At 36.7% G+C, this 47,173-nt stretch carries 45 protein-coding genes, 4 tRNA genes and 1 other annotated feature; all 49 genes read right to left on the reverse strand.

Annotated features, from left to right (window positions below):
* Positions 1 to 360: 360 nt before the first annotated feature.
* The 49 genes from EDD72_RS09905 to metG all read right to left on the reverse strand — a co-directional run bounded on the left by EDD72_RS09905 (position 361) and on the right by metG (position 46,666).
* On the reverse strand, positions 361 to 1,104 hold the full coding sequence (locus tag EDD72_RS09905; protein ID WP_132769870.1) for a TerC family protein: 744 nt from the start codon (positions 1,102 to 1,104) through the stop codon (positions 361 to 363).
* Positions 1,105 to 1,365: 261 nt separating this feature from the next.
* On the reverse strand, positions 1,366 to 2,868 hold the full coding sequence (gene lysS / locus EDD72_RS09910) for a lysine--tRNA ligase (RefSeq protein WP_132769872.1): 1,503 nt from the start codon (positions 2,866 to 2,868) through the stop codon (positions 1,366 to 1,368).
* 15 nt (positions 2,869 to 2,883) lie between these two features.
* Positions 2,884 to 3,360, reverse strand: a complete 477-nt coding sequence (greA, locus tag EDD72_RS09915; RefSeq protein WP_132769874.1) for a transcription elongation factor GreA — start codon at positions 3,358 to 3,360, stop codon at positions 2,884 to 2,886.
* A 400-nt stretch (positions 3,361 to 3,760) separates the two neighbouring features.
* Positions 3,761 to 4,729 (reverse strand): tRNA dihydrouridine synthase DusB, encoded by a 969-nt coding sequence (gene dusB / locus EDD72_RS09920; RefSeq protein WP_132769876.1) that lies wholly within the window; start codon positions 4,727 to 4,729, stop codon positions 3,761 to 3,763.
* Between the two features lie 117 nt (positions 4,730 to 4,846).
* A complete protein-coding gene (gene folK / locus EDD72_RS09925) occupies positions 4,847 to 5,335 on the reverse strand; it encodes a 2-amino-4-hydroxy-6-hydroxymethyldihydropteridine diphosphokinase (protein ID WP_132769878.1) in 489 nt (162 codons plus the stop codon).
* The gene (gene folB / locus EDD72_RS09930) at positions 5,332 to 5,694 is read right to left on the reverse strand and encodes a dihydroneopterin aldolase (RefSeq protein ID WP_132769881.1); all 363 of its coding nucleotides are present in this window, start codon (positions 5,692 to 5,694) and stop codon (positions 5,332 to 5,334) included. The genes folK and folB overlap by 4 nt, the downstream gene beginning before the upstream one ends.
* A complete protein-coding gene (gene folP / locus EDD72_RS09935; protein WP_243643822.1) occupies positions 5,694 to 6,533 on the reverse strand; it encodes a dihydropteroate synthase in 840 nt (279 codons plus the stop codon). The genes folB and folP overlap by 1 nt, the downstream gene beginning before the upstream one ends.
* Before the next feature lie 513 nt (positions 6,534 to 7,046).
* The gene (locus EDD72_RS09940; RefSeq protein WP_165895049.1) at positions 7,047 to 7,934 is read right to left on the reverse strand and encodes a peptidyl-prolyl cis-trans isomerase; all 888 of its coding nucleotides are present in this window, start codon (positions 7,932 to 7,934) and stop codon (positions 7,047 to 7,049) included.
* 17 nt (positions 7,935 to 7,951) lie between these two features.
* Positions 7,952 to 8,821, reverse strand: coding sequence for an Hsp33 family molecular chaperone HslO (gene hslO, locus EDD72_RS09945; protein WP_132769887.1), 870 nt, complete (start codon positions 8,819 to 8,821; stop codon positions 7,952 to 7,954).
* An 88-nt stretch (positions 8,822 to 8,909) separates the two neighbouring features.
* The gene (locus EDD72_RS09950) at positions 8,910 to 9,674 is read right to left on the reverse strand and encodes a type III pantothenate kinase (RefSeq protein ID WP_132769960.1); all 765 of its coding nucleotides are present in this window, start codon (positions 9,672 to 9,674) and stop codon (positions 8,910 to 8,912) included.
* A gap of 385 nt (positions 9,675 to 10,059) precedes the next feature.
* A complete protein-coding gene (locus tag EDD72_RS09955) occupies positions 10,060 to 11,748 on the reverse strand; it encodes a formate--tetrahydrofolate ligase (RefSeq protein WP_132769889.1) in 1,689 nt (562 codons plus the stop codon).
* Positions 11,749 to 11,900: 152 nt separating this feature from the next.
* On the reverse strand, positions 11,901 to 13,838 hold the full coding sequence (ftsH, locus tag EDD72_RS09960) for an ATP-dependent zinc metalloprotease FtsH (protein WP_132769891.1): 1,938 nt from the start codon (positions 13,836 to 13,838) through the stop codon (positions 11,901 to 11,903).
* A gap of 69 nt (positions 13,839 to 13,907) precedes the next feature.
* Positions 13,908 to 14,447: a hypoxanthine phosphoribosyltransferase gene (gene hpt / locus EDD72_RS09965; RefSeq protein ID WP_132769893.1), complete on the reverse strand. Its 540-nt coding sequence runs from the start codon at positions 14,445 to 14,447 to the stop codon at positions 13,908 to 13,910.
* 49 nt (positions 14,448 to 14,496) lie between these two features.
* A complete protein-coding gene (tilS, locus tag EDD72_RS09970; RefSeq protein ID WP_165895050.1) occupies positions 14,497 to 15,867 on the reverse strand; it encodes a tRNA lysidine(34) synthetase TilS in 1,371 nt (456 codons plus the stop codon).
* Positions 15,830 to 16,306: a threonine/serine exporter family protein gene (locus EDD72_RS09975; protein ID WP_132769897.1), complete on the reverse strand. Its 477-nt coding sequence runs from the start codon at positions 16,304 to 16,306 to the stop codon at positions 15,830 to 15,832. Before EDD72_RS09975 ends, tilS begins: the two co-directional genes overlap by 38 nt.
* A gap of 22 nt (positions 16,307 to 16,328) precedes the next feature.
* Positions 16,329 to 17,060, reverse strand: coding sequence for a threonine/serine exporter family protein (locus tag EDD72_RS09980; RefSeq protein ID WP_207893693.1), 732 nt, complete (start codon positions 17,058 to 17,060; stop codon positions 16,329 to 16,331).
* 39 nt (positions 17,061 to 17,099) lie between these two features.
* Entirely contained in the window at positions 17,100 to 18,023 is a 924-nt protein-coding gene (locus tag EDD72_RS09985) for a protein kinase domain-containing protein (RefSeq protein ID WP_132769901.1), read from the reverse strand.
* Positions 18,007 to 18,738, reverse strand: a complete 732-nt coding sequence (locus tag EDD72_RS09990; protein WP_132769904.1) for a VWA domain-containing protein — start codon at positions 18,736 to 18,738, stop codon at positions 18,007 to 18,009. Before EDD72_RS09990 ends, EDD72_RS09985 begins: the two co-directional genes overlap by 17 nt.
* Before the next feature lie 67 nt (positions 18,739 to 18,805).
* A complete protein-coding gene (spoIIE, locus tag EDD72_RS09995) occupies positions 18,806 to 21,298 on the reverse strand; it encodes a stage II sporulation protein E (RefSeq protein ID WP_132769906.1) in 2,493 nt (830 codons plus the stop codon).
* Positions 21,299 to 21,806: 508 nt separating this feature from the next.
* A tRNA-Val gene (locus tag EDD72_RS10000) sits at positions 21,807 to 21,882 on the reverse strand.
* A gap of 250 nt (positions 21,883 to 22,132) precedes the next feature.
* A tRNA-Glu gene (locus tag EDD72_RS10005) sits at positions 22,133 to 22,207 on the reverse strand.
* 9 nt (positions 22,208 to 22,216) lie between these two features.
* Positions 22,217 to 22,293, reverse strand: a tRNA-Met gene (locus EDD72_RS10010).
* Positions 22,294 to 22,333: 40 nt separating this feature from the next.
* Positions 22,334 to 22,409, reverse strand: a tRNA-Met gene (locus EDD72_RS10015).
* A 190-nt stretch (positions 22,410 to 22,599) separates the two neighbouring features.
* Entirely contained in the window at positions 22,600 to 23,025 is a 426-nt protein-coding gene (locus EDD72_RS10020; protein ID WP_132769908.1) for a S1 domain-containing RNA-binding protein, read from the reverse strand.
* Positions 23,026 to 23,119: 94 nt separating this feature from the next.
* Positions 23,120 to 23,419, reverse strand: coding sequence for an FtsB family cell division protein (locus EDD72_RS10025; RefSeq protein ID WP_165895051.1), 300 nt, complete (start codon positions 23,417 to 23,419; stop codon positions 23,120 to 23,122).
* A gap of 25 nt (positions 23,420 to 23,444) precedes the next feature.
* Positions 23,445 to 24,020 carry a spore cortex biosynthesis protein YabQ gene (gene yabQ, locus EDD72_RS10030; protein WP_132769912.1) on the reverse strand — a complete coding sequence of 192 codons (576 nt, stop codon included), beginning with the start codon at positions 24,018 to 24,020 and terminating at the stop codon, positions 23,445 to 23,447.
* On the reverse strand, positions 24,017 to 24,304 hold the full coding sequence (gene yabP / locus EDD72_RS10035) for a sporulation protein YabP (RefSeq protein WP_132769914.1): 288 nt from the start codon (positions 24,302 to 24,304) through the stop codon (positions 24,017 to 24,019). The genes yabQ and yabP overlap by 4 nt, the downstream gene beginning before the upstream one ends.
* Before the next feature lie 90 nt (positions 24,305 to 24,394).
* Complete coding sequence (locus tag EDD72_RS10040; RefSeq protein WP_132769916.1) at positions 24,395 to 24,661, reverse strand: RNA-binding S4 domain-containing protein; 267 nt, start codon at positions 24,659 to 24,661, stop codon at positions 24,395 to 24,397.
* Positions 24,662 to 24,665: 4 nt separating this feature from the next.
* Positions 24,666 to 26,138, reverse strand: coding sequence for a bifunctional methyltransferase/pyrophosphohydrolase YabN (gene yabN, locus EDD72_RS10045; protein ID WP_132769918.1), 1,473 nt, complete (start codon positions 26,136 to 26,138; stop codon positions 24,666 to 24,668).
* 10 nt (positions 26,139 to 26,148) lie between these two features.
* Positions 26,149 to 27,789, reverse strand: a complete 1,641-nt coding sequence (locus EDD72_RS10050) for a putative polysaccharide biosynthesis protein (protein ID WP_132769920.1) — start codon at positions 27,787 to 27,789, stop codon at positions 26,149 to 26,151.
* Between the two features lie 179 nt (positions 27,790 to 27,968).
* Entirely contained in the window at positions 27,969 to 28,511 is a 543-nt protein-coding gene (gene spoVT, locus EDD72_RS10055) for a stage V sporulation protein T (RefSeq protein ID WP_132769922.1), read from the reverse strand.
* A gap of 159 nt (positions 28,512 to 28,670) precedes the next feature.
* Positions 28,671 to 29,621, reverse strand: coding sequence for a peptidylprolyl isomerase (locus EDD72_RS10060; protein ID WP_132769924.1), 951 nt, complete (start codon positions 29,619 to 29,621; stop codon positions 28,671 to 28,673).
* Positions 29,614 to 33,159 carry a transcription-repair coupling factor gene (gene mfd / locus EDD72_RS10065; RefSeq protein WP_132769926.1) on the reverse strand — a complete coding sequence of 1,182 codons (3,546 nt, stop codon included), beginning with the start codon at positions 33,157 to 33,159 and terminating at the stop codon, positions 29,614 to 29,616. Before mfd ends, EDD72_RS10060 begins: the two co-directional genes overlap by 8 nt.
* Positions 33,160 to 33,261: 102 nt before the next feature.
* Positions 33,262 to 33,489 (reverse strand): anti-sigma-F factor Fin family protein, encoded by a 228-nt coding sequence (locus EDD72_RS10070; protein ID WP_132769929.1) that lies wholly within the window; start codon positions 33,487 to 33,489, stop codon positions 33,262 to 33,264.
* A gap of 83 nt (positions 33,490 to 33,572) precedes the next feature.
* Positions 33,573 to 34,139 carry an aminoacyl-tRNA hydrolase gene (gene pth / locus EDD72_RS10075; protein WP_132769931.1) on the reverse strand — a complete coding sequence of 189 codons (567 nt, stop codon included), beginning with the start codon at positions 34,137 to 34,139 and terminating at the stop codon, positions 33,573 to 33,575.
* Positions 34,140 to 34,479: 340 nt separating this feature from the next.
* Positions 34,480 to 35,118, reverse strand: a complete 639-nt coding sequence (locus EDD72_RS10080; RefSeq protein ID WP_165895052.1) for a 50S ribosomal protein L25 — start codon at positions 35,116 to 35,118, stop codon at positions 34,480 to 34,482.
* 68 nt (positions 35,119 to 35,186) lie between these two features.
* Complete coding sequence (locus EDD72_RS10085) at positions 35,187 to 36,137, reverse strand: ribose-phosphate diphosphokinase (protein WP_132769935.1); 951 nt, start codon at positions 36,135 to 36,137, stop codon at positions 35,187 to 35,189.
* A 15-nt stretch (positions 36,138 to 36,152) separates the two neighbouring features.
* Complete coding sequence (gene glmU, locus EDD72_RS10090) at positions 36,153 to 37,541, reverse strand: bifunctional UDP-N-acetylglucosamine diphosphorylase/glucosamine-1-phosphate N-acetyltransferase GlmU (protein WP_132769937.1); 1,389 nt, start codon at positions 37,539 to 37,541, stop codon at positions 36,153 to 36,155.
* Positions 37,542 to 37,707: 166 nt separating this feature from the next.
* A complete protein-coding gene (gene spoVG, locus EDD72_RS10095; RefSeq protein ID WP_132769939.1) occupies positions 37,708 to 37,986 on the reverse strand; it encodes a septation regulator SpoVG in 279 nt (92 codons plus the stop codon).
* A gap of 201 nt (positions 37,987 to 38,187) precedes the next feature.
* Positions 38,188 to 38,571 (reverse strand): RidA family protein, encoded by a 384-nt coding sequence (locus tag EDD72_RS10100; protein ID WP_132769941.1) that lies wholly within the window; start codon positions 38,569 to 38,571, stop codon positions 38,188 to 38,190.
* 2 nt (positions 38,572 to 38,573) lie between these two features.
* Positions 38,574 to 39,401, reverse strand: coding sequence for a pur operon repressor (gene purR / locus EDD72_RS10105; RefSeq protein WP_132769943.1), 828 nt, complete (start codon positions 39,399 to 39,401; stop codon positions 38,574 to 38,576).
* 69 nt (positions 39,402 to 39,470) lie between these two features.
* Positions 39,471 to 40,325 carry a 4-(cytidine 5'-diphospho)-2-C-methyl-D-erythritol kinase gene (gene ispE, locus EDD72_RS10110; protein ID WP_132769963.1) on the reverse strand — a complete coding sequence of 285 codons (855 nt, stop codon included), beginning with the start codon at positions 40,323 to 40,325 and terminating at the stop codon, positions 39,471 to 39,473.
* A gap of 110 nt (positions 40,326 to 40,435) precedes the next feature.
* Entirely contained in the window at positions 40,436 to 40,621 is a 186-nt protein-coding gene (locus EDD72_RS10115) for a small, acid-soluble spore protein, alpha/beta type (protein ID WP_132769945.1), read from the reverse strand.
* Between the two features lie 79 nt (positions 40,622 to 40,700).
* Positions 40,701 to 40,973 (reverse strand): biofilm formation stimulator Veg, encoded by a 273-nt coding sequence (gene veg / locus EDD72_RS10120; RefSeq protein ID WP_132769947.1) that lies wholly within the window; start codon positions 40,971 to 40,973, stop codon positions 40,701 to 40,703.
* Between the two features lie 110 nt (positions 40,974 to 41,083).
* Positions 41,084 to 41,959 carry a 16S rRNA (adenine(1518)-N(6)/adenine(1519)-N(6))-dimethyltransferase RsmA gene (rsmA, locus tag EDD72_RS10125; RefSeq protein WP_132769949.1) on the reverse strand — a complete coding sequence of 292 codons (876 nt, stop codon included), beginning with the start codon at positions 41,957 to 41,959 and terminating at the stop codon, positions 41,084 to 41,086.
* The gene (rnmV, locus tag EDD72_RS10130) at positions 41,960 to 42,514 is read right to left on the reverse strand and encodes a ribonuclease M5 (RefSeq protein WP_132769951.1); all 555 of its coding nucleotides are present in this window, start codon (positions 42,512 to 42,514) and stop codon (positions 41,960 to 41,962) included.
* Positions 42,515 to 42,745: 231 nt separating this feature from the next.
* Complete coding sequence (locus EDD72_RS10135; RefSeq protein ID WP_132769953.1) at positions 42,746 to 43,795, reverse strand: 3D domain-containing protein; 1,050 nt, start codon at positions 43,793 to 43,795, stop codon at positions 42,746 to 42,748.
* Between the two features lie 86 nt (positions 43,796 to 43,881).
* Entirely contained in the window at positions 43,882 to 44,646 is a 765-nt protein-coding gene (locus EDD72_RS10140; RefSeq protein ID WP_132769955.1) for a TatD family hydrolase, read from the reverse strand.
* 13 nt (positions 44,647 to 44,659) lie between these two features.
* Positions 44,660 to 46,666, reverse strand: a complete 2,007-nt coding sequence (gene metG, locus EDD72_RS10145; RefSeq protein WP_165895053.1) for a methionine--tRNA ligase — start codon at positions 46,664 to 46,666, stop codon at positions 44,660 to 44,662.
* A 43-nt stretch (positions 46,667 to 46,709) separates the two neighbouring features.
* Positions 46,710 to 46,955 (reverse strand) — a binding site (T-box leader).
* Between the last annotated feature and the right edge of the window lie 218 nt (positions 46,956 to 47,173).

A 47,173-nucleotide genomic window follows, 5' to 3' on the forward strand; every position in this document is an offset into this window, starting at 1 on the left:
GGCACGCCGCCAGCGTTCGTCCTGAGCCAGGATCAAACTCTCCATTAAAGATTGTTTGATATAGCTCTTTGTTTTTCCTTCTGAATTGAAGGGTTCACGCTAAGCTGACACTGTTCAGTTTTCAAAGAACAATTGTAGCAGAAAAACAAATCAACGAATATGATTTTATCAAAATTTAATTTTGGTGTCAACCACTTTTACGTTAGATCAATATTTAAAACTAATCAAGAATTATTCTAAAATAAGATAAAATATCGATGATGTTTTCTATATTATCATTTTTAATTGGCCTCTTCAATATAAAAATTTTCCATTGCCAAACTTTAATCTGAAAGGTATGCAAAAGAAAAGCATGCTTGTTTACTCTTTATGGTTTGACCTGAACCATCCAACTCCTAAGATGAAAACAAGTATGATCCAAAAAATAGATTTCCACAGCAAGCTTTCTGCAAATTCATGACTTAATACATGAATACGTGGATGAGCTAGTGTGTGTATTGCTAATTTCACTCCTACCCATGCAACTACAAGATATGCTGCAGTTTCTAATCCCGGTCTTTTGTGTAATAAATCGACAAACCAATTTGCTGCAAAACGAATGAGAACTAAGCCAATAATTCCACCTGCTAGAACAACAATAAAATGTGCTCCATGCATTCCGCCGATATTCGGTAAATTGGTTTGTGGTAAAGAAACAGCTAAAGCTACGGCAGCTAATATTGAATCAACGGCAAACGCAATATCTGCTAATTCAACTTTAAGAACTGTGGCCCATAATCCTGATTTCTTTTGATTGTTTTGCTTGGTTGTCTCCTCATTTTCTTTCCTTTTGAAGATATGATTAAGCCCTAAAAAGATAAGATAGGCTGCTCCTAATGCCTGAACCTGCCATACATCTATTAGGTAAGAGATGATAAACAAAGAAGTAAAACGAAAAACAAAAGCGCCGGCAAGACCATAAAACAATGCTCTTTTTCGAAGGTCTGGTTCTAGATGTTTCACCATGACTGCCATTACTAAAGCATTATCCGCTGCTAACAGTCCCTCTAATCCAACTAATACAAGTAATGTCCACCCATATTCCGCTAAGATACCATAATCCAAAATTATTCCTCCTATTCAATTACCTTCAGTGTTTAATCATAGGTTAGTTTTTGTATTCGATTTATTCCGTATGTATATAAAAATGACCTTCACCTCCTAAAGGTAAAGGTCTTGCTAACAATTGGAATTGCCAATAAAGCCGAGGGAAAAACCCTGTAATGACGACTTTATTGTTAAAGCTACTCCCCTTTAATTCCTTCCCTATATAATTGTAAGTTTATTATAAAATGATATACATCAAGTGTCAATGACGCAAATATTTTAGTCCTCTTGACCACGATCTCGCATCAGTGGGAAAAGTAATACGTCACGGATCGATGGTTGATCGGTTAATAACATAACCAACCGATCGATTCCAATTCCTAACCCGCCAGTTGGGGGCATGCCAATTTCTAGAGCATGTATAAAATCCTCGTCCATTTGATGAGCTTCATCATTGCCAAGTTCGCGCTCTCTAAGCTGAGCTTCAAAACGTTCTCTTTGATCAATCGGATCATTTAACTCGGTAAATGCATTCGCATGTTCGCGACTAACGATAAAGAGTTCAAAACGATCCGTAAAACGAGGATCTTCTTCATTCTTTTTAGCTAAAGGTGAAATCTCAACAGGATGTCCATATACAAAAGTAGGCTGAACTAATTTTTCTTCTACTAGTTGTTCAAAGAACTCGTTTACGATATGGCCATACGTCATATGTGGTTCAATTTGAACATGATATTGTTTTGCAAGTTCCCTTGCTTCATCATCAGACATTTTGGGACTTAAATCAACCCCTACGTATTTTTTGATAGCATCAACCATTGAGATCCGTTCCCAAGGTGGTTCCAAGTTAATTTCTTGGCCTTGGTATGTAATTTTTGTTGTCCCAAGTACCTCTCGTGCCACATGCGCGATCGCATTTTCTGTTAAGTTCATAATGGTTTTAAAATCACCGTACGCTTCATATAGTTCTAACATCGTGAATTCAGGATTATGTCTAGTAGATACTCCTTCATTCCGAAAGACTCGTCCAATTTCATATACTTTTTCCATACCACCAACAATTAAGCGTTTCAGATGAAGCTCAATAGCAATCCGCATATATAACTCCATATCTAAAGCATTGTGATGGGTAATAAATGGACGAGCAGCAGCACCACCAGCAATCGCGTGCATGGTTGGTGTTTCTACTTCAATATAACCTAATTGATCTAAGTAACGACGTAGTGATTGGATAATTTTACTTCTTAAAATAAAAGTTTCTTTCACTTCAGGGTTGACGATTAGATCTACATATCTTTGACGATATCGTAATTCTACATCTTTTAACCCGTGAAATTTATCCGGTAGGGGATACAAGGATTTCGTTAAAATGTGAAGCTTATGAACTTTGATACTTGTTTCCCCTTTATTGGTTTTAAATACATTTCCCTCAACACCAATAATGTCGCCAAGATCTAATAATTCAAAAGCAGCAAACTCTGCCTCTGATACCTGATCTTTTCGAATATAGATTTGGATACGACCGGTTAAATCCTGAATATGAGCAAAGCCTGCCTTTCCTTGAAGCCGCTTCGACATGATTCTCCCAGCAAGAATCACATGAAGGTTCTTTAGCTCAATTTCTTCCTTAGATAATGAATCTACTTCGTCTAGAATTACTTTTGCAGTGTGCGTTCTTTCGAATCGATAGCCAAACGGATTAAATCCAAGTTCTTTTAATTCGGCTAATTTTTGTCGACGCACAAGAAGTAGCTCATTTAATTCGACCACCTCTTGGCTCATTTTAACCACTCCTACTTATTTTTTAATATCTAAAATTTCATATTGAATGACACCTGCGGGTACATTGATATCGACAATTGCTCCTATTTGCTTACCTAATAAGGCTTTGCCAACAGGAGATTCATTCGAAATCATATTTTGTGTTGGATCTGATTCAGCAGAGCCAACGATTGTATATTCAACAATTTCGTCAAATTCAATATCTCTTAACTTTACTGTAGAACCAATGCTAACGACATCTGTGTTTACATCATCCTCGTTAATGATCCGCGCATTGCGAAGCATTTTTTCTAAAGTGATAATACGTCCCTCAATGAAAGCCTGTTCATTTTTTGCATCCTCATATTCTGAGTTTTCACTAATATCTCCATAACCAATTGCAATTTTAATTCTTTCGGCTACTTCTCTACGTTTTACAGTTTTTAGATATTCTAATTCCTCCTCCAGTTTTTTCAAACCGGAAGGTGTTAATATTACTTCTTTATCAGTCATAGATAAATTCCCCTTTGTGAAAGATTTCCATATGATTATATGTTTATTCTTCAAAAATTATGCGATTACGAATAAACCACACAATCGTTTAACAAATAGAACAAAAAGCTTCTTTTGTTATTGGTACAAGAAGCTTTTGAACCTAAGTTCATATAATATGTTCCCTTTTTACCGCATAGAAAAATTTAACTTCATAAAAGTATGAATCATCATAAAGTTAAACTTGACGCTCAGCATAAAGCTTCCTTAAAAAGGTGTCGATAAAAGCTTTTCATATAATCTGAAGGGTATTATATTGCAATCCACCACTAATGTCAACCAAATATTAGAAGTTTAAAAAGAAAGTGTTGATTTTTATCAAGATGGATAATGGCTGTGTGAACGTTAAATGGTGAATATTTCACGACAAACTTGCTACGTAATTGGCTAAAATTTGCCTCATTTCCTCACGAGTTTCCACTTCATTCAGCTGTTCTCGAACCCTCGCTGCTTTAGGAAGTCCTTTTAAATACCATGCAGCATGTTTTCTCATTTCCCTAACACCTATCTTTTCTCCTTTTAATGCAATTAAACGATCCATATGAAGAAATGCAATCTCTATCTTTTCTTGAGGCGTTGGTTCAGGAACAAGTTCACCATACTTTAAATATCGAACTGTTCGATAAAGAATCCACGGATTTCCCAAGGCTGCCCTTCCAATCATCACACCATCAACACCCGTGGTATCAATCATGTTCTTTGCATCCACAGGCGTTTGGATATCACCGTTTCCAATTACTGGAATACGAACTGATTCTTTTACACGACGGATAATATCCCAATCGGCCTTACCACTGTACATTTGTTCTCTAGTTCGTCCATGAACTGCGATCGCGCTTGCTCCAGCACTTTCTATCGCTTTTGCATTCTCAATGGCATAAATATGCTCACTATCCCATCCTATTCTCATTTTCACGGTAACTGGTTTTTTCACCGCTTTTACAACAGCACTAACAATCTGTTCAATCTTTGGTGGATGTAATAGTAGTTTAGCACCTGCTTCGTTTTTTGTAATCTTCGGTACAGGGCAACCCATATTAATATCAATGATATCAGCTTTTGTGTACTCATCAACGATCTTTGCCGCTTCGACCAAACTATCTATTTCTGCACCAAAAAGTTGTAAGCTCAATGGGCGTTCATCATCTCTAACCTCGATCATCTTTAATGTTCGCTCATTTTTTTGTAAGATTCCTTTATCGCTCACCATCTCAGCTGTAACTAAGCCTGTACCAAATTGACGAGCTAGCGAACGAAAAGCATAGTTACTCACTCCCGCCATTGGAGCTAATACCACATTATTGTCCAACTCTACGTTTCCAATCTTCATGCTGTCCTTCCTCCTGTTGCATTTCTATGCTTTATTTTTGCTTGATTCATTCTTATCTGTTTGGCCAGTTCTTCTTGTGTAAGTCCTTTCAATTTAGAAAGTCACTGATTCTTTTATTTATATTTTCCATATTTTTACTTCCTCGCATGATAAAGACAACTGATCGATTAAACTTTCGATCGAGTTTGGTTCACTAGGAATTGAACCTTTATAGATATCGTATAATGGCTTTAATACAAATAGCCTTTCTCTCATATAAGGATGGGGAATAGTTAATTCGGGAGAAACAATGATCTCGTTTCCATATAAAAGAATATCAATATCGATCGTTCTAGGTCCCCAATGGATTTCCCTTTTTCTACCTAACTCCTTTTCTATGGTCTGTGTAATCTGTAATAGTTCATGGGCATTCAGTTCTGTTTCCACCTCTACAACCATATTTAAGAAATATGGCTGGTCTCTGTAACCAAAAGGTTCGGTTTCATATATCGGCGAATTGTTGATCACGCGAATATGTGGGTGTGAATCCAAGCGATCGATAGCTTGTTGTAAATAGTCTTCCCGATCGCCCATATTAGAACCTAATCCAAGAAACACTCTAGTCATTCGATCTTCCCTCTTTTAATCTCCACTGCAACACTTTGTAGATGTCCAGGAATTGGCGGCTGAAGTTTTCGAACGCGCACGATAACCCCTTGCACGGGGAAAGTAGAAAGGATTTCATTAGCAATACTTTCTGCCAATGATTCTAGTAACTTTTTGGGAGTCCCCATGACAAAGTTTTTTGTTACCTGATAAACTTTTGCATAATTCACAGTATCTTCCAAACAATCACTGGTACCAGCCTTTTTAAGGTTGAGAAAAAGCTCTAAATCGACCTCAAACTTTTGCCCTAAACGATTTTCCTCTTCAAATACACCATGATATGCATAAAACTGCATTCCTTGAAAAATAATTTTATCCATTATTCTTTCACCCTATCTATACCAACTGAATGCAAATAAACCATTGCATCCATCATTTTGGCTACACGACTCATCTCTTTCACATCATGGACGCGAACGATCTGACACCCTTTAGCAATCCCTAATGCGATTGTGGCTGCAGTACCTTCTACTCGATCATCAACAGGTAGATTTAAGGTATTCCCAACGATTGATTTTCTAGATGTACCCAATAAAACAGGATAACCTAAACTCACGATTTCCTCTAATCGATTCATAACGATTAGATTCTGTTCATATGTTTTTGCAAAACCGATTCCTGGGTCAAGGATAATATTCTCTTCGTTAACACCTGCTTCAAGCGCAAGATCAATACTTTGATATAAATCGCGAATAATATCATCCATTAATGATTGATAATTCAGATCGAAGCGATTATGCATTAATATAACCGGAACATTAAGTTTCGCTGCAACTTGTGCCATATTAGGGTCTTTTTTAAATCCCCAAACATCATTAATGATATGAGCACCTGCTTCAATTGCTTGTTTAGCTACCTCCGCCTTGTATGTATCAACTGAAATCGGTACATCGATTTCTTTTACTAGCCTTTGAATAATTGGAATAACACGTGATAATTCTTCTTCCAAGGAAACCTCTTGATGTCCAGGTCTCGTTGATTCGCCTCCAACATCAATAATATCTGCGCCATTCTCAACCATTTCTTTCGCGTGTATTACTGCTTGTTCAAGATCATTGAATTTACCGCCATCCGAGAATGAATCAGGTGTCACATTAAGGATTCCTATAATCAACGTTTTATTCCCAATTTTTATCTGTTTTCCATTTGCGTACAATATTTTTTCCTTATATACTTTTTCTTCAGATTTTAGAACTTTTTCAATTTCTTTTCCTAGTTCTTTTAAGCCAAATGGTTGTAATTTTAATTTCTTTAGCACATCCCAATATTGTTTTTTTGTACCCATCAATAAAACATCAGATGTTTCTTTTTTTAGTGTTGAAACATCTTTATGGACAACCGCTTCAGCCCCTTTTGCCAACATTTCTTGTTTAAGTATATGGACTGCCCTTAATGGAAGTTGTTGAACTTTGATAAATTTAAACTCTCCTTTTGGGAGCATAAGCCGTATTCCCTTTACATCCGCCCCAATAGTTTCCATTTCAGAATACAAAAATTCAAGTTTTGCTGGCTTAATCATATGGGTGTTATATTTCATAGCAGATACCCCCTAAGCATGAATTACTGAAACATACGTTCCATAATAAAATATAACTAAGTTCTTTGAAAACTACACTTCCCAATCCATCTGAAAAGGGATAATGGATGTGTGAACATTAATATGGTAAGTCATTCACTTCAGGGTTTCATCATAAATAGTAACTCGCATTTCTTTTTTTAATTGTTCTAAAACCTCTGGTAAGGAATTGATCTGATTTAGGGCCAATTCCCTCCGTATCTCGTTCTTTACCTCTTCATAAGGGAAATTTCTAGCCTCTCTTCGATCGACGATTTGAATAATCGCATAACCTCCCTCTACAGGTATAGGTTTACTGATTTCGCCAATTTTCAAATTCTTCACTTCGTTTCGTATAGCTGGGGATAAAGCAGCATCATCTAATCTGATAAACCCTAAATCTCCACCCTTACAGGCTGTTAAGAGATCCAACGATTTTTCTTGAGCTAATGTATTAAAATTGGACCCATTTTTCAACTCTTTGATTACTTGTAGGGCTGACTGTTTATCTTCCACTACAATCTGTTGAAGGTGCACCTTCGTAGATTCTCTAAATTGTTCTGGGTGTTCTTGATAATATGCTTTCAAATCTTCCTCTGAAATCACAACATCTTTTGTCGCTAATTCTTCCCAAAGTAAATAAAACTTCACATTTTCTAAAAGTTCATCCTTATTTAAACCTATTTGTTCTTTTAAATCAGTGGTCATATCTCCTTCTGAATCGTATCCATCTTGTAATTTCATATACTCACGTTCAATATCTTTTTGATCGACTTGAATACCATATTTTTTTGCTGCCTTAAAAATCACTTGTCGATTAATATAATCATTGAGAACTTCCTTACCATAAAGTCGTTTCATTTCCTCAAAAAATTGAGTTTCTGTGATCTTCTCACCATCAACGGTTGCTACAATCTCTTCTTTTTTCTCTCTATAAAATAACAAAAATGAACCGAGGGCAATCACTGCGAGTAGACTCAAAAGAGCCCATTGTTTTTTCCCCATTTTTTTCCTCTCCTTCATTAGGAAAAGTGAAGCAGTAGACGTTCTAAATCCTCTTTATCGTAATGATATTTTTTATTGCAGAATTGACAGGTAATCTCTGCTTTCCCTTCTTTTTCAATCATATTTTCGATCTCTTCTTTTCCTAATCCAATTAACATCTGATCGATCCGCTCATGAGAACAATTACATTGGAACTTGATATCGAGTTGTTCTAAAATTTTAATCTCTCCTAGTAAGCTTTCAAGAATTTGTTCAGGAGATAATCCCTGATCGATCAGATTGGTTACGGAATTCAATTCAGCCAACCTTTGTTCGACAAATTGGATATCGTCATCGCTCATTCCAGGTAAGATTTGAATGATAAATCCTCCTGCAGCTCGGATTTGATAATCGGGGTTGACAAGAACTCCTACCCCGACAGCAGATGGAATCTGCTCCGAATGCGCAAAATAATAAGTAAAATCTTCTCCTAATTCGCCAGAGATGAGAGGAACACTACCCACATAATAATCTTTTAGCCCTAAATCCTTAATGACATATAAATGACCTTTTCCGACTGCAGACGCTACATCTAATTTTCCTTTTTCATTTAACGGTAAGTCTACCTGACCATTGGTAATATATCCTCTTACGATCCCTTTTGCATTGGCATCGATGATAATTTGCCCAATCGGACCATCACCTTTGATCTGAATCGTTAATCTTTCCTCTCCTTTTAACATTGCCCCCATCATTGCTCCAACAGTCGCAGCTCTGCCTAAAGCCGCACTGGCTACTGGAGTCGTTTGATGACTTTTTTGTAACTCATTTACTAAATGGGTTGAACGAATAGCATAAGCTCGAATTTTTCCTTCAAAAGCTAGCGCTTTAATCAAGTAATCTTTCATTATGTCTCTCTCCTTGTAGAATATCGGCCTCACCCTTATCCTGGATAATTGTTCGAAAAAGGATTCCTTTTTGGAATCCTTTTCACTGTTATTGATTTCTTAAATAAATAATTCGTAATCCTTCTAAGGTGAGAAACGGATTAACAACATCGATACTGCGAGATTCACTTGATATTAATTCTGCTAACCCACCTGTTGCAATCACCTTTGGAACACTTCTACTTTGCTGCTTCATCCGTTCCACAATCGCATCAACTTGCCCTGCAAAACCAAAAACGATACCTGATTGCATCGCGGTAATGGTATTCTTTCCGATCACATTTGCAGGCTTTACTAATTCAATTCTCGGTAGTTTTGCCGCTTTTTGATAAAGTGCTTCAGTAGAAATCCCAATTCCAGGTGCAATTGCTCCACCTTGGTAAATGCCCTGTTCATCAATAAAATCAAAAGTAGTCGCAGTACCAAAATCGACAATAATCAATGGCGTCCCATAAATCTCTATCGCGGCAACAGCATTTACAATCCGATCAGCTCCTACCTCTCTTGGGTTCTCCATTTTAATATTAATGCCTGTTTTTACTCCAGGACCAACAATAATGGGTTGGATGCCAAAATATTTTTTTACCATCTTTTCTAATGGATAAATCATCGGAGGAACAACAGAAGAGATAATCGCACCCGTGATATTAGAAAATTGAATTTGCTGATGGACAAAGAGATTCTTAAGAATCATTCCAAATTCATCTTCTGTTTTGTTTTTATCAGAAGCGATTCGCCAATACACAAGTAATTCCTGATCTTGATAAACACCGATCACGGTATTGGTATTCCCGACATCAATCACTAGAATCATTTTCTTCACCTAATCTTTCTATTGCATTTCATGTTTTATCTTATCAATATTAAAAATGATTATCAACAATCGAGTAGGAGGGGGTGACTAAGTCCTCTCACACCACCGTACGTACCGACCGGTATACGGCGGTTCTCGATAGGACAAGACAAAGCCTTCTCCGAATCCATTCGTCTAGTACTTTGCTCTTTATCCAAATCATCCAAAAGGATGCAAGAAGAGGACTTAATGGCGTTCCAGTCTACTAAACCAGCCCTTGGCGGCTTAGGACTTTGTCTTGTTGTGCAGACTCATCCGAATGGCCTAGCCTCCAATTGGGTTCGTGTACCTAGGCGCACACAAAGAAGCAGGAGAAAGGGATCTCCTGCTAAATGGTTTCCATCTGTTAAAATAAACCTCGAATCGTACCATTCTCATCAATATCCATGTTTAATGCTGCTGGTTTTTTCGGGAGTCCAGGCATTGTCATTACTTCTCCAGTAAGCGCAACAATAAATCCTGCTCCAATAGAAGGTCTTAATTCTCGGATGGTAATCTTAAATCCTGTTGGCCTACCTAATCGGGTAGGATCATCGGATAATGAATACTGAGTTTTTGCCATACAGATAGGGAGTCTGTCCCATCCATTCTCTATAAATTGAGTAATTTGTTTTTTCACAGTACTTGTAAATTCCACACCATCTGCTCCATAGACCATTTTAGCAATCGTCCCGATCTTTTCTTCGATCGATTGATCCAGCGAATAAAGTTCTTGATGAACCCTTCTTTCTTTCTCAACAATCGCAATCAATTTTTGAGCTAATTCTATGCCCCCTTCGCCGCCTTTTTCCCAAACTTCTGTCATTGCGAAAGGTACTCCTTCTGCTTCTAACATTTCCTTTAATGCTTGTAATTCATTTTCGGTGTCAGTAGGAAAACGATTAATGGCAACAATAAAAGGAAGATGAAATTGACGAATCGTATCCATATGTTTTTGTAGATTTGCATAACCATTTCTTAATGCTTCAACATTTTCTAGTGCTAAATCTGTTTTCGCTACACCTCCATGCATTTTTAATGCTCGTACGGTAGCGACGATCACTACTGCGTTCGGTTTATAGTTCCCATACCTCGATGCAATATGGAAAAACTTTTCAGCCCCTAGATCGGCACCAAATCCAGCCTCAGTAATGGTATAGTCAGCTAGTTTTAGGGCCATTTTTGTAGCTAAAATGCTATTCGTACCATGCGCAATATTTGCAAATGGACCACCATGAACAAAAGCAGGCGTATTTTCGATGGTTTGAACAAGATTAGGTTTAATTGCATCTTTTAATAACAATGCCATTGCTCCTTGAGCACCTAAGTCTTTTGCTGTCACTGGTTTTTTATCATATGTATAAGCAACAACGATTTTCCCAAGTTTCTGTTTCAAATCTTCAATTCCATCTGCTAAACATAAAATCGCCATTACCTCTGATGCAACCGTAATATCGAAACCATCTTGCCGCGGTACACCTTGCATAGGACCACCTAAACCAATTACGATATTTCGTAATGCGCGATCATTCAGATCAACAACCCTTTTCCAAATCACCCTTCGCGGATCAATATTCAGCTCGTTCCCTTGCATAATATGATTATCGATCAGTGCAGAGAGCGCATTATGTGCTGTCGTAATCGCATGAATATCTCCTGTAAAGTGGAGATTAATATCTTCCATCGGCACCACTTGCGAATAACCACCACCTGCTGCTCCCCCTTTTATACCCATACTTGGGCCCAAAGAAGGTTCCCGCAAAGCAATGATCGCTTTTTTCCCAATTCGTTGAAATGCTTGACCTAAACCTACTGTAACCGTGGATTTTCCTTCACCTGCAGGTGTTGGATTAATTGCTGTAACAAGGATCAACTTACCATCTTCTTTATCTTTTAAGCGATTTAATAACTGAAGCGATACCTTTGCCTTATATTTCCCATAAAGTTCTAGCTCATCCTCAAAGATACCTAGTTGTTCCGCAATTTCTTGAATGGGTTTCATCTGTGCCTTTTGTGCAATTTCAATATCGCTTAGCATCGTTTTTTTGGTCATCATATCGCCCCTTTTTCTCTTATTCCTTTTTTATATCTAGTTAAGAACAAAAATTTCGATTCTATTTTTAGTATAACATTTCATGAAGCATTTCGATGAATGAATGTTCACAAAAAAAAAAAAGAAGTAGTTATTACTACTCCCTTATTTTATACCTATTCGTCTTTCTTTTCATCTTGGTTAGCTTGGTCATTAGGCTGTACTTCTTGATCTTGGCGATTCTCTTTTCCTTGAATCTGGATTTTAATCTCTCGATTTATCTTTTCGTCCGCTAATTTACCATTCTCAATTAACTGTCTAATTTCGTCAGCATCCAAGGTTTCTTTTACCATTAATGTTTGAGCAACCAATTCTAATTCATCACGATGTGCCTGTAAAACTTCTTTACAACGCTTATAGCTCTCATCAATAATTCTTTTAATTTCCATATCAATTTCGTATGCAATTTTATCACTATAGTTTGGCTCTCGATTAAAGTCTCTACCTAAAAATACCTGTCCTTGACCATGGCCAAACTGCATCGGGCCTAATTTTTCACTCATTCCAAATTCCGTAACCATCCGTCTCGCAATACCTGTTGCTCGTTCAAAGTCATTATGAGCACCCGTACTTACTTCACCTAGTACGATTTCTTCTGCCACACGACCACCTAACAAACCAACAATCTTATCTAATAATTCAGGCTTTGTCATAAAATAACGATCTTCTTTAGGTAACATTACCGTATATCCACCTGCACTACCTCTAGGTACAACGGTGACTTTATGAACCTGATCAGCATGCTCTAAATGATATCCAACAATGGTATGCCCAGCTTCATGATAGGCTACAATCCGTTTTTCTTTATCACTAATCATTCGGCTCTTTTTCTCTGGTCCCGCAATTACCCGATCAATCGCTTCATCCACTTCTTGCATCGTGATATTCTTTCGACCTTTTCTTGCAGCTAAGAGAGCAGCTTCATTTAGTACATTCTCTAAATCCGCACCAGTAAATCCTGGTGTTCTTCTAGCTAACACATCTAATTTCAAATCATCAGCAAGTGGTTTATTTCGTGCATGTACTTTCAGTATCTCTTCCCGTCCTTTTACATCAGGACGATCTACCGTAATTTGACGATCGAAACGACCTGGTCTAAGGAGTGCTGGGTCTAAAATATCTGGTCGGTTTGTGGCTGCGATAATAATAATACCTTCATTCGCACCAAAACCGTCCATTTCAACTAATAATTGGTTTAGAGTTTGTTCTCTTTCATCATGGCCACCACCTAAACCAGCACCACGTTGACGACCTACGGCATCGATCTCATCGATAAAGATAATACAAGGGGAATTTTTTTTAGCATTATCAAAAAGGTCACGAACCCTCGATGCTCCAACACCCACAAACATCTCAACAAAATCTGAACCGCTAATACTAAAAAATGGTACGTTTGCTTCACCAGCAACAGCTCTAGCCAACAAGGTTTTCCCTGTTCCAGGAGGTCCAACTAATAATACACCTTTAGGAATTCTAGCCCCTAAGCTCGCAAATTTCCGAGGATCTTGTAAATACTCAACGATTTCTTCAAGCTCTGCTTTTTCTTCATCAGCCCCTGCGACATCATTAAATGTTACCTTTTTCTTTTCTTCATTATATAATCGGGCACGGCTTTTACCAAAGTTCATCACTTTGCTTCCGCCACCCTGGGCTTGATTTAATAAGAAAAAGAAAAGAACAAATATAAGAATAAACGGAATAATAGACGTTAAAAAGGTGATCCAAATCGAATCCTTTTTTGGTTCTAAAAAGCGTAACTCTTTAACCGGTGCCTTTGTTAAGGTATTTAGAAATCCTTCACTAAAAGGAACATTGGTATAAAATTCTTTTTTATTGGTCGGTGTAGTATCTGCATATACCCCTTCAATCCGAAAAGTTAAACCATCTGGACGCGCGGTGATTTGGCTATATTTACCTTCCATTAATTCTTTCTGAAATTGTGTAAATGGAATTTGTTCAGTTTTTATGCCTGGTTTTGTTATAAAACTGACAATTCCAACAGTTAGTAATAATATTAGCAAATAAAATCCTGTATTTCTTAAAAAACGATTCAATCTCTTGCCTCCTCTCACGGGCACTTATTATATTTTACCATAGTAAAAAAATTACTCAAATAGAAGGGGCTATTTTTGATACACTTCTGGTTTTAAAACTCCAATGAAAGGAAGATTCCGGTATTCTTCTGCATAATCTAAGCCATAACCAACAACAAATTCGTCAGGAATAACAAAACCGCTTAAATCCGGTTTTAAATCCACTTTACGACGATGGGGTTTATCCAATAGAGTAACAATCTTAATTGATTTCACATTCCTTCTATTTAATAAATCGACTAAATAACTTAATGTAAGTCCACTATCAATGATATCCTCAACAATTATGAGGTCACGTCCTTCTACCGTACGATCTAAATCTTTTAGAATACGAACGACTCCAGAGGATTCAGTAGAAGCGCCATAGCTAGAAACAGCCATAAAGTCAACTTCAAGTGGAATATTCATCTTACGAATTAAATCTGACATAAATAAAATGGCACCTTTTAGAACACATACCATTAATGGTTTTGTATCCTTATATTCTTCGCTTAAAATCGCTCCTAATTCAGTGATTTTTTGATCCAGTTCTTCCTTTGAAATCAGTATTTCTTTGATGTCATTTTCCATAAACATCCTCCTATAAAATCTTATGTTTCAAAAATTGGCTTATTCCAAGCTAGAGATCTTCCAACTGTATATAAAGAAATGACTCCGTATTTTCCGAGATTCGTTTTAGGTTTGACCGTTTAATTCCTGGAATCCAAAGAATTTGGCCATCTGCTTCAATAATTGGTTGCTTGTCTCGCCATTCCTTTGGAATTTTCTGATCAATAAAAATATCTTTTACCTTTTTACTTCCATTCATCCCTTTGATTTGCATACGGTCACCATGTCGTCTACTCCGAACCGTTATTTTTTTTTCTTTCATGAGATGGAAATCAAAAACGTCCCAAACCCCACTAGGATCGTTTCTTTTTTCCGAAACATAAGCTCTTATTCGTTTTTTAATATGAGGTAATTCCAAAACGCCTGGTATTGACATCTCAAATACATAAGGAGTATGTTTCAACTCCTTTATTGTTTTCAATATAATTTTGTCATACTCTCGATAAACCCGAAGATTCGGTAAATCAAGCGATTTTGATGGATGTGACTGACTGATCAAAAATAATATTTTTTCTATGTGAGAAAAGGTAAATTCTTCTTTTAAATTCAGATAACTTAATATTAGATGAATTACCCGCCTTTGTAAAGCAATGTCTAAGTTTTGCAAATAGAATACATTCAAGATATAGGTATCCTTCTCTTTTTCGATCAGACTTTTGTTAAGTTCATTAGTAGCTACCTTTTGCATGTAATCATCTTCAGCTTGATTCAATTTTGCGATTTGACTTAAATGGTTAATGAGTTTTCTATTATACTTTTGTAAATAAGGAATAATGTTTAAACGAATTTCGTTACGAAAATATTTTGTTGAGAAGTTGCTTTGATCAACACGATAAGGGATAGACCATTCCTTTATATACTGGTCAATCTCCTCTCTTGTAATGTCTAACAACGGGCGAATAATCGACAATCCTTCGAATTCCCTTACATAAGGGATACCTGATAACCCATGTGGACCAGTACCTCGGATCAACCTCATCATTAATGTCTCTGCTTGGTCGTTAGCATGATGACCTAATGCTAGATATCCAGCATTCCACTCCTTTGCCGTTTCAAGATAAAATTGATAACGAATTTTCCTTGCTGCCTCTTGGGCCCCTAACTTCTTCTCCTTCATATAAAGAGGCACATTATATTCTTTAATAACGGCGGGTATTCCCATTTTGTTGCACTGATCTCGAACAAACTCAGCATCTAGATTCGCTTCAATCCCCCGAAATTGATGATTTAAATGAGCAACAACAAGCGGATTGGAAACCAAATTTGTTAAAATGTGTAATAAGGCCATCGAGTCAGGTCCACCAGATACACCGATAATAATTGGGCGATCATCTGAAATCATGTTATAAGATTTGATCGTCGCTTTGACTCTGTTTAACATGAATCTGGTCATTCCTTTTTTTAGTCTGTGATATTACTCCAGAAATAATAAGTCCGAAAGCAATCGCTCCAGATATTAGTAATGTCTTCGTAGCCAATTTAATAGCAATTGAGTATTCATTCTCCACAAAGTTACGCATAGTTTCGTACGCCGGCCCTCCCGGAACCAATGGAATGATTCCTGCAATACTAAATACAGTAACTGGCATTTTTTTTATCCTTGCAAGCAATTGACTTATGATTGCAACGAATAAAGTTGAAATCAGAGTTGCCGCCATAATATCGTATCCATAATTTACACTTAATATCGAATATAGCACCCAACCAAACATTCCAATGATTCCACCACTAATTAACGCCTTTTTCGGAACATTAAAGATGATTCCAAAAGCAATCGTTGAAAAAAAACCGGTCGCTAATAATTTAAGATAGTAGGACATCGTCATCATCCTTCAGACTTTTTTAACGGAAAAAAACAAGAATAACTGCTATTCCTGTACCGATTGCTAATGCAGTTAAAAGAGCTTCTGCTCCTCTAGCTAGTCCAGAAACAAGATCACCAGCCATTAAATCGCGTACGGCATTTGTGATTAGAACCCCAGGAACTAAAGGCATAATCGATCCGATAATGATCTTATCCAAATTGGTTCCAAAACCCATTTTTGTTGAAACGGAAACGATCAGACCAATCAGAAAAGCGGTTACGATTTCAGCAAAAAATTTCACTTTGGCGATATCGTGAAGCAGTACAAAAATAATGAAGCCAATACCTCCCGCAATAATAGCGGGAAAAGAGTCTTTCCAATCCCCACCAAACATTAAAACGAACAAACCGCTAGATATAGCCGCAGCCAACGTTTTTAACCACATCGGATAAAGGGGGTTCAATTGTTCGATCTCACGTAACTTTTCATAGGCTTCATCGATCGTCATTAGACCGTCACTAATTTTGCGGGAAATATCATTGACAAGAACAACTTTATTTAAATCAATCGATCGTAGATGAATCCGAATAAACTTTGTTTTCTGTTGGTTTTCTTCTTGAAGAGTTAAGAAGATTCCAGTAGGCGTTACATAGCTGGAAGCTTCTCCTTCAAGGAAGGATTGAGCAATACGAAGCATGGTGTCTTCAACCCGATATGTTTCCCCACCATTCGCTAACATCAGTTTACCTGCTAACAAACAGACTTCCATTACTTTAGAAATATCCTCTTTCAAACGGCGCCCCCCAAACTACCCTAATTCTAGGAGAAAATAAATGGAAACGGCGAAGAACAAAAGAGATAAGGAGAATAACCATTCGACCCACTTCCATTTTCTTTCTTCTAATGACTGAGTATGACGTAACATTGGTTCAACTTGAAGAATGGCTTGTTCTACTGTGATTATTTCTCCATCGATAATTTTTTTTAGTATAGGTATTACTCGTCTTAGCTTTTTAATCTTTGGTATTATATCACAAACCTCGTTTATATTTCGAGAATGACGAAAAATTTGCAATAATTTATTTTTTCCTAATCCTAATTGGATAAAAATCATGGTTGCAGAAAACAGGTCATAATGGGAATCTGCCAATCGATGCCCTTTTCGCCAACTTCCTCGATCATAGATTTCTGTATATTGACGAATCCCTTCAAAAAATACAGTTACACCACCATAATCGACAAAAGATATTTCCCCACTAAAAGGATCTACTAATAAATGTTCTGGTTTTAAATCACCACAAGCAAAACGTTGACAATGGAACTTTTGTAACATTTTTAACAAACGATAAAAAGTATAGGTATAAACCACTTCATTTTTCCCATATAGAAACTGTTCCAATGGTAACCCTCTTTTATAGGTCATCACATAAAAAGGGAAAATTTCAGCTTCTTGGTTTTCATAATCATCGATATCAAATAAGGAAAACCCAAGGCTTAGTCCTTGGGCTTCATTTAAACGTTGAATCATTTGAATCTCATAACTAAAGGTAACCGTGTCCAAAACTATTTTCATAGCATATTGTCTACCTTGTGACTCAACTAAATATACTTGACCATTTTCCCCTAAACCAAGGAGGCTAATTACCCGATATTGCTTTCCGTTCCATTTCCCCTTAATGAGTGATCCAGCTTTAAAATCGTTAGATTTATCTCGTTTAGATAATAAATTCATCTAATACTCCTCTTTGTCTTTGATCAATATTTTTCATAAATGGGAGCATATATTCTAAACTCGTTAATAAGGCTGGACCTGTTGGCGTATTTCCATTAGGAATGAGCTTAGAAATAATCGGGTTTATTTTTGAAATCTCCGTTGTCCAAGGTAAGACAATATCAACGATATTTTCGATTCCAGGGAAAAAGGCGATGGCAATTTGACTATCGCCTGCTCTTGAATGGATGCTTAACTGAAAATCATAAATGGCTTCTTTTAATTTTTCCATTTTTCTTGACATGCTTGCGCTACGATCGACTAATAGTAAAATTTTTAAATGACTATATTCGGAGAGCTGATCGATGATTTTCCCAACCTCTATCCGTTCATTTGGGGGAAGGGAATCATAAGAGCGGTGCTGGAGAATTTGCATCAATTGCTGATTGATCACTTGTTGTATCGTATAATTCATCGTTTTTTTCGTAAAAAGCTCTATCGTCTTTGCGACTTGTTCGACTTGAACAATTTGGCTATAACCACCGCCTGCTTTTGCTATTGCTTCAATTTCTGTTATCCCTTGAACCCCCGTTTTTTGATCATCCGTGATTCCAATGACATGAATAATGACCCCATCTTTATAAGCAATTTTTGCTGCTTCAATAGGTGATATTCCCGAATTCGAATACCCATCCGTAATTAAAATAATTTGTTGAAAAGTAAGCTGCTTTCTCATTCTTTTCCTTTCCCCCCAATCGTTTTATTACATTCATTTCCAGATGGAGGGAAAGATATACTTTTTTCTATTGAATCATTTTTTCTCGTTCAATTCGTTTTATTCCAGGAATCTTAATTGTCGCCCACTCCGGTTTGTACGTATCAATTTTTGATACAACAACAGTCATATCATCAACAATGCCTCCTTGTAAAGATCGGATGACTTTTTCTATTAGCAGGTCAGCAAATTCTTGCGGGACATCCGTCTCGATTTCCTGAATCATTCGTTTCATCCATAATTCCTTATTTACAGCATGATTTGCCGAATCATAAATACCATCCGTCATCATGATCAAGAGATCTCCTGGCTTTAAATCTTGTCCAACACTATCAATATCAATATCTTCCATAATACCAACAGGTAAGTTATTGGCTGATACCATGATGACTTCATCACCACGTTTGATAAAACTTGGCGTAGATCCAACTTTTAAGAATTTGGTATATCCATTGAATAAATCAATAATGGCTAAATCAACCGTAGAGAAAATTTCCTCTTGAGAACGCAATAATAACACAGAATTAATCGTTTTAATCGCTAGTGTTTCATCGATCCCAGATTGTAATAGTTGTTGTAAGAGTTCTAATGTTGCTTTACTCTCCGTTTGGGCACGTTCACCATTTCCCATTCCATCACTTAATGCTACAGCAAATTTACCATTCCCAATTTCAATCGTACTAAAACTATCACCCGATAACCAAGAGCCGCCTTTCGCCACACCGGCAAATCCTGTATCCACTTCATAGTTTTTCGCTGAACGTAAATACATCCTACATGTTCCATCACTACTAAATTGGCAATCTTTATTGCTAACAACAATGTTTTCATTCAATACTTCAGAAATCAGTGGAGCAATCACCTTCGCGCACTCATCCCTACCATTACAATTCGGTTGACTCACCTCCATTTCTACATTTCCTTCATCCAGATTGACTATGTTGACATGGCGAATCGATAGCCCTAGCTGCTCCAAAGATTGATAGATTTGTTTCTCTTGAACACTTAGTTCCATTCCCTCCTTTTTAATTTCCTCTGCTAAATCCTTCATCACTTGTGAAACCCCATATAATTGATATGCAACCAATTGTCTACTTTCCTCTAATTGGTTTTTCCAATAAAGGTCATTTCCGTATTCTTCATAGATTCGATTTAATTCTGCTGTTGTTTTATCGTATTTGACACAATGATTTACCCATTCGACGGGAATATCCTTCTTTGCTAATTTACCCTTTAATTCAATATGGGTCATTACATCTGTCATAATTTTATAAGTCTTAAAGAATTCTTCATTCCAACATTTATTCTTCTTAAAACAATTTTGGCATTGCTTAGAGGCGACTTGACTCATAAAATGATCTAATTGTTCCGTTTCATCAATTTTTGGATTTGCCGAGATTTCTCGAAAACTATTCGCTAGTTGAGTAAACATTTTGGCATATTGTTCAATCTTGCTAGAAGTGATATTACGAATTTTTGCAACATATTCTTGATAATGATTTTGAAATTCAACGGTACCAGGGATAAATTTAGCAATATTTTTAATGAGCGTTTTTGGTGTAAAAATGAGAAGCAAGATCGCTACAGTCGATTCTCCAAAAGAAATCCAAATTTCACTCTGGTTTCCTAAATAAATGGATAAAATAGTAGTACCTAATATAAGTCCAAAAGCAACACCTAATTTATTGGCGTGTTTTAATAACCCTGCTAATAAACCTGAAAAGGCAAGTAAACTAATCTGGTAAATGGCATTCGGGTTAGATAAGCTCAAAATTAAACCCGTCACCACACCAACAGCTGAACCGATCGAACCACCCCCTACTAGGGCAAATAAGAGAATAAAATACCTAGAAGCAATATGTTCAATCGAAAAGTTTTGAACATGCCAACCTAGTGTACCTGTCATCACAGAAGCTAATAAAATAATTAAGGCGATTACTTCTTCCTGCTCTAATGAAACTTGCTCCCGATGATAAATGATGATCGGCATGGCTTGGACAAAGATCAATGTCAAAACAAAACCTAGTACAGATTCAATTCCCGCCAAAAAGTAGTCATAAATCTGGGAGCTATGATCATATAAATGGACTAGTACTTGCGGTAATAATATTGCCACGAAAGTAAGAAATGGCGTATAAGAAAGATCCGTCTTCCCTTTTGTGTCAAGCCATTTTTGTGTAAAAAAGAATATAATCATCCCAGCAAAGATTAAAGCCGCTTGATTATGTACGGCTAAATTAGCACCCAATAATATCGCAAGACTAATAAATAGAAGTTTTTCTCGTTTTAAATGGTACATGACAGCAAAGAAAGGAATCCCAAATGGGGATAATTCATTTAAAATCATTGCCCGGCCTAATAGAAAACCCATCATGATATAACCGATCTCCCATTTTCTAAACAAAAGATGAAATAATTGATTCAACTTTTGTTGAAATGATGATAAGATCCAATCCATAAACCAAGTAACTATTTCCGTTCGCAACGCTAACCCACTCTTTACATTAAGTTTTTCTAACATGAACGACACCACCTAAATCTCTTATTTGTGCCATTCATTATAAACAAATCGAATTATAAAATTTGTCAAAATTAGGATGTGAAAGATAAGTTTTTTCCGACAAATTCTTTCAGTACGACAAAATTGGAGTTTCATTTGGAAAAAGTCTTTACGATTATTGGTATAAAATTTGTCGATTTAATGAGAAACTTTTCTTATTCCGACAAAACTTTCAGAAAACAATTAAATTCTATCTTTGAAATATCCTATAGAAGAAAAAAATAATATACTTTTCTAAAAAATAGGCTTGTATGTTCTAACGCTGCTCCTAACCTTACGGCTTTCCTTGAATAAACGGTAAGTGGTAAAACTCGCTCGCTAAAGCACCCATATGGCACAAGTCACGCTATGCAACTAAAGTTGCAAGTCGTGCTATGTCGCAGCTTATAGAACATACAAACCATAATAAAAAAACACGTCTTCTTTGACGTGTTTCTCGTTTATATTTATGTAAATATTGATTATAAAATGGTGGACGATGACGGGATCGAACCGCCGACCCCCTGCTTGTAAGGCAGGTGCTCTCCCAGCTGAGCTAATCGTCCAAACGGTTTTCAGATGTCAGAAATCGGATGTCAGATTGAATGTTTTCCTTCGAAGTCGTTTTTTTCTCTGACTTCTGATCTCTAGCCTCTAATCTCTGTTATGGTGACCCGTAGGGGATACACTCACTTCGTTCGTGACTACGACATCGTATCGCTGCGTCGCTTTTCTCCTTGCTCTTCGTGTCTCCGACGTCCCCACGCTTGTTGTCACAAGCTGGTTTCGAATCCCTTGATCGAAGTATTGCAAGGATGGTGACCCGTAGGGGATTCGAACCCCTGTTACCGCCGTGAAAGGGCGGTGTCTTAACCACTTGACCAACGGGCCATATAGATATGGTAGCGGCGGAGGGAATCGAACCCCCGACCTCACGGGTATGAACCGTACGCTCTAGCCGGCTGAGCTACGCCGCCACATAGCTTGTACAATACTTCATTAGGATTTCAATTTGTTTGGTTGCGGGGGCAGGACTTGAACCTGCGACCTTCGGGTTATGAGCCCGACGAGCTACCAACTGCTCCACCCCGCGTCAGACAAAATTTATTATATAACGATTTTCTATTCATTGTCAACATATTTTATAATTTTTTTTTGAAAAAAGGGAACCTTGTGAGGAGCATTTCCCATAAGTTTCCCTTTTCACCATATCATAAAAAAGCACACAAAACATTCTTCTGAATTAAATCCTTAAATATATTTATATTATGATGTGATCGATCTTAACCCCTGCGGGCTCCACGACCACCTCTTTTTGAATCTGTGTTCTTCCTTAAATTCGAGAGACGCTCTTCACTATCTTTCAGAAATTTAGATAATTTCTCATCGAAACTTTCATTTGAATGCCTACGAGCTTGAGAACGAGCTGTTTTTGTTTGTTTTTCCTTTACTACGGTTGTTTGGCTAACTGGTTTTTCTTGAGCCTTCTTCATCGAAAGACCAATCTTTCCATCTTTTTCAACGTTAATAACTTTCACAGTGATAATATCATTCACTTTTAAAAATTCATTAACATCCTTTACATAACTATCAGCAATTTCTGAAATGTGAACGAGACCAGTTTCACCACTTGGCAGCTCCACAAATGCTCCGAAATGGGTAATACCAGTGACTTTTCCTTCTAATTTGCTGCCGATTTCAATTGACATGAACTACAAAATCCTCCTTAAGATTATAAAAAAATTAACTAATTGGATTATACCGAAGAGATTAAAATAATGTCAATAAGACGCTTACCCATTATTATTGTGGAGAAATAAAAATGAACTCACCCGGTTTTGATAAAAAATAATATTTCCTAGCAATTTCAGCAATATAATCATCTTTTTGTAATAACAAGATCTGTTTTTCTAATTCTTGCTTCTCTTTCTGTACATTTTGTTCTTGTACCTTTAATTTTTCGATCTTATCCTTTTTTTGTTGAATAACCGTCCATTGATTATATCCTGTATATCCTGCCCAAACCAAAAATAAAAATAGGATGAATAATACCCATTGAAGACGTTTTTTAGAGTTTTTCGTTCCTTGGTTGGTTTTGGCCACAACCATCACTCCCCATCGTCGATGTTTATGACTTTTTCCATCTAAATAACTTCTTCAATAAGGAACGAAATCCTGCTTTTTTCTTGATATTTGTCTTTATTTTTCGGCCCTGTTTTTTTGTTGTTTGATATAATTTGGCTGCGGGAGGTGTTAAAGATTTTTTAAAGAAGCGATAAATACCATATAGACTAGAGATAATAAAACTTCCAAGAACCAAAATCGACTTATAAAGAAAAATAATAGGTTTAATTATGATTAAATGGGTGATTTTTGCGATCAGTTTCCAAAGAGAATAGATGAATGAATAGATGATCAGCCAGAACCGAATCATTTCCTGACTGGTTGTTCGGTAATAAATCCACAAGCTGAACAAAAAGGCAAATATAATCGTAAATCGAAGTTGTCCATGGTTAATCCATAATAAAAGAGCAAAAATCAATAAAGCAGAAAATATACCGAAAAATAGATCAATGAGAAATACAAGCAAAGAAGGCAGCTTCATCTTTCCTTTTAAGACCCGATATCCATCAAAGAAAAAACCAATAAGGAAGCCACTCACGAACATAAATAGAATCGTTTGGAACTGCTGATATAATGTCACTTAAACAACTTGCCAAAGAATCCTTTAGCTTTCTCCTGACCATATCCTTCGTTTAAATACCCCATATCATCAATTAACCCTTCAATGGTTACTCTTCCCTGTTCTAAATCCAAACTTTTGATGTGTAGATTTTGCCCATGAATATGGAGATAGCCGTATTCTGTGTTTAACAAAAACTCTTCACTATCAAAACTTTCAACATCAATAACACCGGTAACTTGAAAATTCTCTCGGTTCATAATGATGATTTGGTGGCTACGGTCTTTCCGTGTTCGATCGTCCATATGAATACCCCCTTTTGGTACATCATATGGCTTGGCTTTTTTTTTTAGAACACAAAATTAGAATGTGAAAATAAAGGACCATTTTTATTATTAAAAAGATTCTGGTATTCTTTCTTCGCTAATGATCTCATACATTTCAACTGCATTTTCTTTTTTGCTACTCTCTAATAATTGCTTTACTTTCACTATCATGATTTTCTGTCCAAATTGTATACGAATGAGGTCACCTTCTTTTACATTGGAACTCGCTTTCGCTACGTTTCCGTTTATTTGAATTCTTCCTTGGTCGCTTACTTCTTTTGCCAGTGTTCTTCGTTTAATCAATCGGGATACTTTCAAAAATTTGTCTAAACGCATCAAATTAATCCCCTTTCCCCAACGTTTTCGCTTCATTCCATAGCTGGTCCATTACATCTAATGAAGCCTCATAAATATCCATCTGTTTTTCCTTTAATTGTTTCTCGATATATTGAAACCGTTTGATAAATTTCCGATTGGTCATCGCAAGGGCTGCTTCAGGATCTACTTTTAGAAAACGAGAAAGATTAATTACAGCAAACAAAAGATCACCCACTTCGGCCTGAAGATCAGCTTGATCGGCGTGTCTAATTTCCTCAATTTCCTCATCAATCTTTTGGTATACATCACGAATATCTGACCAATCAAATCCTACTTTAGCCGCCTTACTTTGTAATTTATATGCTTTCAAAATCTCGGGAAGATCTTTTGGAATCCCATCTAGTACCGATCGAATCTTTTCAATCCCTTTTTCCTCCCGTTCTTTTTCCTTCATTTTTTCCCAATGAACAAGAGCTTCTTCTGCCCTTTCCGCATTTTCGTTGCCAAAGACATGTGGATGTCTACGTACCAGTTTATCATTTAATTGCTTAATCACATCATAGATATGAAAATATCCTTCTTCTGAAGCCATTTGTGAGTGAAGCATCACTTGTAATAGTACATCCCCTAATTCTTCTTGCATATGTTCGATGTCTAATTGGTCAATGGTTTCAAGAAGTTCATAAGTTTCCTCAAGCAAATTCTTACGTATCGATTGATGAGTCTGAGCTCGATCCCAAGGACAGCCGTTTGGCATTCTTAACTGATTAATAATCTCCACAAGTTTTGAAAATTGGGAATGATGAACATCTGGAGAATCTGTTTTCCTTATAAAGATCGAGCTTAAATGATGGAACTCATTCGGATTACGGTCTAATTCATAAAGAGGAACTTCCTTCAATCGTTCTTTTCCCTTCATTCCCAAATTTGAAGCAATGATGACTGGCCAATCATCAGGATAAATTTCCATCAAAGTTAATTTTACATCAGAAGCAATCCATTGGTCATAAACTTGACCGATAATCATATGTTTTGAAGGTTGGATATCGTCCCGTTTCAGTGTTTCTCCGTTAAGAAACAGAAATCCCTCAATTGGATCAATTTTTAAGGAGCTAAATACAGCATCGAGAAAACTCTCTCCTCCAAGTAGTTCAATCTCGATATTGCTGTCGTGTTGCTCCAGTAAATATTGAACACTTTTTTCTGCTACCATGGGGTGACCAGGAACACCGTAAATCAAGTCATTCCCTTTTTTCGCCTCCCCTAGCAAGATTCTGGCAATCTCTTGATAAACATGATCATATTCTGAATGCTGATCGTACAACTCGTCAAAGGTTTGATACTGGATTCCTTCCTCATCCAAAAAGGAAACAACGGGATGGACCTTTGTTCGCAAATAAATATGCTTACTATTCTTCAATTTCTTGTAAATCCCTAAAGATAATTGATCTTCGTTACCAGCACCCAAGCCAACAATTGTAATTTTTGCTTTCATCGTTTTCCCTTCAATCCTTTAAAAATTTTAATAAATGAAGTTTTTCTATGATATATACGATTTTTGGTCCATATTTCGGTAAATAGTATAATTCGCTTTTCGTGATCGCCCCAGTGAATAATAAACCAAAGAAATAACTGATGATCCCGAAAAGGATGGAAATAAAAGTAACAACGGCCATTATTATTCTTAAAGAATTGAGATAATTCCCTAATAAAGCGATCACACTCCATCTTGTAAAGAAAACAAAGATCGCCATAATGAAGACAGAAATGATTATTTTCAATAAAAATTGAAGATAGATTCCATGATCATAATCATTACGAATCGCCAGTAAATTAAGTAATGCAGCGAAAGCATAAGCAAAAACAGTAGAGAAGGCAGCTCCGTGAATTCCAAAAATAGGAATAAGAGCTGTGTTTAAGACCAGTTTTACCAAAACGGCGATTAAAAGATACTTAGCAGGTAGAAAAACCCTCCCCAATCCATTTAATATCCCAGTAGAGATAATGGCTAATGCAGAAAACATAACAGTAAACGCTAATATCGCTAAGGATAATGACCCTGCATCATCTTTATAAAAGAAAATATTGATTGGCTGGGCTAATGTTGCCAAACCAACCGAAGCCGGTAAACCAATTAATATGGTAAAACGAATAGCTGTTCCAATATATTCAGATACATTCTTATGGTGATTTCTAACGATTGATTCAGAGATTGCAGGAACTAATGCTAGACTGAATGAGGGAGCAAAAAAGGTAGCAAATTGGATTAAAGGTTGAGCCCTTGTATAAACTCCAAATAAATTTTCTGCCTTTTTCAGCGATAAACCCATCAATTGCAAAAGATTAGAAATTGTAAAGGAATCAACAATACCAAATAGAGGATAAATGAGCGAACCGATTGCTACGGGTAGGGAATAATAAAGAATTTTTCTTACAATCTGCCAAACCGATTCCCAGTCTTCTAAATTAAATTCCATTTGATTCATATTATTTTGTTGATTCATCTTTCTCCAATATATGTTTAAAACGATGAAGCCAGCAACTGCACCTGTAAAAGCTCCAAAAGTAGCACCTGCACCAGCATAATATACTCCATATTGAGGGTTGTTCATGAACAAATAAGCTAAAACTAAAATGGTAATCACACGTACCAGTTGCTCGATCATTTGCGAATAAGCAGTTGGTACCATATTTTGATGCCCTTGAAAATAGCCGCGAATTGCTGCCATAATTGGTACGATCAAGAGCGCAAAAGAGACACTTTTTATCGCTAAGTCGAGCTCTGGATTACCCATTAGTTTTGCAATCGTATGGGAACCAAAAAAAAGAAAAAGAAAGACGAATAAACCTGAAAAGGAAAGTAAATAGATCGATACTTTGAGAACTTGCCTTGCTCCAGAGTGATTCTGTTGTGCTAGATGTTCAGCAACAATTTTGGAAATCGCAACAGGGAATCCTGCTGTTGCCAAAATTAAAACCATACTATATAACGGATAAACCTTATTGTAAACAGCAAGCCCTAGATCACCTGCAATGTTTTGAAAAGGTATTCGATAAATCGCACCTAGTAGTTTGGACAGAAAACCAGTAATTCCTAAGATTGCGATTCCTTCTACAAATGTTTGTTTATGCTTTTCTTCCTTCATATTTTCTCCCCTCAGTATGTAATCAAAACACAAACTGAACAATTATACAAGAATAACTTGCTTATTATAAATAGGTTTGTATTTACCAACGCGCTCCGTTGTCCCAGCGTTAGAACATACAAGCCGTTTCAGTTTTGCATGGAAAAAAGCAGGCATTCGCCTGCTTTTCCCACTTCTTCTTATTGTTCCATTTGTTTGGCTAAAAACGATGACGCGGTCTCAACCATCTTCACTTCAAGATTACCCATTTTGACGCCATCCTCTTTACTCAGTAGAATCACAGTACCTATAGGGTCACCAGCTGCAATAATTGGAGCCACAACATAAGAGGATAAACTTTCTGGGTTGTCCATGACAAGACTGACTTCTCCCCCATTTGTATCCACTATTGTCTTTCTTTGCTCCATACTTTCTTCTATAACCTGACCAATAGGCTTGTTCATGTATTCTTTCTTACTTGTTCCAGCTACGGCAATAATCGTATCACGATCTGAGATCAGTGTGATGGCGTTTAGGTTTTCATAAAGTGAGTCGGCATATTCCTGAGCAAAGTCGCTTAGCTCACCGATTGGAGAATATTTTTTCAGGATGACTTCTCCATCACGATCAACAAAAATCTCCAATGGGTCCCCTTCACGAATTCGTAATGTTCTTCGAATTTCCTTGGGAATAACAACCCGACCTAAGTCATCGATACGACGTACAATTCCTGTTGCTTTCATTCTATGCTGCCTCTCTTTCTTGTATATAAGAATTCCAATTTGGGGGTTTCGTAGTAACTATTATCCAGTATCTTTTTTTTGTGTTTTATATGTTGTTAAACTTTTCTTTTGTCTTGACCATAGTATTCATCCACTGCCAAATTATTATACAAGAAAGAATCATTTGGAATTTTTATCTTCTGGTAAATTCATTTTTGTAATGATATTTGGTAATTCCTTCGTCATGAAATTACTAAATTTTTGCTGAACTAATTGCTGTTTTATGATCGAAAGGTCATCATTATTTAATTGTTCAAACGTAGGAACTTTTCGACTGATCACTTTTATAATATGATAACCATATTGAGTCTTCACTGGCTTATCGCTAATTTTGCCAATCGGCTGTTTTAATACAGCATCTTTAAATTCTGGAACCCATTTTGCAACTGATTCATTTTCATAGGTGCCACCTTTGTCTTTGCTTCCTGGATCATCAGAATATTCCTTTGCCAATTTCGCAAAATCGCCACCGGCCTTTAATTTTGTCAAGACTTCATCCGCTCTTTTTTTCGCTTCTTCATCAGACCGATTGGTATTCCCAATTAAGATATGACTAACCGTTGCGATCGTAAAATCTTGTTGCGATTTTTCAAAGGCTTGTTTTAATTGGTCTTTTGTAATTTGTTTTTCAAAGTAAAGCTGTATACCAATTTCTCGTTTTAGAATTTCTTTAATATCATCCTCAGTAATCTTTAAATTCTTCAATTCCTTTTGATAATTCTCCTCAGATCCCACCATTTGCATCTTTTGTGCCTTTAGGTATTGAAACATGTTGTCTACATCTTGCTCATTTTGGGATGAGAGCTTTTCCTTTGTTCCTAGATATCGTTCTGCAATGAATTGTTGCAATAACTGTTTTTTTACATTTTGGTCTTTGATTTCATTGACCACCTGAGGGTTAATAAATTGAAGAACATTTAAATACTTATCAAAATCACTCTGAAGTACTTGCCCACCTTTATACTCTGCGATTACTTTCTTACTGTCCTGATTATTATTACAACCAAAAGCAGTCAAGATGACCACGACACTAAAAACGAATACTGTAATTTGTTTTATTTTTCTACTCATTTTGGGCTAAAGCTCCTTCCGTCTTTAAAGACTCTTGATACCTTTTTAGGAAATTCTCCATTAAACTTAACCACTGCTCTTGTGTTAGATTTTTGGTACTCACTTTGATTCCGATATGATGACCAGAAGAAAGTTTGATTCGATGGTTAAAATCGTTTGCAATTTGATAAAGACGATAACCGTCAATGACTTGATTTTGGTCAGGAGATACCTCTAGATGGATTTCTTGCCCTTCTTGTGTAATACGCTCTATGTGATATTGATAAGCATAAGCCTTAATTCTGGCAATCGTTAATAGGTTTCTTGTCGGTTGTGGAATATCTCCAAAACGATCTTCCAATTCTTCTTCAAGATCAAATACTTCTTCTAGTGTTTTCACAATGGCAAATTTTTTGTACATCTCGATTTTTTGCATCGAATCTTGAATATAATCTGAAGGAATATAAGCATCGACATCCAAATCGATTTGGGGCTCAATGGCTTTTTCTTCTTTTGGCTCACCTTTTAATTCATCGATTGCCTCTTTTAACATTTGACTGTATAAGTCAAATCCTACTGACGCGATAAATCCATGCTGTTCAGCACCTAGTAAATTCCCTGCTCCACGAATCGCTAAGTCCCTCATCGCAATCTTAAATCCAGAGCCAAGCTCAGTAAATTCTTTAATTGCTTGCAATCGTTTCTCAGCTACCTCAGTAAGGACTTTATCCCTTTGATAGGTGAAATAGGCATAGGCAATTCTATTAGAACGACCAACTCTGCCACGTAATTGATAGAGTTGAGAAAGTCCCATTTTATCAGCATCATAAATAATAAGCGTATTCACATTTGGAATATCAACGCCAGTCTCGATAATCGTAGTGCTAACAAGGACATCATATTCTCCATCCAAAAATTCTAGCATAATCTGTTCTAATTCTGTTTCTTTCATCTGTCCATGTGCTACTGCGACTTTCGCATCAGGCACAAGCATTCGGATTTGATCCGCCATCAACTCAATATTTTTTACCTGATTATAGAGAAAATATACTTGTCCTCCTCGGGCTAGTTCTCTTTCAATCGCCTCCCTTACCAGAGTTCCACTATATTCTACCACATATGTTTGCACAGGAAAGCGATTTTCTGGAGGAGTTTCGATCACTGACAAATCGCGAACTCCTAACATCGACATATGCAATGTTCTTGGAATTGGCGTAGCGGTTAAGGTAAGAACATCAACGTTTGCTTTTAACTCTTTTAATTTCTCCTTGTGTTTCACGCCAAAGCGTTGTTCCTCATCAATGATCAATAAACCTAAATCTTTAAACTGAACATCCTTAGATAACAAGCGATGGGTACCGATAACGATATCGACAATTCCATCTTTTAACTGTTTAATGACTTGATTTTGTTCCTTTTTTGATCGAAAACGACTGATGACATCAATCTTAATCGGATAATCTTGGAATCTTTCTTTAAATGTTTCAAAATGCTGTTGGGCTAAAATCGTCGTTGGTACTAAAACGGCAACTTGTTTCCCTGCAATGGCTGCTTTGAAAGCTGCGCGAATAGCCACCTCTGTTTTCCCATATCCTACGTCACCACAAAGAAGTCGATCCATTGGCTCATCTTTTTCCATATCACGTTTTACTTCTTCAATCGTACGCAATTGATCGGGAGTCTCTTGATAAGGAAATAATGCCTCAAACTCCTTTTGGTATTCATTATCCTTTGGAAAAGGAAATCCTTTTGAAGATTTACGCTTGGCATACAATTTGATCAAATCTTGGGCAATGTCTTTCACAGAAGCTTTAACTTTATTTTTGACTTTCGTCCATTCTGAGCCACCTAAAGAATAAACTTTCGGTTCTCGCTCTTCGCCCCCTACGTATTTTTGAACCAAATCGATCTGGTCGATTGGAACATATAATTTATCATTACCTGCATATTTAATATGAAGATAATCTTTATGAATTCCATTAATCTCTAGTGTTTCAATACCAACATACTTACCAATCCCGTGGTTCACATGAACGACGTAATCGCCAGCCTTAAGATCAGTATAACTTTTAATCCTTTCTACATTGGTCTGTTGCTGTTGGTTTACTTTTTTAGCTTTTCGTTGTTTTTGCGAAAAAACTTCCCCTTCTGTAATTAAGGCCAAATGAATACTACTCATTTCAAACCCTGATTGGAGATTCCCTTCGAGAATGATTGGCCGTGTCGTAAGTTGATTAATTTTGTTAGAAACAAGATCTACTTCGATTCCATAATCATAAAGAACTCGTTCTAGACGTTTTGCCCTTTCTAAATCAGCTGCAAGAAAAACAACGCTCGTTGCTGTTTTTCTCCAGCGTTCCATCTCTGACTTAAGCACATGCATTTGGCCATGAAAATTTTGCATATTACGGGTTACAAAATTCACGATATTTTGGGGACTGACATGAGGAACCTGTCGCAAAAACAAAGATAAATATAATCTGGGTTGACGTACATGGTTCATAATATCAGTAAAGGGTTGGTAAATCTGTAAGGACGGTAATGATTCCCCTTGATTTAATAATGTTAATTGCCAGTCATGGATTTCTTTTTCCACTTGTCTCACGGTTTCAATGATACGGCTTACTTCTTCAAAAATGATGACGCTATTTTCATCAATATAATCAAGTAATGTATAACCTTTTTTATACAAAGTTGATACATATTTATATAAACCACTAAAATAATATCCCTCTTTTAATTGTTCGATTTCCCAATTGATATTAGCTAGTAGTTTATCTTGAATAAACGAATCTTTAACCTTCGGCAAATGCTCTTTTAGAGCCTGTTCTACTTTTAATGCTGTCGCTAGGAATTCTTCTTTCGTGGCAACCCATTCTCTAGCAGGAGGAATGTCTATGCTCTCTACGTTTTCGATTGAGCGTTGAGAACCAGCATCAAAAATCCGGATTGAATCGATCTCAATATCAAATAATTCAATTCGGATAGGGTTATCCATGGCCAAAGGAAAGATATCAATAATACCCCCTCGTACACTAAATTCTCCTTTTTTCTCTACTCGATCAGACCGTTCATATCCAAGGAAAATCATTTTTTGCAGAAATTGATCGAAATCGATCTCCTGACCAACCTTTAAAGAAATCACTGCATTAAGGAAGTGTTCTTTTGGGGGCAAAAATTTACTTAAACCTATATAGGGAATAATATAGATCCCTTGATCACGATTTGCGAAATGTTGTAAGACATGAATCCGTTGCCCTAGAGTCTCAGGGCTTTGTGCTTCAATATCCGTAATCGTCAATTCATTGGCAGGATATAGGAACAATTGATTAGAATCGATCATTTCTGTTAAATCATCATAAACTTTTTGCGCTTGTAATAGATTATGTGTTACAACAACAATCTGACGTTTTTCTTCTGTATACAAACTCGCAATCATCAATTGTTTCGCAGAACCGCTTAATCCTGTAACCAATTGTTCTTTTAAACCCGATTGAAGTCCTGTTATGATCGATTGAAATTCATTACTAGAAGCGAATCTTTGTAAGAGAATATCCATAATATCCTCCTTTCCCTAGTATTTTCTGTCTATCAAATCTACCATTAAACAGCAAAAATAAGCCTTAGCTTTGCAACCAAGGCCTGAGATTGATTGATTTCCTTATTGTAGTAGATTCGAAAGTAAGATAAGTTCTGGATTTTGTTCCAGTGCTTCTTGACAATATTCACAAACGACATTTGCAACGATATCTCCATTCGATTCATAGGAAATTATACTCTCACGCTCTTCTATGGTCAAGGAATCAAAACCTAGTCGCGCTTCATCTACAACAGCTTGGTCAATCAACCCAAGATGATGTCCACAATGTTTACAAACATACTTTATCATACTATATGGCCTCCATTTGGAAATCATGACTTTATCTTTATTATTTCCAGCTAAATGGATGATCCATACCTTTTCGTATCAAATTAGTTATATTGACTCATCACCTTGCGAAATTCTCTGCCTGTGATCCATTCTTGAATCGCTTGACTGGCTAAGTGTAAACTTTCCTTGATCATCGCGAACTCTTCTGTTCGAAATGGGCTCAAAACATAGTCAACGATATTATTATCTTTTGGACGGCCAATGCCAATTTTCATCCTCTTAAATTGATCTGTATTCAAATGTTCGATGATGGATTTGATCCCATTATGGCCACCCGAACTTCCTTTTTCACGAAGTCGGATCTTACCAAGAGGTAGATCCAAATCATCATAAACAATAAGCAAATCGTCAACTGACAAGTGATACCAGTTTAAGAGGGGTTCAACGGCTTCACCTGATAAGTTCATATAGGTAAGGGGTTTTACTAAGAGTACCTTTTCGTTATGGATCTTCCCCTCAAGAATAAAAGCGTTAAATTTTGATTTTGAAGAAAAATAAGTCTCGTTTTTCAAATCCATATAGATTTGATCTATGGTAAGAAAGCCAATATTATGCTTGGTATTTTCGTATTTTTCCCCAGGGTTTCCTAACCCTACGATCAATTTCATTTTTCACAACTCCCAAATTAAGAAATAAATATACCCACAGTCTAACACATTCAAAGATCGCAATAAAGTGATTATAATATTAAAAATAGGCTTGTATGATTCTATAAGCTGCGACATAGCACGACTTGCAACTTTAGTTGCAATAGCGTGACTGTGCCTATGGGTGCTTCAGCGAGCGAGCTTTCCCACTTACCGTTTATTCATGAAAAGCCATAAGGTTAGGATCAGCGTTAGAACATACAAGCCACAAAAGCTTTGTATATTCCAACGCACTCCGTATTTGCTCCCAAATCTTATAAGTCAAACAAAAAAACGTAGCGAAAAATGCTACGTTCTTTGCTTATTTGGCTGCATCAATTCCATGACTATCTCTAGCATTTACAACTTCTGGTTCCGATTTCGACTCTTCTAGATGCGCCTCTTGATCCATTACCGGTGGTAAAACTTTTAAAATTACAGAATCTCGATCATGAAGGACTTCAATCCCATCTGAAAGCACTAGATCCTTAACCAATAAAGAATCACCAATATCTAAATCGGTAATATTCACCTGTATATATTCAGGTATAGAAGAAGGCAAAGCTCGGATCTCTATTTCCCTAATCTGTTGCTGAATGACCCCTCCATTTCTTTCACCAATTGAATGACCAAAGAAATGAATCGGTACCAACATCTCAACAGGACGATCCATATCCACTCGTTGTAAATCAATATGAATCACGTTTCGATCAACGGGATTTCGTTGGATCTCGTTAATTTTTACGGGTATTGTCTCTTTATCCAACGTAATTGAAAAGATCCCACTTTTCCCATGCTCTTTCATTTGTCTTAAAAACGTTTTTTGGTCAATTTGGATCGATTGATTTTCTTGTTGACCGCCATACAAAATGCCAGGAATAAACCCTTCATCTCTTAAATGATGTAAGACAGAGTCAGTTCCTTTCGTTCTAAGTTCAACTGTAAAACTACCTTGTTCCATCATTTTCCCCTCCAAAAATCAATACCTTTAATCTTATGATTTCCTAAATAGAGGGGAAGTAAACCTTTTTAATCAAATAATTTGCTTACAGATAATTCTTCATGAATGCGAATAATCGCCTCACCAATTAATGGTGCGACAGATAGGATCTTCATTTTATCAATTTTTTTCTCTTCTCCTAGTTGAATGGTATTTGTTACAACCAGTTCTTTAATTTGGGAATTTTGAATTCGCTCAATCGCTGGACCTGACAATACGGGGTGTGTACATGCTGCATATACTTCCTTTGCCCCAGCTTCTTTTAATGCATTCGCCGCAAGTGTAATCGTTCCAGCCGTATCAATAATGTCATCAATCAGAATCGCGACTTTTCCTTCAACATTACCAACAATATTCATTACCTCTACGACATTTGCATCAGGACGACGCTTATCGATGATTGCGATCGGAGCTTCAAGTCGTTCTGCTAATTTTCTCGCTCTTACTACTCCACCATGATCTGGAGAAACGACGACAACATCTTTTAAATTCTTCTTCAGAAAATAGTCGGCAAGAATCGGAACACCTAATAGATGATCAACAGGAATATCAAAGAATCCTTGTATTTGTGTCGCATGCAAATCCATGGATATCATTCGATGTGCTCCAGCCACTTCTATTAGATTCGCGACCAATTTGGCAGTAATTGGATCTCTTGCTCTAGCCTTACGATCTTGTCTAGCATAGCCATAGTAAGGGATCACAACATTGATACTTTTGGCAGATGCTCTTTTTAAGGCGTCCACCATAATTAAAATTTCCATGAGATTTTCATTTACTGGTGCAGAAGTTGGCTGAATGACAAATACATCAGCTCCGCGAACACTTTCATTTAGCTTAACCCGAATCTCTCCATCGCTAAAGCGAAGGAATTCAGCATCTCCCATAGGGATCCCAATATGATTGACAATCTCCAAAGCTAAAGAAGGATTGGCATTACCTGTGAATACTTTTAATGTTTTATCTTGATATTTTGGCATTAATCGCATCCTCCATTATTTATCCTTAAAATTATTTCTTTCTCTTATTTTTTTAACATACCCTTCTTTATTGACTTGTCTTTCACGAGCAATGGCTAATGTGAAGTCAGGTATATTATCGGTAATCGTTGAACCAGCTGCCACATAAACATCATTACCCACCTTAACAGGTGCTACGAGATTCGTATTACAACCAATAAATGAACGATCACCAATTTCTGTTCGATGTTTTCGATAACCATCATAATTAACCGTTATGGTACCTGCTCCAATATTAACATTTTCTCCTAAGGTTGTATCACCAATGTAACTTAAATGTGGTACCTTTGTTCCTTGACCAATTTTTGAGTTCTTAATCTCAACAAAGTCGCCTACTTTTACAGAGTCGCCTATTTCAGTTCCAGGTCGAATATAAGCATATGGACCGATTAGAGCCCTATTCGCAATTTCTGCAGAATAAACCACAGAATTCGTAATCTTTACTTCATCAGCCACATTGGTGTCGGTTAATTCTACATTTGGTCCGATGACACAATCTTGACCAATCATCGTATTTCCTCGTAGATAAGTGTTTGGATAGATGATCGTATCGCTGCCGATTACAACTCCTTTTTCAATATAGGTTTGTTTCGGATCGATGATCGTCACCCCATTTTTCATATGCTGTTCAATAAGCCGTGTTCGTAGAATCTCTTCTGCCTTCGCAAGGGCCATCCGATCATTGATACCAATTGTTTCATTAGCATCAAGAGTTTGGTAAGCACCAATCGTTTCCCCTTCTGACCTCAGAATTTCGATGACATCTGTAAGATAATACTCTCCTTGGACGTTATCATTTTTCACTTTCATTAAAGCCGAAAAAAGTTTTTCGTTATCAAAACAGTATGTACCCGTATTCACTTCTGAGATGATTTTCTCATCAGATGTAGCATCTTTTTCCTCAACTATTCGCACGACATTTCCGCTTTCATCACGAATAATGCGTCCATAACCTGTTGGATTTTCTAATTTCGTCGTTAGTATTGTTGCTGCTGTATTTTTTGCTTGATGTTCTGCAATGATTGTACGAAGTGTTTCTGAAGTGATCAAGGGAGAATCACCCATTACAATGAGCGTTGTTCCTTGTTTATTTGCCAATATTGAACTTGCTTGTAATACCGCATGAGCCGTTCCTTTTTGTTTCTCTTGCATTACATATTCCACTTGATCTCCAAGATATTCCTTCACTTCTTCTGCTTGATGACCAACTACCAATATGATTTGATTGACACCCGTTTCTTTTAATCCATCAACGACATGGCCAACCATTGGTTTTCCTCCAAGCGCGTGCATGACTTTACTATGCTTGGATTTCATTCTTGTCCCTTGTCCAGCGGCCAGAATAACTCCATATAAATTGGACATCGATTACCCTCCACAACGATCAAATATTCCATTTAGACTATATATCAATTATGTAACGTTTTCAAGGAAAATAGTGAATAGTTTTTTTTGGAAAAAATAAAAAGCTGTTGACATTTTTGATTTTGCCAACAGCGAAAACTTTCAATATGTATCTATGATTTGTTTTTTATGCTCCTGCAACTAATTCCTCTTCGCCAACGCGCTCATACTCTTGAAGAACGGCTTGTTGGATCTTTTCGCGAGTTGCAGAAGAGATTGGATGAGCAATATCACGGAATTCCCCATCAGGAGTTCTTTTGCTAGGCATTGCTACAAACAACCCATTATTTCCATCAATCACACGAATATCATGAACGACAAATTCATTATCGATCGTGATTGAAGCAATCGCTCGCATACGCCCTTCCGTGTTGACACGGCGGAGTCTTACGTCTGTAATTTCCATTCTAGTTCACCACCTTTAACTTTTTTTCGAGCTTACTATTTTCATTCTATAAATTTCAATAAAATCCTGCTAATAATGACAAAAAAATGAAAATTTTTTACCACATAGGAAAGTTTAACTTCATTAAAAAGTAATAAATCGAAGTTAAACATGAACGATCGGCATCATTAGAGCAACTTTAACTTTAATTATTAGTTGCTCTTATCCATTACAACGCATTGCTGCAATACATTCTATTTCAATCTTCACATCTTTTGGTAATCTAGCCACTTCTACAGTCGAACGAGCAGGTTTATGATCCTGAAAAAATTGGGCATATACTTCGTTCATTTCGGTAAATTCATTCAAATCTTGCATAAAAACAGTTACTTTTACAACATCTTGTAATGTTAGACCTTTTTCTGCTAAGATCCCTTGGATATTTTTCAAAACTTGTTCCGTTTGCTCTCGGATACCAGAAGCAATCAATTCCCCATTAGGAGTTAGAGGGATTTGACCAGAAGTAAAAATAAAAGGTTTCACTTCTATGGCTTGGCTATAGGGTCCTATTGCTTTAGGGGCATTTTTGCTAGAAATCATCTCCATGCTTATCTCTCCTTATCAAAAAAGTTTCCTAACGTTACTTTTATTTGTTTCTCTTTTTCATTTACTTCTTCTAAACGTGCTAATGAAATATAATTTTCAACAAGACGCTCACTAGGTCCTTCTGCTTCCACAAAAACACCGATTCCTTTGAGATTGGCATTAAATTCATTCAATAAATCGATTATCCCCTTAATCGTTCCCCCAGCTTTCATAAAATCGTCGATGATCAAAACATTTGCCCCTTCTTTCATCGACCTTTTTGCTAGAGACATCGTTTGAATACGTTTTGTTGAACCTGAAATATAGTTAATGGTTACGACAGAACCCTCAGTGACTTTACTATCTCGACGAACAATAACAACGGGAACATTTAAGTAATTAGCGGTAGCGTGGGCTAAGGGAATTCCCTTTGTTTCTACCGTTACAATCGCATCAATCTCATCCTGAGAAAAAGCAGAAGCAAACATCCTTCCAATTTGCCTTAAAACAGCAGGATCGCCAATAATATCAGACATATAGAGATAGCCACCTGTCAACAAGCGTTCTCCATTGGATAATGCCTCACAAATCTTTTCAAGCTCTTCTTTTGCCTTTTCGTTAGAAATTGAGGGAATAAATTTTACTCCCCCTGCTGCTCCTGCAACCGTATATAAACCGCCAATTCCTTCTTCCACGAACATCTCATGAATAATATCAATGTCTTCACTGATTGAAGATTTGGCAGTTTGATACCGTTCGGAAAAGAATGAAAGTGGGATCAATTCTTGAGGATGATTTAAAAAATATTGAGTTAAATCAACAATTCTTGCACTTCTCCGCAACTTTTTCATAATTTCCTCCAAGAAAACCGAATATTTAAGACTAAATATATCACTAATATACGCAATTTTCTACAATTTTTATCTTAATAATCGTACGGCATAAACTTCTTTACAAAATCCTCGTAACCCATTATAAATTCGTTTCATTTTCGACTCTTTGTTCGTCAGTGCAAATACCGTTGGTCCACTTCCAGACATTAATACACCATCGGCACCAAATTGTTGTAATTGCTCTTTTAGCTGTTTCACTTCGGGATAGAGTCGAAAAGTAACCTCTTCAAGAACATTTGCTAATAGGCCACTCATCTGAAGAAAATCCTGTTGTTCAATCGCCTGGATCATTTGGTTTGTTTTTGGGTGTTCCTTTATTTCCTCCAACTTTAGCGCACCATATACATCTGCAGTGGAAACTCCGATTGGCAATTTCGCTAAAATTGCCCATCCTGGTGGGGCAGGGGGGAGTTTTTTAATTTTTTCTCCACGTCCAGTAGCTAGTGCAGTACCTCTTACAATACAAAATGGGACATCCGACCCAATCTCTTCACCAGCCTTCATTAATTCAACTTCCGTTAAATTTAAATTCCACAAACGATTTAATCCCCGTAAAGCAGCTGCTGCATCACTACTTCCCCCTGCTAAACCTGCAGCAACGGGTATATTTTTTTCTAAAACAATATGTACTCCTCGTTCAATCTGATATTTTGTTTTTAAGATTTGCGCCGCTTTATATATTAAATTCCTCTCATCATTCGGAACGATTCCCGAATTCGATTCTAAAATAATTCGATTCTCATCTATATCTTCAAAAGAGAGACGATCAGCTAAATCAATCATTGTCATAATCATTTCTACCTCATGGTATCCATCGTCTCTTTTTCCGATCACATCTAATGTCAAATTGATTTTAGCTGGTGCCTTTTCCCAAAGTTTCATCATACCACCGTCCATTTTTACTGTGTCAATCATACATTTTAACATTTTTTGTTAACTCAATAAAGAAAAAGCTAGAGAAAATTACTTTCCTCTAGCTTGTCCACCTTATTTTATGATCGACCCATCTCTGTTAAGCTTCTTTCGGCAATTTCAATTGCCTTTTTGACCATGTTTCCAGCGTCACGAGTGGTAATCCCACTCCACCCTTCTCTTTGGACCGTATCATAAAAACCAAGTTCTTTTGCTAATTCTTCTTTAAATCGTTCTGACATAATTCCGCCTCTTCTTCGGCTCAAGCAATAACCTCCTTATGGGTGGACAACTTTAGTATATGTAAAATTAAAAAAAGTAGAACACAATTCGTGCTCTACCTCTTTATTGATGTGATGTAATCCGAACTTGTCCATCACTTGTACACACCGTTAATTCAACTGTTTCTGTTAGGATATCAGCATAACTGTATGACACTCGTTTAAAAGAATGCTGGTCTTCATCTAATTTTACAATAAATACTGAAGGGTAGGTTTGTTCTAAAATACCAGTGCGCTCAATTGTCTTTCGACGTCCACCATTTGCCTTTAGCACAATCTTCTCGCCAACATAACTATCCAAGTTACGCTTGATGGCGCCTAAGGAATTATTAGCCATTGTCAACTACCACCTCTTTCCTAACGAAATTATACCACCGGAGGGGTAGCTTGTCAATTAGAAAAAATTATTATAGCTGGTTTATTAGGACTTTGTCAATATGATTTTTTCTATTCGACAGTTTTCACTAAAAGATTACTTAATCGGGCATATTCCCCTATATTTAGCGTTTCCGCACGTCGATTTGGATCGATATCAATCGACTTTAAAAGGATTTCTAATTGTTCTTTTTTATCTTTTCCGAATAGATTATGAATCAAATTGTTAATAATCGTTTTTCTTCTTTGAGCAAAACTAGCTTTAATGACACGAAAGAAAAAATTCTCATCTTCGACTTGAACAGGAGGTTGTTTCCGAATCTTCAATTGGATAATTGCAGAATCGACATTTGGTTTTGGTACAAAAACGGTTTTGGGTACTTGCATCACAATTTTTGCTTCCGCATAATAATCAACTGCTAAGGTAAGCGTGCCATAATCTTTACCACCTGCTTTAGCCAGGATCCGTTCTGCCACTTCTTTTTGAATCATCACGGTAATCGAAGCAATTTGAAGTTTTTGCTCGAGTAACGACATAATAATTGGTGTCGTAATATAGTAAGGCAAATTAGCTACAACTTTAATCGTCTCGAACTCAGAAAATTGATTTGATAATAATTCATTTAATGATATCTTCAAAATATCACCATGTATTAATTCAACATTACGATAAGCTGCTAAAGTTTCTTCTAAAATTGGGATTAATCGCTGATCGATCTCAATGGCCACTACCTTACCTGCTTTTTCTGCCAATTTTTGAGTTAAAGCTCCAATTCCCGGACCTATCTCAATCACGCCTACCGTTTCATCAATCTTTGCAGAACTCACGATCTTATCGAGAATACTTGGTTCAATAAGAAAATTTTGCCCTAAACTTTTTTTAAAGTGAAAATCATATTTTTTGAGAATCTCCATTGTTTTTGTTGGAGTTGAGATTCGACCGTCCATCTACTCATCTTTCCTTTTATATAGATATTTGATTGCTTTGTTAAATTCATCCTCGGTAATTTGAAACATTTTTAATCGTTTGTGAAATTGCTTTGCATTCCCATAGCCAATTCCTAACCGTTTACCTAGAAGTAAACGTTTCTTTTTTGCTTCTTCTCCACCAACTAAACCTTCTTCTATTAATCGTTCCCATGATACATACTCTTTATCATCATCTAACCATTCTGTTTTTGCTTCATTTAGTGCCTTGATTATAGCTTCTGGTGTAGCATTTTCGACTCCAATATTTCCATTTTTCGTTGCTTCTTCTCTCGCTAAGAATGCATGTTTAACTCCAGGTACCTTTTGACTAATCGTTTTGCGAATTTTTTCCCCAGGATAGTCGGGATCAGTAAAAACAATCACTCCGCGTAACCACTGAGCTTTTTCTATTCTACGAATCGTTTCCATAGAGAGAGCAGAACCACCTGTTTCAATCGTGTCTGCTTCTACAGCCCTTTGAATGGCGATGGTATCATCCCTACCTTCAACAACAATTACTTCTTTAATTTTCAAGAAAAATCCTCCTATACAATTTGATCCATTAAAGAGCCACGTGTGTCGCTGTTTATGGAATATACAAACACATGAATCACTGGCTTGTATGGTTCTGTAAGCTCCGACATAGCACGACTTGCAACTTTAGTTGCATAGCGTGACTTGTGCCCTATGGGTGCTTTAAGCCATATTTACTTTGTATTTTGTTTTCATCAGAAACAAAGAAAACTTGGCACAAGCAGCCAAGCTTTAATAAGGTCGATTTGGTCCTATCACATATACTTTATAACCATACCTTATTCCATAGGAAATCGCCGATTCCCTACTACTTACATAGATATCGATTATATTACCTTTTACGGAACCACCAATATCCTCTGCTCTACGAAAACCAAAACCTTCAATATATACCCACCAGCCAAGAGGAATTACATTCGGATCTACCGCAATCGTCCTTCCTGGAGTTGGCCTTGTTCCTAAATATGTATAAGAACCGCCACTATATTGAGTAATCGTCACATTGGTTAACGTTTCCCTTGGGCGAAAAGTAAAACCACCTCTAGAGACAATAGAGCGATCAATACGGGTACCATATGCAACAATTTGATCGTTTTTCGGTTGAACGATATCCTGTTTCAGTAATTTTTTCTCTACTTCTTTTCCATTTTCATAAGTAATCTCAACAAACTTAATAACTTTCCCTTTTTTCCCTTTCGTTAGGACTTTTTCTTTCCCTTTTGGTAAATTCGTATCTGCTTTACGAACATAACCAAAGGGAATGTCCTCTTCAGTTTGTACAATCTTTTTCTCTATCCGCGTTACGATAACTTCCATCTGTGGTGTAATGGGGCTTTGTATGGTTGGAGTAACTTTATCTAACTTTCCTAAGGTAATCTTTTGTTGTTTTAATAGTTCTCCTACTGTCTTAGCTGTTGTCAAAACTTCTTTTTGCTCTCCGGCAATATTGAGTGAAATCGATTTGGCATGATCAACACGAATCGTTTGTCCATCCTTTAATCGACTTTTTAAGGGTACGGATAATCGATCTTCAGTCTTAAAACTGATCCTCTGTTCTATTAATAAATCCTGCACAATCTTCTGAGATGTTTCGACTCTTTTAGCTTGTCCATCAATGATGAGTGTAATCTCTTTATTTCGTCCTAGAACATACCAAGTCGTAACGAAAATCAAAACAAAGACAACACTAAGAAGAATCACCCATCTCTTTTTCTTTAAAAAGGGAAAAGTGGGAATGACAACCGACTTCGGGATTGCTGTTTTTTGGAACAGTTTGCCCATTATTTCTCCCCCTTTAGTAGCCCCATTGTAAACAAAGATATGCTAATTGTCAAACAAATATGCGTCATTCCCTATAATTTTCCAATTTATAATCGAAATATACGTCTAGCATTTTCCGTCGTAATTTCTGCAATTTGCTCAAACGTCATTCCGCGTAATTCGGCAATTTTTTCGGCTACAAATTTCACATAAGATGATTCATTTCTTTTGCCGCGGTATGGCTCAGGGGTGAGATAGGGAGAATCCGTTTCAATCAAGATCCGTTCCAAAGGAATCTCACTGGCTACTTCTTTCGGCCTTTTTGCATTTTTAAAAGTAACAGGGCCGCTAAAAGAGATATAGAAACCTTGTTCAATACATTCCATTGCCATTTCTAAACTACCAGAGAAGGAATGTATGATTCCCCCAATTTCTTTTACCCCTTCTTCTTTTATGATTTGACAAACATCCTGATGAGCATCCCGATCATGAATTACAATTGGTAAACCTTTTCTCTTGGCTAATTGAATTTGTCGGCGAAACACCTGTTGTTGAATCTCTTTAGGGGCAAAATCCCAATAATAATCCAGCCCGATCTCACCAATGGCAACAATTTTAGGATGGTTCAGTTGTTCCTCAAGCCAGAGAAAATCTTGATCTGTCATTTCATGGGCATTATTAGGGTGCCAGCCAATCGCACCATAAATAAAGTCATATCGATTCACCAGTTCTAAAGTAGATAAAATCGTTTCTTTATTGTAACCAATGTTTATAATGGTTTTCACTCCACGATCAAAAGCCCTTTGAATCACTTCTTCTCGATCTTCAATGAATTTTTCATCGTCTAAATGTGCATGTGTATCGATTAACATCGTAAAACCCCTTTTACTTGACTTGTGATCCATTCGGTATATCTCCAGAAACCGTTGCTAATACCAGTTGATCACCCTGGGAAGCTGCCAAAATCATTCCATTTGAAATCTCGCCTCTTAATTTAACTGGTTTTAAGTTGGTGACACAGATTACCTTTTTACCAATTAACTCTTCAGGCGTATAATATTTGGCAATTCCAGAAACTACTTGTCTTTTTTCATAGCCAAGATCCAGTTGAATTTTTAATAATTTATCTGCATTCGGTATTTTCTCTGCTGCAATAACTTCTGCTACTCGCAAATCGGATTTAAAGAAATCATCGATAGTAATTTCTTCTGTTACTGGTTTTTCCATTATTCCTCCTCCTTTTGTCTCTGTTTGTTTTGCTGCTTCTTTTTTCTTGGCATTTTCTTCTGCTTTTTTTCTTGCTTCAAGCGTTGTTTCATCAATGATCTTTAATTCTAATTCCATATCTAATCGCGGGAAAATCGCCTCTTTTTTCTCTACTTTTGTTCCTGGTTTTATTACATTCCATTCTTTTGCTTGATCCCACTCCACCATCACACCATTTAATCCAATTTGCTTCCAGATCTTGTTTGGGGTTTTTGGCATAAAGGGTTGAATTAAAATGGAGATCACACGAATACTTTCCGTTAAGTAATACAATACCGTACCTAAGCGATCTTTTTGCGCTGGATCCTTGGCAAGTACCCATGGCAGCGTTTCATCAATATATTTATTGCTTCGACTAATCAACTGCCAAATTTGAATTAATGCTTGGCTGAATAACATTTGATCTAAAGAATTTTCTACATGGATGACGGTATCTTGAGCAAACCGTTTTAGTTCTTGATCAAGAGACGTTTCTTCTTTTGGTTCAGGTAAAATCCCATCAAAATATTTCTCAATCATCGCAACCGTACGGCTAACTAGATTACCAAGATCATTGGCTAAATCGACATTCAACCGTTGGATAAAAATTTCTGGCGTAAACACACCATCTGAACCAAAAGAAATTTCCCGCAACAAGAAATAACGAACTCCATCTGAACCATAGCGGTCAATTAAGAATTTAGGATCAATCACATTACCCTTTGATTTCGACATCTTACCATCAGGCATTAAGACCCAACCATGGCCAAAAACGGTTTTCGGCAATGGCAAATCTAACGCCATTAAAATAATCGGCCAATAGATCGTATGGAAACGCAGGATATCTTTACCAATTAAATGAACATCAGCAGGCCAATACTTTTTGAATTTTTCTTGTTGTTTTGGATCATCAGATAAGTAACCAATCGCTGTGATATAATTGGACAAAGCATCAATCCAAACATAAATAACATGTTCTGGATCGTCTGGAACAGGTATTCCCCAGTCAAAAGTACTTCTTGAAATCGATAAATCTTCTAAACCTGGCTTTAAGAAGTTATTGATCATTTCGTTCTTTCTTGATTCTGGTTGGATAAATTCTGGATGTTCTTCAATATATTGAAGTAAACGATCTGCATATTTTGACATTCTAAAGAAATAATTCTTCTCTTTCACCAACTGGACAGGACGGCCACAATCTGGACAAATATGTTCTTCTCCTTTTTTCGACTGTTGTTCTGTCCAATAAGCTTCACAAGGGACACAATAATATCCCTCATATTCACCTAAATAGATATCACCATTGTCTTTCAGCTTTTTAAAGATTTTTTGAACTGCCTTTTTATGTCGTTCTTCCGTCGTTCGAATAAAATCATCATAAGAAATATCTAACTTTTCCCAAAGATCTTTAATCCATTCAACCACAGGGTTAATGAATTCAATAGGGGTTAACCCTTCTTCTGCAGCTCTTTTTTGTAATTTTTGACCGTGTTCATCGGTACCTGTTAGATAGAACACATCATACCCTCGTAATCGTTTATATCTGGCCATAGTGTCAGCGGCAATTGTCGTATAAGCATTCCCAATATGCAGTTTGTTGCTTGGATAATAGATTGGAGTTGTAATATAAAAAGTACCCCTGTTCATTTTCCTTCTCCTTTCTTTCTTAAAAATAAAAAACTCCCATCCAGTTTGGGACGAGAGTATTAAGCTCACGCGGTACCACCCAAATTCCCCTTTATTTTCACAAATAAAAGGCTCTAGTAGTTGTACAACTAACCTCTTTAACGCAGAGTTTACGTCATTCCCTTAAAGTTACCTTTTCGAAAACAATCTCTCCAGGACCATATTCGTTTGCTTCGCTTACTGGATTCACAGCTACCTCCAGCTCTCTTTAAAGCTTTGGACAAACTACTCATCCCTTCATCAAATCGAAATATTTCTTTTTTAGAGAGAAAATTGACGATTTCGAATATAGCTGTAGCACAATTTTATTCATTAATATTTTTACGTTATCTTTCCAAAATATACATAATTATTATTCTACTGTCAACTTCTGGTTTGTGTCAAGTTTTTCTCGATCAAGCTTTAATACTAATAATATCAGCATCCTATTTTTGTACGCTATGCACAGGCTACCGCACTACTGTTTGG

This window comes from Tepidibacillus fermentans (assembly GCF_004342885.1).
GTDB classification, from domain to species: Bacteria; Bacillota; Bacilli; order Tepidibacillales; family Tepidibacillaceae; genus Tepidibacillus; species Tepidibacillus fermentans.

Coding starts and splice junctions, on each gene's coding strand:
- lysS (WP_132769872.1), bottom strand. CDS start 2,868: ATGAGCCAAGAGGTGGTCGAATTAAATGAGCTACTTCTTGTGCGTCGA.
- greA (WP_132769874.1), bottom strand. CDS start 3,360: ATGACTGATAAAGAAGTAATATTAACACCTTCCGGTTTGAAAAAACTG.
- dusB (WP_132769876.1), bottom strand. CDS start 4,729: ATGAAGATTGGAAACGTAGAGTTGGACAATAATGTGGTATTAGCTCCA.
- folK (WP_132769878.1), bottom strand. CDS start 5,335: ATGACTAGAGTGTTTCTTGGATTAGGTTCTAATATGGGCGATCGGGAA.
- folB (WP_132769881.1), bottom strand. CDS start 5,694: ATGGATAAAATTATTTTTCAAGGAATGCAGTTTTATGCATATCATGGT.
- EDD72_RS09940 (WP_165895049.1), bottom strand. CDS start 7,934: ATGGGGAAAAAACAATGGGCTCTTTTGAGTCTACTCGCAGTGATTGCC.
- hslO (WP_132769887.1), bottom strand. CDS start 8,821: ATGAAAGATTACTTGATTAAAGCGCTAGCTTTTGAAGGAAAAATTCGA.
- EDD72_RS09950 (WP_132769960.1), bottom strand. CDS start 9,674: ATGATTCTAGTGATTGATGTCGGGAATACCAATACCGTGATCGGTGTT.
- EDD72_RS09955 (WP_132769889.1), bottom strand. CDS start 11,748: ATGATGACCAAAAAAACGATGCTAAGCGATATTGAAATTGCACAAAAG.
- hpt (WP_132769893.1), bottom strand. CDS start 14,447: ATGGAAAATGACATCAAAGAAATACTGATTTCAAAGGAAGAACTGGAT.
- tilS (WP_165895050.1), bottom strand. CDS start 15,867: ATGTTAAACAGAGTCAAAGCGACGATCAAATCTTATAACATGATTTCA.
- EDD72_RS09975 (WP_132769897.1), bottom strand. CDS start 16,306: ATGTCCTACTATCTTAAATTATTAGCGACCGGTTTTTTTTCAACGATT.
- EDD72_RS09980 (WP_207893693.1), bottom strand. CDS start 17,060: ATGGAAGTCTGTTTGTTAGCAGGTAAACTGATGTTAGCGAATGGTGGG.
- EDD72_RS09985 (WP_132769901.1), bottom strand. CDS start 18,023: ATGAATTTATTATCTAAACGAGATAAATCTAACGATTTTAAAGCTGGA.
- EDD72_RS09990 (WP_132769904.1), bottom strand. CDS start 18,738: ATGAGAAAGCAGCTTACTTTTCAACAAATTATTTTAATTACGGATGGG.
- spoIIE (WP_132769906.1), bottom strand. CDS start 21,298: ATGTTAGAAAAACTTAATGTAAAGAGTGGGTTAGCGTTGCGAACGGAA.
- EDD72_RS10020 (WP_132769908.1), bottom strand. CDS start 23,025: ATGTCAATTGAAATCGGCAGCAAATTAGAAGGAAAAGTCACTGGTATT.
- yabP (WP_132769914.1), bottom strand. CDS start 24,304: ATGGACGATCGAACACGGAAAGACCGTAGCCACCAAATCATCATTATG.
- EDD72_RS10040 (WP_132769916.1), bottom strand. CDS start 24,661: ATGCGTTTAGACAAATTTTTGAAAGTATCCCGATTGATTAAACGAAGA.
- yabN (WP_132769918.1), bottom strand. CDS start 26,138: ATGAAAGCAAAAATTACAATTGTTGGCTTGGGTGCTGGTAACGAAGAT.
- EDD72_RS10050 (WP_132769920.1), bottom strand. CDS start 27,789: ATGAAGGAAGAAAAGCATAAACAAACATTTGTAGAAGGAATCGCAATC.
- spoVT (WP_132769922.1), bottom strand. CDS start 28,511: ATGAAAGCAACAGGAATTGTACGTCGTATCGATGACTTAGGTCGGGTT.
- EDD72_RS10060 (WP_132769924.1), bottom strand. CDS start 29,621: ATGAGTAGAAAAATAAAACAAATTACAGTATTCGTTTTTAGTGTCGTG.
- mfd (WP_132769926.1), bottom strand. CDS start 33,159: ATGGATATTCTCTTACAAAGATTCGCTTCTAGTAATGAATTTCAATCG.
- EDD72_RS10070 (WP_132769929.1), bottom strand. CDS start 33,489: ATGATAAAGTATGTTTGTAAACATTGTGGACATCATCTTGGGTTGATT.
- pth (WP_132769931.1), bottom strand. CDS start 34,139: ATGAAATTGATCGTAGGGTTAGGAAACCCTGGGGAAAAATACGAAAAT.
- EDD72_RS10080 (WP_165895052.1), bottom strand. CDS start 35,118: ATGGAACAAGGTAGTTTTACAGTTGAACTTAGAACGAAAGGAACTGAC.
- EDD72_RS10085 (WP_132769935.1), bottom strand. CDS start 36,137: ATGCCAAAATATCAAGATAAAACATTAAAAGTATTCACAGGTAATGCC.
- glmU (WP_132769937.1), bottom strand. CDS start 37,541: ATGTCCAATTTATATGGAGTTATTCTGGCCGCTGGACAAGGGACAAGA.
- spoVG (WP_132769939.1), bottom strand. CDS start 37,986: ATGGAAATTACAGACGTAAGACTCCGCCGTGTCAACACGGAAGGGCGT.
- EDD72_RS10100 (WP_132769941.1), bottom strand. CDS start 38,571: ATGGAGATGATTTCTAGCAAAAATGCCCCTAAAGCAATAGGACCCTAT.
- purR (WP_132769943.1), bottom strand. CDS start 39,401: ATGAAAAAGTTGCGGAGAAGTGCAAGAATTGTTGATTTAACTCAATAT.
- ispE (WP_132769963.1), bottom strand. CDS start 40,325: ATGAAACTTTGGGAAAAGGCACCAGCTAAAATCAATTTGACATTAGAT.
- veg (WP_132769947.1), bottom strand. CDS start 40,973: ATGGCTAATAATTCCTTAGGCGCCATCAAGCGTAACTTGGATAGTTAT.
- rsmA (WP_132769949.1), bottom strand. CDS start 41,959: ATGGACGGTCGAATCTCAACTCCAACAAAAACAATGGAGATTCTCAAA.
- EDD72_RS10135 (WP_132769953.1), bottom strand. CDS start 43,795: ATGGGCAAACTGTTCCAAAAAACAGCAATCCCGAAGTCGGTTGTCATT.
- EDD72_RS10140 (WP_132769955.1), bottom strand. CDS start 44,646: ATGTTAATCGATACACATGCACATTTAGACGATGAAAAATTCATTGAA.
- metG (WP_165895053.1), bottom strand. CDS start 46,666: ATGAACAGGGGTACTTTTTATATTACAACTCCAATCTATTATCCAAGC.